The sequence below is a fragment of the Vibrio sp. Isolate23 genome, assembly GCF_022398095.1.
GTDB classification, from domain to species: domain Bacteria; phylum Pseudomonadota; class Gammaproteobacteria; order Enterobacterales; family Vibrionaceae; genus Vibrio; species Vibrio coralliilyticus_A.
Genome location: NZ_JAKEUV010000005.1, coordinates 115,343 through 173,013, shown reverse-complemented (window position 1 = coordinate 173,013; position 57,671 = coordinate 115,343). Strand labels below are relative to the sequence as shown.

Annotated in this window: 43 protein-coding genes and 2 tRNA genes (2 of these 45 running past the window's edge); 24 read left to right on the top strand and 21 right to left on the bottom strand. The window is 45.7% G+C overall.

The genetic code is table 11. The annotated features are described in order from the left end of the window. The 8 genes from L1D31_RS14375 to hemL form a co-directional block, all read right to left on the bottom strand. Positions 1–498, bottom strand: the 5' portion of a protein-coding gene (locus L1D31_RS14375) for an ABC transporter ATP-binding protein (RefSeq protein WP_239837782.1). 486 nt of this gene lie to the left of the window's left edge; only the first 498 of its 984 coding nucleotides appear in the window; its start codon is at positions 496–498; its stop codon lies off the left edge, out of view. Positions 499–500: 2 nt separating this feature from the next. Continuing rightward, positions 501–1,526 (bottom strand): ABC transporter permease, encoded by a 1,026-nt coding sequence (locus L1D31_RS14370; protein WP_239837781.1) that lies wholly within the window; start codon positions 1,524–1,526, stop codon positions 501–503. 2 nt (positions 1,527–1,528) lie between these two features. Further along, positions 1,529–2,515, bottom strand: a complete 987-nt coding sequence (locus L1D31_RS14365) for an ABC transporter permease (RefSeq protein ID WP_239837780.1) — start codon at positions 2,513–2,515, stop codon at positions 1,529–1,531. A 170-nt stretch (positions 2,516–2,685) separates the two neighbouring features. Next, the gene (locus L1D31_RS14360; protein WP_239837779.1) at positions 2,686–4,368 is read right to left on the bottom strand and encodes an ABC transporter substrate-binding protein; all 1,683 of its coding nucleotides are present in this window, start codon (positions 4,366–4,368) and stop codon (positions 2,686–2,688) included. Between the two features lie 685 nt (positions 4,369–5,053). Next, a complete protein-coding gene (locus tag L1D31_RS14355) occupies positions 5,054–8,440 on the bottom strand; it encodes a response regulator (protein ID WP_239837778.1) in 3,387 nt (1,128 codons plus the stop codon). 192 nt (positions 8,441–8,632) lie between these two features. Continuing rightward, positions 8,633–9,655: a 16S rRNA (guanine(1207)-N(2))-methyltransferase RsmC gene (gene rsmC, locus L1D31_RS14350; RefSeq protein ID WP_239837777.1), complete on the bottom strand. Its 1,023-nt coding sequence runs from the start codon at positions 9,653–9,655 to the stop codon at positions 8,633–8,635. A gap of 77 nt (positions 9,656–9,732) precedes the next feature. Next, positions 9,733–10,818, bottom strand: a complete 1,086-nt coding sequence (locus L1D31_RS14345; RefSeq protein WP_239837776.1) for an AI-2E family transporter — start codon at positions 10,816–10,818, stop codon at positions 9,733–9,735. Positions 10,819–11,079: 261 nt separating this feature from the next. After that, on the bottom strand, positions 11,080–12,372 hold the full coding sequence (hemL, locus tag L1D31_RS14340) for a glutamate-1-semialdehyde 2,1-aminomutase (protein ID WP_239837775.1): 1,293 nt from the start codon (positions 12,370–12,372) through the stop codon (positions 11,080–11,082). 255 nt (positions 12,373–12,627) lie between these two features. On the opposite strand from hemL, the gene erpA reads away from it, so the two are divergent. The 3 genes from erpA to L1D31_RS14325 all read left to right on the top strand — a co-directional run bounded on the left by erpA (position 12,628) and on the right by L1D31_RS14325 (position 17,357). Next, complete coding sequence (gene erpA / locus L1D31_RS14335; protein WP_239837774.1) at positions 12,628–12,969, top strand: iron-sulfur cluster insertion protein ErpA; 342 nt, start codon at positions 12,628–12,630, stop codon at positions 12,967–12,969. A gap of 182 nt (positions 12,970–13,151) precedes the next feature. After that, entirely contained in the window at positions 13,152–14,231 is a 1,080-nt protein-coding gene (locus L1D31_RS14330; protein WP_239837773.1) for an efflux RND transporter periplasmic adaptor subunit, read from the top strand. 12 nt (positions 14,232–14,243) lie between these two features. Beyond that, positions 14,244–17,357 (top strand): efflux RND transporter permease subunit, encoded by a 3,114-nt coding sequence (locus L1D31_RS14325; RefSeq protein ID WP_239837772.1) that lies wholly within the window; start codon positions 14,244–14,246, stop codon positions 17,355–17,357. A gap of 90 nt (positions 17,358–17,447) precedes the next feature. Here L1D31_RS14325 and L1D31_RS14320 read toward each other — a convergent pair whose 3' ends face one another. Then, positions 17,448–18,470, bottom strand: coding sequence for a porin (locus L1D31_RS14320; RefSeq protein WP_239837771.1), 1,023 nt, complete (start codon positions 18,468–18,470; stop codon positions 17,448–17,450). A 530-nt stretch (positions 18,471–19,000) separates the two neighbouring features. On the opposite strand from L1D31_RS14320, the gene greA reads away from it, so the two are divergent. After that, a complete protein-coding gene (greA, locus tag L1D31_RS14315) occupies positions 19,001–19,474 on the top strand; it encodes a transcription elongation factor GreA (protein WP_239837770.1) in 474 nt (157 codons plus the stop codon). A gap of 72 nt (positions 19,475–19,546) precedes the next feature. Here the strand turns inward: greA and yhbY are convergent, their stop codons facing one another. Beyond that, complete coding sequence (yhbY, locus tag L1D31_RS14310; RefSeq protein WP_239837769.1) at positions 19,547–19,843, bottom strand: ribosome assembly RNA-binding protein YhbY; 297 nt, start codon at positions 19,841–19,843, stop codon at positions 19,547–19,549. A 113-nt stretch (positions 19,844–19,956) separates the two neighbouring features. On the opposite strand from yhbY, the gene rlmE reads away from it, so the two are divergent. The 6 genes from rlmE (at position 19,957) to rimI (ending at position 25,829) form a co-directional block, all read left to right on the top strand. Beyond that, the gene (rlmE, locus tag L1D31_RS14305; protein WP_239837768.1) at positions 19,957–20,586 is read left to right on the top strand and encodes a 23S rRNA (uridine(2552)-2'-O)-methyltransferase RlmE; all 630 of its coding nucleotides are present in this window, start codon (positions 19,957–19,959) and stop codon (positions 20,584–20,586) included. A 107-nt stretch (positions 20,587–20,693) separates the two neighbouring features. Then, positions 20,694–22,658 carry an ATP-dependent zinc metalloprotease FtsH gene (ftsH, locus tag L1D31_RS14300; RefSeq protein ID WP_239837767.1) on the top strand — a complete coding sequence of 655 codons (1,965 nt, stop codon included), beginning with the start codon at positions 20,694–20,696 and terminating at the stop codon, positions 22,656–22,658. 48 nt (positions 22,659–22,706) lie between these two features. Next, the gene (gene folP, locus L1D31_RS14295; protein ID WP_239837766.1) at positions 22,707–23,537 is read left to right on the top strand and encodes a dihydropteroate synthase; all 831 of its coding nucleotides are present in this window, start codon (positions 22,707–22,709) and stop codon (positions 23,535–23,537) included. Between the two features lie 26 nt (positions 23,538–23,563). Further along, a complete protein-coding gene (gene glmM / locus L1D31_RS14290) occupies positions 23,564–24,904 on the top strand; it encodes a phosphoglucosamine mutase (RefSeq protein ID WP_239837765.1) in 1,341 nt (446 codons plus the stop codon). A gap of 84 nt (positions 24,905–24,988) precedes the next feature. Further along, positions 24,989–25,387, top strand: a complete 399-nt coding sequence (locus tag L1D31_RS14285) for a DNA polymerase III subunit psi (protein WP_239837764.1) — start codon at positions 24,989–24,991, stop codon at positions 25,385–25,387. Between the two features lies 1 nt (position 25,388). Further along, a complete protein-coding gene (rimI, locus tag L1D31_RS14280; RefSeq protein WP_239837763.1) occupies positions 25,389–25,829 on the top strand; it encodes a ribosomal protein S18-alanine N-acetyltransferase in 441 nt (146 codons plus the stop codon). A gap of 1 nt (position 25,830) precedes the next feature. Here the strand turns inward: rimI and L1D31_RS14275 are convergent, their stop codons facing one another. Continuing rightward, on the bottom strand, positions 25,831–27,882 hold the full coding sequence (locus L1D31_RS14275) for an EAL domain-containing protein (protein ID WP_239837762.1): 2,052 nt from the start codon (positions 27,880–27,882) through the stop codon (positions 25,831–25,833). A gap of 220 nt (positions 27,883–28,102) precedes the next feature. Between L1D31_RS14275 and prfC the strand changes: the two genes are divergently transcribed. Beyond that, positions 28,103–29,692, top strand: coding sequence for a peptide chain release factor 3 (gene prfC, locus L1D31_RS14270; protein WP_239837761.1), 1,590 nt, complete (start codon positions 28,103–28,105; stop codon positions 29,690–29,692). A gap of 206 nt (positions 29,693–29,898) precedes the next feature. Here prfC and srmB read toward each other — a convergent pair whose 3' ends face one another. Continuing rightward, on the bottom strand, positions 29,899–31,131 hold the full coding sequence (gene srmB / locus L1D31_RS14265) for an ATP-dependent RNA helicase SrmB (protein ID WP_239837760.1): 1,233 nt from the start codon (positions 31,129–31,131) through the stop codon (positions 29,899–29,901). A gap of 90 nt (positions 31,132–31,221) precedes the next feature. Beyond that, complete coding sequence (locus L1D31_RS14260) at positions 31,222–31,941, bottom strand: methyltransferase (RefSeq protein WP_239837759.1); 720 nt, start codon at positions 31,939–31,941, stop codon at positions 31,222–31,224. 304 nt (positions 31,942–32,245) lie between these two features. On the opposite strand from L1D31_RS14260, the gene brnQ reads away from it, so the two are divergent. The 3 genes from brnQ to lysS all read left to right on the top strand — a co-directional run bounded on the left by brnQ (position 32,246) and on the right by lysS (position 36,387). Continuing rightward, positions 32,246–33,559: a branched-chain amino acid transport system II carrier protein gene (gene brnQ, locus L1D31_RS14255; protein ID WP_239837758.1), complete on the top strand. Its 1,314-nt coding sequence runs from the start codon at positions 32,246–32,248 to the stop codon at positions 33,557–33,559. Between the two features lie 161 nt (positions 33,560–33,720). Then, positions 33,721–34,819, top strand: a protein-coding gene (gene prfB / locus L1D31_RS14250) for a peptide chain release factor 2 (protein ID WP_126575070.1) whose coding sequence is annotated in 2 segments (ribosomal slippage) — positions 33,721–33,795 and positions 33,797–34,819 — 1,098 coding nt in all. Because the reading frame shifts where the segments join, the coding sequence is not laid out codon by codon here. Between the two features lie 50 nt (positions 34,820–34,869). Beyond that, the gene (gene lysS / locus L1D31_RS14245) at positions 34,870–36,387 is read left to right on the top strand and encodes a lysine--tRNA ligase (protein ID WP_239837757.1); all 1,518 of its coding nucleotides are present in this window, start codon (positions 34,870–34,872) and stop codon (positions 36,385–36,387) included. A 70-nt stretch (positions 36,388–36,457) separates the two neighbouring features. On the opposite strand, the gene L1D31_RS14240 is transcribed toward lysS, so the two are convergent. The 3 genes from L1D31_RS14240 to L1D31_RS14230 all read right to left on the bottom strand — a co-directional run bounded on the left by L1D31_RS14240 (position 36,458) and on the right by L1D31_RS14230 (position 40,535). Beyond that, on the bottom strand, positions 36,458–37,336 hold the full coding sequence (locus L1D31_RS14240; RefSeq protein WP_239837756.1) for a U32 family peptidase: 879 nt from the start codon (positions 37,334–37,336) through the stop codon (positions 36,458–36,460). Positions 37,337–37,346: 10 nt separating this feature from the next. Next, positions 37,347–38,360: a peptidase U32 family protein gene (locus L1D31_RS14235; protein WP_239837755.1), complete on the bottom strand. Its 1,014-nt coding sequence runs from the start codon at positions 38,358–38,360 to the stop codon at positions 37,347–37,349. A gap of 135 nt (positions 38,361–38,495) precedes the next feature. Further along, positions 38,496–40,535: a bifunctional diguanylate cyclase/phosphodiesterase gene (locus L1D31_RS14230; RefSeq protein WP_239837754.1), complete on the bottom strand. Its 2,040-nt coding sequence runs from the start codon at positions 40,533–40,535 to the stop codon at positions 38,496–38,498. Positions 40,536–40,732: 197 nt separating this feature from the next. Here L1D31_RS14230 and L1D31_RS14225 point away from each other — a divergent pair, with 197 nt between their 5' ends. From L1D31_RS14225 to truB, 10 genes are all read left to right on the top strand, one after another. Continuing rightward, complete coding sequence (locus tag L1D31_RS14225) at positions 40,733–41,263, top strand: SCP2 domain-containing protein (protein WP_239837753.1); 531 nt, start codon at positions 40,733–40,735, stop codon at positions 41,261–41,263. Further along, positions 41,247–41,750 (top strand): N-acetyltransferase, encoded by a 504-nt coding sequence (locus L1D31_RS14220; RefSeq protein ID WP_239837752.1) that lies wholly within the window; start codon positions 41,247–41,249, stop codon positions 41,748–41,750. Before L1D31_RS14225 ends, L1D31_RS14220 begins: the two co-directional genes overlap by 17 nt. Positions 41,751–41,970: 220 nt before the next feature. Beyond that, the gene (gene secG, locus L1D31_RS14215) at positions 41,971–42,306 is read left to right on the top strand and encodes a preprotein translocase subunit SecG (protein WP_006958051.1); all 336 of its coding nucleotides are present in this window, start codon (positions 41,971–41,973) and stop codon (positions 42,304–42,306) included. A 15-nt stretch (positions 42,307–42,321) separates the two neighbouring features. Continuing rightward, positions 42,322–42,405: transfer RNA gene (locus L1D31_RS14210), tRNA-Leu, on the top strand. A 55-nt stretch (positions 42,406–42,460) separates the two neighbouring features. Next, positions 42,461–42,537: transfer RNA gene (locus L1D31_RS14205), tRNA-Met, on the top strand. Between the two features lie 212 nt (positions 42,538–42,749). Then, complete coding sequence (gene rimP, locus L1D31_RS14200; RefSeq protein ID WP_239837751.1) at positions 42,750–43,205, top strand: ribosome maturation factor RimP; 456 nt, start codon at positions 42,750–42,752, stop codon at positions 43,203–43,205. Positions 43,206–43,229: 24 nt separating this feature from the next. Further along, positions 43,230–44,717, top strand: a complete 1,488-nt coding sequence (gene nusA, locus L1D31_RS14195; protein WP_239837750.1) for a transcription termination factor NusA — start codon at positions 43,230–43,232, stop codon at positions 44,715–44,717. 22 nt (positions 44,718–44,739) lie between these two features. Next, a complete protein-coding gene (infB, locus tag L1D31_RS14190; RefSeq protein WP_239837749.1) occupies positions 44,740–47,430 on the top strand; it encodes a translation initiation factor IF-2 in 2,691 nt (896 codons plus the stop codon). 114 nt (positions 47,431–47,544) lie between these two features. Continuing rightward, complete coding sequence (gene rbfA, locus L1D31_RS14185) at positions 47,545–47,958, top strand: 30S ribosome-binding factor RbfA (protein WP_239837748.1); 414 nt, start codon at positions 47,545–47,547, stop codon at positions 47,956–47,958. After that, entirely contained in the window at positions 47,958–48,905 is a 948-nt protein-coding gene (gene truB, locus L1D31_RS14180; RefSeq protein ID WP_239837747.1) for a tRNA pseudouridine(55) synthase TruB, read from the top strand. Before rbfA ends, truB begins: the two co-directional genes overlap by 1 nt. Positions 48,906–48,970: 65 nt before the next feature. On the opposite strand, the gene L1D31_RS14175 is transcribed toward truB, so the two are convergent. The 5 genes from L1D31_RS14175 to gltB (L1D31_RS14155) all read right to left on the bottom strand — a co-directional run. Then, on the bottom strand, positions 48,971–49,399 hold the full coding sequence (locus L1D31_RS14175) for a DUF1499 domain-containing protein (protein ID WP_239837746.1): 429 nt from the start codon (positions 49,397–49,399) through the stop codon (positions 48,971–48,973). A gap of 90 nt (positions 49,400–49,489) precedes the next feature. Next, positions 49,490–50,902, bottom strand: a complete 1,413-nt coding sequence (locus L1D31_RS14170) for an FAD-dependent oxidoreductase (RefSeq protein ID WP_239837745.1) — start codon at positions 50,900–50,902, stop codon at positions 49,490–49,492. 20 nt (positions 50,903–50,922) lie between these two features. Then, the gene (gene gltB / locus L1D31_RS14165) at positions 50,923–55,386 is read right to left on the bottom strand and encodes a glutamate synthase large subunit (RefSeq protein ID WP_239837744.1); all 4,464 of its coding nucleotides are present in this window, start codon (positions 55,384–55,386) and stop codon (positions 50,923–50,925) included. Between the two features lie 431 nt (positions 55,387–55,817). Then, a complete protein-coding gene (locus L1D31_RS14160) occupies positions 55,818–57,287 on the bottom strand; it encodes a glutamate synthase subunit beta (RefSeq protein ID WP_239837743.1) in 1,470 nt (489 codons plus the stop codon). Next, positions 57,287–57,671 carry the 3' end of a glutamate synthase large subunit gene (gene gltB / locus L1D31_RS14155; protein WP_239837742.1) on the bottom strand. 4,166 nt of this gene lie beyond the right edge of the window, so only the last 385 of its 4,551 coding nucleotides appear in the window; its start codon lies beyond the right edge, outside the window; the stop codon is at positions 57,287–57,289. Before gltB (L1D31_RS14155) ends, L1D31_RS14160 begins: the two co-directional genes overlap by 1 nt.

Genomic DNA, 57,671 nt, shown 5'->3' with positions numbered 1-57,671 from the left:
AATTGCAATAACTAAACGCTGGCGCATACCACCGGAGAACTGATGTGGATAATCTGTCAGTCGACTTGGATGAATATCGACGATTTCCAACAAGCCTTCAGCACGATTACGAGCTTGTTCTCGTGTCATATTGGTGTGGCGCATGATCACATCGCAAAACTGCTCTTCCATCGGAAGAACGGGGTTTAATGCGTTCATGGCGCTTTGGAAAACCATTGACATTTCACTCCAGCGAAAGGCCTGCATACGCTCATCGCTGTAGTTGAGAATGTTCTCACCATTGAAGATAACTTCACCGCCAGTGATAAATGCGGGTGGCTTATGTAGGCGCATCAGTGAGAAGGCCACAGTGGATTTTCCGCAACCTGATTCTCCGGCCAAACCGAAGACTTCACCAGGCGCGATATCAAAGCTGACATTGTTGCAAGCACGGACGTCGCCAGCTGCCGTAATATAGTCAACACATAGGTTACGGATAGAAATGAGTGGTGCTGTCATGATTATTTATCTCCGCTCCAAAGTGCACTTTGTGGGGCCAATTCTGGCTCACGTTCTTTTTTGTCTTGCTGAGCAAGTTTTTTCCAGCGCTTCATCCCTTTGTGAGAGCGCAGCTGTGGATTGGCGATTTCATCGACCGCGAAGTTGAGTAAGGCCAAGCCAGTAACGAGTAGGACTAGAGCAGCACAAGGGGCAAACAGTTCCCACCAAGCGCCAATCAACATTGAAGATGAGGTCTGAACGTTGTAGAGCATGATGCCCCAACTCACCGTATTCGGGTCGCCTAATCCAAGAAATGAGATTGTTGCTTCCATCATGATGGCGTACATAACCGAACCGATAAAACTTGCACCGACAATCGGGATAAGGTTAGGTAGGATCTCTACAAAGATGATTCGCCAAGATGATTCACCAAGTACCTCTGCCGCTTTAACAAACTCTTTTTCTCGTAAAGCTAAGGTTTGCGAGCGAACGACTCGCGCTCCCCAAGCCCAAGCAGTGAGGCCAATGATCATCGCAATGGTTAATGGACCCGCTTCGCCAATAAAGGCCGCGAGAACGAACAATAGTGGGTATTGTGGAATGACCAGCATGATGTTCATCGCTGCGGTTAGGATGTCATCGATACGTCCCCCGAAGTAGCCTGCAGAGATACCAATCACTGTGGCGAGAAAACACACGGTGATACCGGCACCAAAACCTACGGCGAGAGATACTCGCGCACCATGGATAAATTGAGACCAGACATCACGTCCCATGCGTGTTGTACCGAGAGTGTGATCCGCTTTTTTTGACATCAGCAGGGTTCGGCGGTCTGTGGCAAGGTTTTCTGCTACCCAGCCATCTGGGTTGGCTTGAGCAGCCTTAACAACAAAAGCAGGATATTCATGTGGGTTACCTGTACGTTTATCAGGTGCATGTTTGCTAAGTAGCGGCGCAGCAAGAGCGATGAACAAAAAAACACTGATGATGAAGCTACCAACCAGAGCGATTGGGTTACCTATGATGAGTTTGATGAATCCCTTCATGATTATTTACCTCCCTTACGTAGGCGAGGGTCGAGTACAACGTAAAGCATGTCAGCCAGTAGGTTAAAGAACAGCATAAACAGCGTCATGATCAGTAATTGACCTTGAAGCACCTGATAATCACGGGCTTTGATCGCATTGAACAGTACCGAGCCTAGGCCTGGGTAGTTGAAGATGATTTCGATGATGAGCTGGCCACCAATAGCCATACCTAATGCCATTGATAAAGCGGTGACACTCGGTAATAAGGCATTACGAGCGGCATAGTTGAACACGACGCGGTTCTCGCTCAATCCTTTGCCTTTAGCCATGGTGATGTAATCTTCTGCAAGAAGGTTAATCATGTTGTTTCGCATATTAACGAGGAAGCCACCTATTTGGACAACAGCTGCGCAGAATAGGGGCAAGACTGCGTGATAAGCCACGTCTTTGATGAACGCCCAGCTTGTCCAGTCAGGTAAAGTACCAGCGGTGTACGCATACCCTGTAGGGAACCATTTCAAACCAATAGCAAAGATGAACATGGCGAGCATGGCAATCACCACTTGTGGTACAGCTTGGATGATCAGCATTCCAGGAGTAATGAAGGCATCGTACTTACTGCCTCGTTTCCAAGCGGCATAAATACCGAGAATGGAGCCTAATGAAAAAGATAAAACAACGGCGGTACCCGCAAGAAAGAGTGACCAGCCAAAAGCACTTCCTAGCAACTCATTCACAGATAAAGGGTAAAACTGAATCGATGTTCCCAGCTCCCAGCTGAGAATGTTCTTCATATACGCGATGTATTGAACAAATAGTCCACCATCAACAAAACCGAGCAGTTCTTTCATCGCGGCAATGCGCTCTGGGGTCACTTGCACTGATGCATTTGCGAACATCATGGTGACCGGATCGCCCGGCATCGCGCGGGGAATAATAAAATTAAGTGTTGCTGCAACTAATAGTGCGACAAAATAAAATGACAAACGTCTTAAAAAATAGCCCATAACTTACACCTTACTGACCCAGATATTTCCTGTTTCTGGTTTCAGGTCGCTCCTAGCGAAAAGCCAAAATCGAGAGCGAACAATCCCCTGACGACTGGCGCCATACTTTAAATAGTCAAAAGTTAGGGGATAAAGCGGTGCACGGGATGTGCACCGCAAAGATTGAACGTTTACTTAACTGGTTTTAGGTCCAGTACGTGAAGTAGACGCTCAGGGATACCAGCCCAAATGTTTGGACGGCCCTTCGGATTGTCTTTATTCCACCAACCTGTGAAGCGTGTTGTGTTGTACTGATACATGTAGGCACCAGACATAACAGGCACGGTCACTTGGTCTGCGGCGATGATTTTCTGGATACCATGAGCAATTTCTAGCTGCTCACCCTTGTCAGCGGTTTTGTAGAAGCTGTTAAGAAGTCCATCAAGTTTATTGTTTTTGTAGAAGTGCATAGCAAAGCGAGGCATGCCGTCACCAGATTGCAATGATGAGTTGTATGCACTGTTCCAGTAAGTATATGGATCTGCACCGTGGAAGTAGTTGGTGTACGATACGTCGTATGTTCCTTCCAACATAGCTTGGTTGTAGACAGAGAAATCAGGTGTACGTGCTTTCGCTTTAATACCCACTTCGGCCAGCTGTTCAACTGCCAGTTGAACTGTGTTGTTGAAGTCTGTCCAACCATTTGGTGACTGAATTAGCAGCTCAAATGATTTGCCAGATGGGGTATCGACGAAACCATCATTGTTGACATCTTTAAAGCCAGCTTTGTTTAGAAGATCTTTAGCGCCCTTGACGTTGTATGTGTTGTATGTTTTGTACTTGTCGTGAACTTTTTCATCTGACCAAGCTTCAAAGGCATAGCCGAGGCCAGAGGCAAAGTCATTCACTGTGCCACCACCGTAGAAGGCAATATCGATGATAGTCTGACGGTCTAGAGCCATTGAGAATGCACGGCGAAAATCGACATTAGTTAATGCTTCGTTTTTCGCTGCGTCTGGGTTCTTGAAGTTAATCACGAATGCTTGAGTACCTGCTGGTGGATACCAGTACTGGTGATTTGGACTAGAGGCTGCGTAGGTGCGGTCGATGTCTGGAATGAAGGATGAAGTCCAGTCCATTTCTCCGTTTACGACCTTGCCTAGGAACTGATCGTTGTTTGCAATTTGAGGCACGCGAAGACAATCGACTTCTAGGTTGTCGGCATCCCAGTAGTTTGGATTGCGACACTGGATGTACAGTTGCGCAGTGAAGGTATCGATCTCAGTGAAAGGGCCTGAACCAACAGGATTTTCATTGGTAAAAGTGGCTGGATCTTTTACGTCTTTCCAAACGTGTTCAGGAACAACAGGTACCTTGGCAATTTCGTAAGGAACGTTTGAGTTCGCTTCAGTTAGGCGGAACTTGACTTGGTAGTCATTCAGCTTTTCAACGCTAGCTACCCATGAGTTGATACCACTTTGGTCAAGCTCTGGCTTTTCTTTAACTAAATTAAAAGAGTAAACCACGTCGTTCGCATCAAATGCCTTACCATCTGACCACTTTACCCCTTTGCGAATGTCAAACGTTACGCTCATAAGATCGTCAGACATTTTGAAGTTTTCTGCCAAACGGAATACTGGTGTGTTGCCGTGCATTTCATTAAATACAACAAGGGGTTCGTATAGAAAGTCCGTTGTTGTGTGTAGGTTAGTGGCACCTAGGAATGGGTTAAAGTTGCGGACAAAAGTGGTGAACTCTTTAGGGTGTACTGTTAATTCACTGCGCTCAGTAGCCGTTGCGACAGAAGTAAACCCAGTTGTCGCGGTTGCAATAATTGCTGTAGCTAGTGCAGTTTTTTTTATGTTGGCAAGCATAGCTGTTCCTTACTATTTGCTTTCATTTCACTGTATGGAAGTTGATGGTTCTTAATAAATAGACATTTCCTAAACACCTACCTCAATCTTCATTCCCTCATACCGAAGGAGTCGAGGGTATTGAGTGGCCTGTAGGCCTTAGGCAAGTTAAGAAAACACCTTTACGTTAAATTTGGCAATTAGCTTTCTCGTTAAAAACGTTAAAAAGTACCCAAACGACGTTAATAACGTTGATTCGTCCTTTTTTTAGTCTGTTGTTGACGTATTGTTAAATTTGAGTTCACTCGCACGATTCACTGATCTTAAAATTATATGTGAGTGCTCACTATCTTATTGTGGTTTTAATTTTAAGGCCTTTCTTTGATTTTGTTTGTATGTGAGATCATTGTCACTAGTGTTGGGGAGGGTTAATTTATAGTGAAAAATTAATTCTGCCGTCTTGTTGTGATTATGTTCGCAAACTGAATTCTTTTCTTTAAATACTGGTGAGGTAACGGCCCTTTTCTCTATTAAGTTGATTTGAATTGTCGGTCTTTGCTAGGGGAATATGAGTTGTTTCATGTTGTGTAAAAACTCTTTAACTCCCTTTTGGGCTCAGTGGCCGACGTGCGTAAGGTGTATGCCGATAGCTTTGTTTAGGCAATAAAAAAGCCCGTTTCCGGGCTTAATCAATAGACTGGGTTGTTTAGCTGGTGAGAAGGTGTTGAAGCTTGTCACGAAGGTTTTCAATATGGGTGCGCTCAGGGCTCATCTCTTTACAGTGTTCCAAAATGTACTCTAATGAGCTCAACACGGTTCGCCAGCGAGGTGTTTTAGGCAACGTCTCGACTCGTAGATACTTATCTAGAGTTCGAGTTTGTAATGTACTGCGGTCAAGGTACACTCGCCACAAACCACTTTGCTCTGCAAATGCAAACTTACTTTGGCCCGTGACACTTTCCCAGTAATTCAGGGCACTTGTCATGGAATCGACCAATACTTCACGCATAATTTCCTGTTTGGACTTATTATCCGTTGTGACGCGGTCGGCCAAGCGTGTGAACTCACCTCCGAGTTCTTTTAATTCCTGAAGTTTGGCTTTGTCGCCTTCGAAGGCATAGCTGGAAAGCGCTTCAATGGCTGTTTCAAGATTGGTAATGCGTGCTGCATTCACACCACCACCGACATCGAAAATATACATGGATTTCAGCCCAGATCCCTCGGGAAGCTTTAGAATATCCGCAGATAAATGCTGACGAACATCTTCCACGTATATATCAATGACTCCACAATAATGCGGCTGTTCTACATTAAGGTATTTGGGTGCGATAAGTTCATCGGCGCTGGAGCGTCTAAGCTGCTCGGTTGTGCGTTTAAATAGTCTTGAGGCCGCGTCATTGGTGAAACGGACTTTATTATCATCACGCACACAAATAATGGCTTCTGGGGCAGACTCTAACTGTTCTAGTAATCGTCCTTGGGTTTCCAGCAGGCTAGCTTCAACCATGGCGCGCTGTTTAAGCTCATTTTGTAATTGTTGATTTTCAATTCTGCGCTGCTCCGCCTTACTGGCGGTTAAGTGTGCGGTTATTCGAGCGGCGAGTTCCTGTTTATTGAATGGCTTTGATAAGTAATCGTTCGCTCCGGCTTCAAAACCACGTACACGATCGTCAGGCTGATTTAATGCGGTCAGCATAATGACAGGTAATTGAGCGTGGTCGTAATCTTGTCGAAGCGTTTCGCACACTTGATAGCCGCTCATACCCGGCATCATGATATCGAGCAATAAAAGTTCGGGCTTCTCTTCTTGAACTGAGCCAATCGCTTCTTCCCCATTGTTAGCTGTACGCACTCGGTAACCTTCTAAACGGAGGAAGCTGTCTAACACACGTAGGTTGACCGGTTCGTCATCCACAATCAATAACAATGGCCCTTCGGGGTTTTCAGGCAAATTTGAACTCTCTATGAGTTCAAGATTATTGCTCTCCGGTGCGACGAAGTGAGCGTTCTCAATATCGTTGATTTGAGCGATCTGCTCTACTGATGCAATTGGTAGAGTGAAGCTGAAAGTGGTGCCGACCATTGGCTGGCTGCTCACATAGAGCGTACCTTGCATCAAATCAATTAACTGTCGGCTAATGGATAGGCCTAACCCTGCCCCTTGTCGATAGCGGCTGCTGTCGCTACCCGCTTGAATGAGCGGCTCAAAGATATGTTCAAGTTGATCGGCTGGTATACCTTGGCCAGTATCGACAACTTGTACGCGGATATTATCATCAACCTGAGTGGCAGATATGACTATTTTTCCTTCACTGGTGTACTTAATGGCATTGCCAACCAAGTTATACAGTACCTGCTCAAGACGTTGTGGATCCGCACTGACCCAAAGAGGCTCGGTAGGAACTTGGTTGATAATGCGAATTGGCTTGTTACCGACAAGGTGAGAAGACAGCTCCAAAACCAATCGTGTTGCGCCAGAAATGTCCACTGCGCGGGTTTCGATATCCAGATTACCATAACGCATTTTGTGATAATCAAGTAAATCATCGACTAAGGTTGCCAGCCTTTGACCACTACTGATGATGATGTCAAGTTGATATTTGTGGCTGGCGGTGATGGGGCCATTCGCACCTGAAATCAGTGCTTCGGCAATCCCAACCATGCCATGCAAAGGTGTGCGTAATTCATGGGAAGTTGTGGCAAGAAACTCGTCTTTAAGTTTGTTGGCTAGCTGTAATTCATCATTTTGCTTCTGAATCAGTTTTAGATTGCTTTCCAGTTCTTCATTTTGCTGTTTGATGAGCTGCATTTTGTCACGGATGGAACGTTGCATACGTTCAAAGCTCACCGCGAGACGACCAATTTCATCTTTACGCTCAGTATTGATGATATCGGTGTCAAGGTCGCCAGCAGAGACTTTCTCTGCAGCCCAAGTCAACTTAAGAAGCGGTGCGGTAATAAAGTTGGATAAGTAATGCGATGCCGCGACTACCAGTACAATTGCACATAACATGGCGAAGATGAAGAGGGTTTCGAGCTGATTCACTCGAGCAAAGGCCTCTTTTTCTGGAACTTCAACCACAATTGCCCATTCTACACCTTTGAAAGATATCGGGCTGTAAGCGGCAATAGTCGCTTCTCCAACTGTATTGATGTAAGTACCTACTTCCGTTCTTCCTAATAACGCTAAGTCTACGACTTCGCGACTTTTGTCGATGTCTTCTTGTTCATAAGCCATGGTGCGTGAACGATGGTCGGCACCTACCAACAAGGTTTTCATAGCTGAAGCATTGTTGGTATCAGCGATCAGCTTAGTGATGCCATTATTCGGTAAGCGGAACATGGCATAGCTATGGAGGTAACCTTGCTGAATTATGGGCGCACCTAGCCAAGCAACGGGTTTCCCTTTATCCATTTCAAAATCAGAAATGATAACAGGGGTATAATCTTCATTGGTCTTACGCTTTTCGGTGACTTGAGTTTTGAGCTTATGGAAAGTTTTGCCTAGGTTGCTATCGCGGAAACGACCAGTGAGGAGGTTAGTACCGTAGTTATCGTGTTTGTAGATCGAATAGGTGACATTACCTTCTAAATCAACTAGGAGGACGTCGTCAAAGTCAGAGCGTTTGAGAAGCTCTAGGTAAGCACGATGGTAGCGTTTATGCAGTAGGCGGTAGCGTTCAGTACCACTATAAACCTTAGACTGAGGAAGAATGGATGTTTTTATTTGATCGCCTGAACCTTGAATATAACGTCGTTGGGCGTAGTCACGTGCTTGTTCAATATCTAATCCTAAGCTACGAAAAGCATTGACCAATCCATAAAAGCGTCCACCGCTCGCATAAGCCAATTCTGAACGAACGAACCCCATGACTTCAGATTCTTTTGCATACATATAATCGACGACTTGTTGCTGTTTGCTGTCGCGTACTGAGAGCAAGTGCGAAGTGCTTTGTTCTTGCAGATCTTTGGTGTGAGATTGTAAAAAGAAGATAGCGATAATGGTGAGAGGGGTAATGCTGAGCACCAAAAACGCTAGCATCAAAGTATGTTGCAGGCGCTTGAATCTTTGTTTTCGATACAACTTAAACATGAGCTAACGAGACTTTCCGTAATCAAGATAGGCATACAATGCCCAAGTAAAATGTCACTTTCCTAGAATGACAAAATTAACGAGTTTTTTTACTTTGACAAGTAAGTCTGATTTAAAGCGTGGAGGGATGCGCAAATTTAGCGTAGCGGGGTGAGATAAGCCCGATATACAGGTTTGAATCGGGCTAGCTAGTTATTTCTTCGCGCAATAAATCGCGAATTTATTGGTCTTATTTAGCGTCTCGCAATTACCAAACGCTTGCTGAATAATGGGTGGGTATTTGAGGAAGCTATTCGCCACAATCAGTAACTGCCCCTGTGTATTCAGGTACTTTGGTGCATCAGCTAACAAGGTTTCTGTCGCACTGTAACTGGTATCTAGACCTGCATGGAAAGGAGGGTTGCTGATAATGAAGTGGTAATCATTGCTAGTGTCAGAGTAAATATCAGAGGCAAATACGCAACCTTTCAATCCGTTGGCTTCTAAAGTAGCTTTGCTTGACTCGACCGCTAGTGCGCTGATGTCACACATTTCCAGTTCGATGTCTGAATTGATGGTGGCCATGACTGAGCCAATCACACCGGCTCCACAGCCAAAGTCGAGTACTTTCCCGGTCAAGGATGGCAGTGTATCAAGGAGCAGTTTACTGCCCACATCAAACTGACCGTGGCTGAATACCCCAGGTAGGCTTTTTATTGTCAAGTCGTGGCCTTGGTAGCTGACTTGATACTGCTTAAACCAGTCTTTGAGGTTAAACTGGGCGGGCTGTTCAAGGCATTGTCCCCAGTAAAAAGAGCATCGCCTTGCTGAATCAAACTTATTAATTGGGCCATAAGCTTTAAACATCTTTTCAATGCTTTTTACCCCTGAACGGTTTTCGCCGACGACCACAATTTCCGTGCCTGGACCTAGCTTGGCGAATAGCATTGCCAGCAAAAACTCCGCTTCTGCTTTCGCTTTTGGCCAGTAAAGTAAGATCAAATCTGCTTGAGTTGACTGATCAAATTCAGCACCAAATACAGTCGTGAGCTGAGTGTGGGATTCTAGCCGACGGTAATAGCCATAGTGAGTTGTGAATACAGTAACGGATTCACAATGTTTGGCCAGTTCAACCGGAAATAGATCTTCTGATTCTCCGGCGACGAGAACATGCTTGCCTGCAAAGTAGGCGAGCTGTCGTTGTGCGATTTGGCTTGGGGCAATGTAAGCAGACATAGTGAACTCTGACAGAAAAAGACGGGGGATTTTCGCATAATCCCCCACATTCTTGAAGTTTTCCTGTTTCCTAGATCTTAGTTCTGATCTTGTTCATCAAGGAAATCTTTAAACTCTTCCTCATAAATATTAAATAGCACCATAGTAATGGCGAAGATCAGTGGGCCATAGATAAGGCCAATTAAACCGAATAAATGAAGACCACCTAACAAAGAAAAGAAGATCATTAAGGTGTTCATTCCTGCACTGCCTTGCATGAGCAATGGTCTTAGCAGATTATCGATTGAACCAACAACCGCCACACTCCAAATAGTGAGGAATATTGCCCAGGTGGTGTCTCCGGTCAGAAAGAGGTAAGCCGCGGCCGGAATCCAAATTAGGGCTGTCCCTACAACCGGTATAAAAGAAGCAAAACCCATCATCGTGCCCCAGAATAAACCGGGAAAGCCTGCGAGCCACATACCGATACCCCCAGCGACCCCCTGTGCAATCGCTGTGAGAAAAGATCCCATCACCGCGGATTTTGAAACTTGTTCAACTTCATCAAGCAGCTTGTCTTCTTGGCTGCGCGAGAGTGGCAAAATATGGCGAATCGCCGCGATGATTTTGTCGTGATCGCGAAGTAAGAAGAATAAAACAAATAACATCAGGAAAAAGTTGAGTAGGAAGTTAGTCGCATCTCCCAGTATTTTTGCACTGATACCGACAAGGTTAGAGCCAAATGATGTTGCAAATTGGGCTACTTTCTGGCCGATTTCTTGAGGTTGAACTTCATCAAAAGGTAAGTAAGTGTTGATGAGTGACAAACCTTTAATGACCCAAGGATGTTCAAATAACGCTTGGATACCACCGTGAGTGACCCATTGATAGACATTTTGCGAAAAGGAGGAGCCTTGTTGAACGATCGCGGCAAAAACAAACAGTAAAGGCAGTACTATGATGACAGTGAGCAAGGTACAGGATAGTAGTGAAGCGAGATTTCTGTAATTTGGCATCCTGTTCTCAATCCATTCATGAATTGGAAACATGAGCAGTGAGATGATAAATGCCATCACAATTGAGTTGATGTAAGGTTCAACTAATAAGAAACAGGCAAGGCCAGCAGCAAGCAGGGCAATAATCAACACCCTATGACTGGAAGTTATTTTGAGTTTTTCTGACACGTTAGTTGTCCAATGATTCGTCGCGATAGAAGTATAATGGCCGCAAAACACTGCGTCTTCAATGTAAAATCAAAATGTTATCAGCGGAGGGTAAAAATTATGGGCTGTTGTAACGATAAAAAAGCTTGTGGCGGGAGTACAAAGCAGAAGCGGAAGATACCATGGTTTTCTGTGATTATGATTTCTCTCTTAGTGTTAGTGATCGTGAACTGGCAATAAAAAGGCTGCAATTGCAGCCTTTTTGTTAGTTAAAAGAGGTTATCACGCCTTTTTAGCCAGAATGGCAAGACAGCGATCGGCCGCTTCTAAAGTTGCGTCAATCTCTTTGCTGCCGTGTGCTAATGAAGTAAAACTCGCTTCAAATGCAGACGGTGCTAAATAAACCCCGTGTTCTAGCATTAGGTGGAAGAAGCGTTTAAAGCGTTCGATATCACACTTAGTCACGTCTTCGTAGCAAGTTATTTCTTGTTGGTCAGTAAAGAAGAAACCAAACATACCGCCAACTTGGTTAACCACCATTGGAATCCCGTGTTGTTCCGCTAGAGCTTTAAAACCTTCAGCCAGTTGTTTGGTTTTTGAAGCAAGGCGTTTTTCGTTGCCTTCCTCTTTCAGTAAGCTCAGACAAGCGTAACCCGCAGCCATCGCTACTGGGTTGCCAGATAAGGTACCTGCCTGATAAACCGGGCCTGTTGGCGCAATGTATTGCATCACGTCTTTACGGCCACCAAAGGCACCCACAGGCATACCGCCACCGATAACTTTACCAAGCGTGGTGATATCTGGCTTAATGTTGTAATGACCCTGAGCTCCGCCTAAAGCGACACGGAAACCTGTCATAACTTCATCAAAGATCAGCAGTGCGCCTTCTTCATCACAGATTTGACGTAGTCCTTCGTGGAAACCTGCGACTGGTGGGATACAGTTCATATTGCCCGCTACGGGTTCAACGATGATACAAGCGATTTCGCCTTTATTGGCAGCAAAATGCTCGCGAACAGAATCCAAGTCATTAAACGTGGCTGTGAGCGTGTGCTTTGCAAAATCCGCAGGAACACCTGGCGAGCTTGGTTGACCAAGTGTTAATGCGCCAGAACCTGCTTTAACTAACAAGCTGTCGGCATGGCCATGGTAGCAGCCTTCGAATTTGATGATTTTATCGCGACTGGTGAAGCCGCGTGCAAGGCGGATGGCACTCATTGTAGCTTCTGTACCTGAACTCACCATGCGGACTTGTTCCATGGATGGTACCAGCTCAGAAACCAGCTCTGCCATTTGGATTTCCATTTCAGTTGGCGCACCAAAGCTTAGGCCACGCTGCGCGGCTTCAATCACGGCTTCGCGAATGACTGCATGGTTGTGGCCAAGGATCATCGGGCCCCAAGAACCAACATAATCAATGTAAGCTTTACCATCAGCATCGAAAATTAACGGGCCATCTGCACGTTCTACAAAGATAGGTGCACCGCCAACGCCGTTGAAAGCACGTACTGGAGAGTTAACGCCACCAGGAATGGTTTGTTGTGCTTTTTCGTAAAGCTCTGCTGATTTGGTCATGGATATATCCTCTTCTGATTGCTCGGACCAATTTGGCTGGCATTGTACCTGCCGATTCCGGTTCAAGAAAACGCTTTGCGCCACATTATGGGCAGTTTTCCATCAGGAAGGCGGTGTTTTTGTGAAAAAAAGCCGTCAGAGGTGGCGAATACTTGAACGGATAACTCAGGTATTAGATAATGACACGATTATACAAAGATGATTTATCCAATCCTGCTGAGAGCGATTGGATTTACACGAGTGAGAGAGGTCATCGTGAGCGAATTAAATATCCCACTAACATTTTCAGATGCAGCGGCACAACGTGTTGGTGCGCTCATTGCTGAAGAAGAAAACCCGAACCTAAAGCTACGTGTTTATATCACGGGTGGCGGTTGTAGTGGTTTCCAGTACGGTTTCACCTTTGATGAAAACGTTAATGATGGCGATACAACCATTGTTAATAGCGGTGTGACACTCGTCGTTGACCCGATGAGTTTACAGTACCTAGTCGGTGGTCAGGTTGATTATACCGAGGGTTTGGAAGGTTCTCGTTTCTTCGTCAATAACCCCAATGCCACGACAACGTGCGGATGTGGCGCTTCATTTAGCGTCTAAAGTAAAAGTCTAATTTGAAGAGCCGCGCTAAGTCGCGGCTTTTTAGTTTCTGCATATTCTATGCAACTAGGTAAGAACTGAGACCTCGGCTAGATTACTGCCCAACTGTATTTTATTTTTTATTGGTTAATTAATATCCTGAGCTTATCAAAGTTGGTGCTTTTACTCAGCAAAGGATTGTTATGGGCAGATTCTCACTTCTCCGCTTTCTCGCGGTCAGACCTTATATAGTGTCACTACTTATCATTCTACTTCTGTCTATTTGGCTCGGGCTAGGAACACTCAAAGCCGATGATGGTCAAGCAAATCACCAGGAAGAGGGAGTACCGCTTGCCAAAGTCGCTTTCCAAAACTTTACAGCACAAAATACCCACAAATCGATTGATTTATATGGTCGAACAGCACCAGATAAGCAAGCCCAACTGGGTGCTGAAATTGCAGGGAAAATTATTGAAATCAAAGTGCGCAAAGGCTCCAGTGTTAAACAAGGCCAAGTGATTGCTTTAATTGATAAAGGTGATCTCGAGATTCAACTTGAGCGAGCAAAAGCCATGCTTAAAGTGCGTGAGAAAGAGTACAAAGCGGCTAAATCATTGAAAAATAAAGGTTTGCAAGGTGAAGTCGCGTTTAGTAATGCCGAGGCTGCCTTGGTTGAAGCTCGAGCCATGGTGAGTAATGCGAACATCGCATTGAGAAATACAGCGGTGACAGCTCCGTTTAGTGGCATTGTCGATAGTTTATCGATTGAATTAGGTGACTTTGTTGGAGTTGGCGACCCAGTGGCGACATTGATCGACCTTAGCCAAATTGTTATTGAAGCGGATGTCAGTGAGCGCCACATTCAAGATTTGACCCTTAACCAATCGGCATCAGTTAGTTTTATTGGTGATGAAACGCTGGAGGGAAAAGTACGTTACATTTCACGGGTATCTTCTCCTTCTACTAATACTTTCCCGATTGAAATCGTGTTACCCAACCCACAGCAGCAGATTCCCGCAGGGATTAGTGCCGAAGTTGAGCTGAGTCTGAAACAGCAACTGGCGGTGAAAGTGACCCCTGCTATGTTGGCACTGGATGATTCGGGCAACCTAGGAGTCAAAACATTAGTGGATAAACGCGTTCATTTTGTTCCGATTCAGCTAGTCAAGGCCGAGCAGGATGGTGTGTGGCTGACAGGCTTGGGTGAGCAGGTCAGTATTATCACCACAGGGCAAGGCTTTGTGCGAGATGGCGATCCAGTGATCGCTGTCGAACAGCAATAATAAGGAGTCATTATGTACGCCTTAATTGATGCGGCTTTATCCCGTACTCGAACCATGCTAGTGCTGCTCGTTTTCGTCCTGATCGCTGGCGTTATGACTTACCTGACGGTACCGAAAGAGTCCAGCCCGGATATTACCATTCCAATAATCTATGTCTCCGTGGGGCATCAGGGAATTTCGCCGACCGATGCCGAGCGTCTCTTGGTTCGTCCGATTGAGCAGGAGTTACGTTCAATTGAAGGGGTTAAGGAAATGACCTCAACCGCTTCAGAAGGGCATGCTTCCGTGCAGTTAGAGTTCAGCGTCGGTGTGGATCTGAATAAAGCCATGGCGGATGTACGAGAAGCGGTTGATTTAGCAAAACCAAAACTACCGGAAGACAGTGATGAACCGACGGTCAATGAGGTGACGTTTGCTTCAGAAGAGCCAGCGCTGACGGTGGTTTTGTACGGCACCGTACCTGAGCGCACCATAGTGCAAATTGCCCGTCAACTCAGAGATAAGCTGGAGAGTTTTCGTCAGATCTTAGAAGTCGATATCGCTGGTGACAGGGAAGACATAGTCGAGATCGTTGTTGATCCTTTATTGATGGAAAGCTACGGATTAGACCAAGCGGATATCTATAACTTGATTGCTCTTAACAACCGAGTTGTGGCGGCAGGATTTGTTGATACCGGTTATGGCCGCTTCTCGGTGAAAGTCCCCTCCGTATTCGACTCGTTAAAAGATGTTCTTGAGTTGCCAGTTAAGGTTGATGGGAAACAAGTGATCACTTTCGGTGATGTCGCAACGGTGCGCAGAGCGTTTCGCGATCCTGAAAGCTACGCGCGTCTTGACGGTAAATCGGCGATTGTTTTGGATGTGAAAAAGCGCGCCGGTGAAAATATCATTGAGACTGTCGCTTTGATCAAGAAGGTGATGGAGGAAGGACAAAAACGCGCCGACTGGCCGAATAATTTGCAGGTCAAATACACTTGGGATCAGTCTAAAGACGTCAAAATGATGCTCAATGATCTGCAAAACAATATTTTGTCAGCGATCATTCTAGTTGTTGTGGTGATCATCGCAATCTTAGGTGTCCGAACGGCCTTATTGGTGGGCGTCTCCATTCCTGGTTCTTTTCTCACGGGGCTATTGGTGCTTTCTGTGTTTGGCCTGACGGTTAATATCGTAGTGCTGTTCTCTCTGATAATGGCGGTCGGTATGCTGGTGGACGGGGCAATTGTGGTGACAGAGTTTGCGGATCGGCGCATGCAAGAAGGCACGCCGCGTCGAGATGCATATCGGGATGCTGCTAAACGCATGGCATGGCCTATTACCGCGTCTACAGCGACAACTTTAGCGGCATTTGCGCCGCTATTGTTCTGGCCAGATATTACTGGCGAGTTTATGAAATACCTGCCTTTGACACTGATTGCGACATTGGCTGCGTCATTGGCGATGGCATTGTTGTTTGTTCCTGTACTAGGCGGTTTGATTGGTAAGCCACAACATGTGACTAAACAGCAACGTGAAAAAATGGTCGCTCTGCACGACGGCGACTTTTCCAATGCCACCGGGCTCACCAAGCTGTATTATGAAACGCTTAAATTGGCTTTACGCCACCCGCTCAAAATTCTATTAAGTGCGATTTTACTTGCTGTGGGAGTTGGTTTCACCTACGCCAAAGCGGGTTTAGGCGCGGAGTTCTTCCCTGAAGTGGACCCACCATTTTTTACTGTAAAAGTGCGTTCTTATGGCGATCTGTCGATAAACGAGAAAGACGTCATCATGCGTGATATCGAGGCAGTAATGCTTGGTCATGACGAATTTGAAAGCGTTTATACCAAAACGGGTGGGGATGATGAAATCGGGCAGATTCAGATCACGCCAGTGGATTGGCAATATCGCCGTAAAGTGAAAACCATTATTGATGAACTAAAGCAAACAACCGACCAATATGCTGGGGTAGAAATCGAGTACAAGTTCCCAGATGCCGGGCCGCCTGTGGAGCATGATCTGGTTATTGAAATGTCGACACGTATTCCGGGAGAACTAGATCGCGCGGCTAAAATGGTTCGTCATTGGGCAGATGCGTACCCTGCTTTCACCAATATTAGTGATACATCGAGTAAAGAGGGGATTGACTGGCAGATAGATATTCGCCGAGATGACGCGTCCCGATTCCTAGCTGATGCCACCTTAGTTGGTAACACGGTTCAGTTTGTCACCAATGGACTTAAGCTGGGGGATTACTTGCCAGATGATGCCACTGAAGAGGTCGATATTCTGGTGCGTTACCCAGAAGATAAGCGTGATATTGGCCGTTTCGATCAGCTTAAAGTCAAAACAGCAGCGGGTATGGTCCCTATCACCAACTTTGCCAGCATCATTCCCGATCATAAGCAGGACACTATTCGTCGTATAGACGGGCATAGAGTGATCAATATTTTTGCCGACATGAAAGAAAGTTACAATTTAGCGTTGGAACTACCGAAAATCGAAAAGGCCTTGGCTGAAATGGATTTACCTGAGGGGGTAGAGTTTAAGATACGTGGTCAGAATGAAGAGCAAGAGAACTCTTCAGCTTTCTTACAAAAAGCATTTTTGGTTGCACTCGTAGTGATGGCACTGATATTGATCACTCAATTTAATAGTTTTTATCAGGCATTTTTGATCCTTAGTGCAGTGCTATTCTCTACTGTTGGTGTGTTTGTCGGCCTACTTATTTTTCAAAAGCCGTTTGGTGTCATTATGTCGGGGATAGGTGTGATTGCCCTGGCGGGTATCGTCGTGAATAACAACATTGTTTTGATTGATACCTACAATCAGCTTCTTAAGCGAGGTTTGGATAAACGAGATGCAATTTTAAGGACTGGAGTACAGCGTTTGCGTCCTGTTCTGTTAACGACAGTGACGACCATTCTTGGTCTTTTGCCAATGGTGCTAGAAATGAACATCGACCTGATTAATCAGAAAATCGAATTTGGTGCTCCGAGTACCCAGTGGTGGTCGCAATTGGCGACTGCCGTTGCAGGAGGACTAGCGTTTGCAACGGTACTAACGCTGGTATTGACGCCCTGCTTACTCATGCTTGGTCGACAGCACAAGGTCGAGGAAAGTGCAAATATTGTCCTAGAAGAGTAGCTCTGCTTCGTAAGGCTAAATGGAAAATGTCCCTTGAACACCAACTCGGGGTTCAAGGGACAGACTATTAGCGCTTTAGTTAGTGACTAATTAGAAGTCGTAACGTAGACCTAGAGCAATTTCGTCTTCTGATTGGATCTTAGTTGCGTTACCAACTGTAGTGTCAACAGAGCCGATCTTGTCGCCTTCACTGATTAGGTTAAAGTTGTAAGAAACGTAACCACGGAAATTAGGCTTAAAGTAGTATGTTGCATCGATTGCTACATTGTCAGCAGAAGTCTCGTTGTTAGTTTCTGCGTTGTTGTAGGTAGTCGAGAATACAGTCTGACCCATAGTATAAGCCGCTGCAAGTTCGTAACCCGTGTAGTCAACAGTGCTCTTTGAGTTAGAAAGCTGCTTTTCACCGTCAGTGTAGATACCAGCAAAGTAAAGGTCATTGATTGAGTATGACGCAGTACCCATGTACTCGTTAGCTTCGTCTTGAGCTGCGTAACCTGCACCTAGCTTAACGCCAGTTTCACCGATTGCGTAGATTGCTGATAGAGAGTAGCCATCTGCATCGTTATCTGTGTATGAACCAGGGTTTGTTGTGTCTTCTGTGCGGTCAGCAAAACGGTAGCTTGCTTTTAGACCTAGGTCAGCAAATTGGCCTTTGTAAGAGATCATATTGTCTGAACGATCAGCTACAGCTAGTTTGTCTGCTGCAGAGTTACCGTGGTAAGCCATGATATCGGTAAAGTCTGTTAACACGCCTAGGGCACCTTCGTTTTTACCGTAAGTAACTTCACCGAACTTACCACCAAGACCACCATACAGGTAACGGTTTGTTAGAGTGTCTGTGCTGCTGTCTGTAGCGCCACCATTTTCGTTTGTAGTGAACTCACCTTCGTAGAAGCCGACACCGTATAGGCTGTCAGTAATCTGAGCTGTACCAAGGAAGTTTAGGCGTACGCGAGAGTTATCTTCAGCTTTGCCATCTTTTAGCGATAGGCGAGCTTCAGCACGACCACCCATTTCGATAGTGTTACCGTCTTGGTTGTAGATTTCCGCTGCGTTTGCGCCAGTTGCCACTGCTGCTGCAGAAACTGCTAGAGCGATCAGAGTTTTGTTCATCTTATAAGTCCTAATTTACTGTCCATAAATAGTTTGGAGAAAATGTTCAACGTTGTTGTTCGTTTCACTTTTCCTTTCTTCCGTTCTATAGCTCAAGTGCACAGTGGAATAAGAAACACAACACACATTGAGTGCCATAGAGCATTTGGTGTGCATTGTTGTACCGTCAAAGTTCCTTGATGAGTTAGTAAAATGATATAAATTGGGCTAGTGAACAGTGTTTTATTTAACGTAAAAAATTATCAAGTTATTGTATTTTAATTATTATTTTTGCTTTTTTATCGATTCTTTATACATTTGTTATTTAGATTTTTTTATTCAATAGTTGAACTATAAAAAGAATTTCGCAGAGCTATTTAGCTGATTGAATTATCATATTGAAGACGTAAAAGTTATGAGTATTGAATTCAGATGATTTAGTCGTTAACTTTGTTTACACTAAAGGAAATTGATTAGTTAACCCACTACCTAATCCACAGGATTAGGTAGTTTTGTTTTGTCCAAAGATAGCTTTGGCAATGAGGTAAACAATGGAAAAAGTCCCAATGACAGTGCGCGGTGAACAAAAGCTGCGCGAAGAATTAGACCGCCTACTAAAGCTTCGTCCACAGATTTCTGAAGCTATTGCAGAAGCGCGTGAACTCGGTGACCTGAAAGAAAATGCGGAGTACCATGCAGCCCGTGAAGAGCAGGGGATCTGCGAAGCACAAATCCGTGACATCGAATACAAGCTATCGGTAGCTCAGGTTATTGACGTCACTAAAATGGATAACTCAGGCAAGGTTATCTTTGGTTCGACAGTGACACTGATTGACTGTGACACTGAAGAAGAGAAAACATACCAGATTGTCGGTGACGACGAAGCAGATATTAAAGCAGGTCGTATTTCTGTGAGCTCGCCAATCGCCCGTGGTTTAATTGGCAAGATGGAAGGCGATGAAGTTGTGATTTCTACACCAGGTGGTGATCGTGATTTCGAAATCGACAGTGTTGAGTATGTGTAAAACTCTTTTCACCTGAAACTAAAAAGGTCGCTGAGTGCGACCTTTTTTATACCGTTAAAATCTCAATCCACTTTATTTACGTGGTAATTCGATTTTACGATCTTCAGTCTGACGATACAGAACCAGTGTCTTACCGATGACTTGTACTTTTTCTGCGCCAGTTTCGCGAACGATAGCTTCAATAATCAGGTTTTTCGTTTCGCGATCTTCAGAGGCTACTTTTACTTTAATCAGCTCATGGTGATTAAGAGCAATTTCGATTTCCGCTAGAACAGCCTCAGTGAGTCCATTTGCGCCCATAAGCACAACAGGTTTTAGACTGTGCGCTAGGCCTTTTAGATGCTGTTTTTGTTTGGTGCTTAGGTTCATTACGCGGCCAATTTTCTTTACTATAAGGGTTGAAAAATACCATTTTAACGCCATCTACCCTTGAAGACTATAATTTATTGGGTAAGTTGGTCCCTCTATTAGTTAGGAATCGAATGAGTAAACAGAAACATTCGGCAAGCTCTGGCCGTTGGTTGAAAGAACATTTTGATGATAAATTCGCGAATGAAGCGCGTAAAAAAGGCTACCGTTCACGAGCCTATTTCAAGATGGAAGAGATTCAAAACAAAGACAAAATACTCAAATCTGGGATGACTGTCGTCGATTTAGGTGCGGCTCCCGGTGGTTGGTCTCAATATGCTGCTAAGATAGTAGGTGATGAAGGTAAAATCATCGCGTGTGATTTGCTTCCAATGGATCCTATTGCTGGAGTGAGCTTTTTACAGGGAGACTTCCGTGAAGATGCTGTATTAGAAGCGTTACTGGATAGAATCCAACCTTCTATGGTCAATGTTGTGATGTCAGATATGGCGCCAAACATTGCTGGGAATAATTCGGTTGATCAGCCACGAGCTATGTATTTGGTCGAATTAGCTTTAGATATGTGTCGACAAGTTCTTGCGCCCAATGGTAGTTTTGTTGTGAAAGTATTTCAGGGCGAAGGCTTCGATCAATACGTTAAAGACGTTCGTGAAATGTTCAAAGTCGTGAAAATCCGTAAACCTGATTCTTCAAGGGCTCGCTCCCGAGAAGTATTTATTGTAGCCACTGGTTACAAAGGTTAACTATTTGCTCTACAGAGCAGCAGTTAACACTGTAGCTACAGTCAACAAACTGTAGTACCCTACCTTTAATTACAATTAGTTATCGCGAGGCTGACACCTTGAGTGACATGGCAAAAAATTTAATTCTGTGGCTTGTGATCGCCGTAGTCTTGATGTCGGTTTTCCAGAGCTTTGGCCCTGGGGAAAGTAACGGCAGAGCGGTTGATTACACCACGTTTGTACAGGAAGTTGGCCAAGGCCAGATTCAGGAAGCAACATTTAAAGGCGAGGAAATCACTTTCACTCGCCGTGGCGGTGGCTCGCGTTATGTTACTTACATGCCGGTCTATGACCAGAAATTGCTGGATGACCTGATTAACCAGAATGTGAAAGTGCAAGGTACTCCTCCAGAAGAGCAGAGCTTGCTTGGCACGATCTTTATTTCTTGGTTCCCAATGATTTTACTGATTGGTGTATGGATTTTCTTCATGCGTCAAATGCAAGGCGGTGGTGGTAAAGGTGCCATGTCTTTCGGTAAGAGCAAAGCTCGTATGATGAGCGAAGAGCAAATCAAAACCACATTCGGCGATGTTGCTGGTTGTGATGAAGCAAAAGAAGACGTTAAAGAGCTGGTAGATTACCTGCGTGATCCAAGCCGCTTCCAGAAGTTGGGCGGTAAGATCCCAACTGGTGTTTTGATGGTTGGTCCTCCTGGTACAGGTAAGACGCTTTTGGCTAAAGCGATTGCCGGTGAAGCGAAAGTACCATTCTTTACCATTTCTGGTTCTGACTTTGTGGAAATGTTTGTTGGTGTTGGTGCATCTCGTGTACGCGACATGTTCGAACAAGCGAAAAAAGCAGCACCTTGTATCATCTTTATTGACGAGATTGATGCAGTCGGTCGTCAGCGTGGCGCCGGCGTGGGTGGCGGTCACGATGAACGTGAGCAAACACTAAACCAAATGTTGGTTGAAATGGATGGTTTTGAAGGTAACGAAGGTATTATTGTTATCGCTGCAACCAACCGCCCAGACGTTCTTGACCCTGCTCTACTTCGTCCTGGTCGTTTTGACCGCCAAGTGGTTGTAGGTCTACCAGACGTTCGTGGTCGTGAACAGATTCTTAAAGTTCACATGCGTAAAGTACCACTAGCTGGTGATGTAGAGCCATCTCTTATCGCTCGTGGTACACCAGGCTTCTCGGGTGCTGATCTGGCTAACCTAGTTAACGAAGCTGCCTTGTTTGCAGCGCGTGGTAACAAGCGCAACGTTTCTATGGTTGAGTTTGAATTGGCCAAAGACAAGATCATGATGGGTGCTGAGCGCCGTTCTATGGTGATGTCGGAAGAGACGAAAGAGTCAACGGCTTACCATGAAGCGGGTCACGCGATTGTTGGTCGTCTGGTTCCTGAACATGATCCAGTTTATAAGGTGTCTATCATTCCACGTGGTCGTGCGCTAGGTGTGACGATGTACTTGCCTGAGCAAGACCGAGTGAGCATGTCTCGCCAGCACTTAGAGTCAATGGTTTCCAGCCTATACGGCGGCCGTCTTGCTGAAGAACTTATCTACGGCGCGGACAAAGTATCGACTGGTGCTTCTAACGATATCGAACGTGCAACCGATATTGCGCGTAAGATGGTGACTCAATGGGGCTTCTCCGAAAAGTTAGGTCCGCTACTTTACGCAGAAGATGAAGGCGAAGTTTTTCTTGGTCGTAGCGTAACGCAAACGAAGCACATGTCAGATGATACAGCTAAGCTTATTGATGACGAAGTGCGTAGTATCATTGATCGCAACTACGAACGTGCTAAGAAAATTCTTGAAGAAAACATGGACATTATGCATGCAATGAAGGATGCATTAATGAAATACGAAACCATCGATGCAGGTCAAATTGATGATCTGATGGAGCGTAAAGCCGAAATTCGTGAGCCTGCAGGTTGGAGTGATAATAGTGGCAATAAGCCAGAATCCAAGCCTGAGAATAAGGTAGAAGAGAAAGAGTCACCAAGTGAAGCAAAAGACGAAGAGCCAACTGCTTCACAAGAGAACACTTCAGCAGAAGCGACTGAGAAGAAAGACTCAGAATAGTGTATTTGATTAAGAGAAACCCCGAGGAAACTCGGGGTTTTTGTATTTATGATATTAAAAGCAAACAATAAAACTCTCGATTTATCTGGCCCCCAAGTGATGGGGATATTAAATGTAACGCCGGATTCTTTTTCTGATGGTGGTCAGTTTCAAGCATTAGACGATGCACTTAATCAAGCTCAACGTATGATTGATGCCGGCATCACCATTATTGATATCGGTGGCGAGTCGACTCGTCCAGGAGCTCCTGATGTTGATTTAGAAGAAGAATTACAGCGAACTATTCCTGTGATTAAAGCGATTCGTACATTCTCTGATGTGTGGATCTCAATTGATACCAGCAAAGCTGAAGTGATGAGGCAAGCGGCTGAAGCCGGAGCTGACATCATTAATGATGTGCGAGCACTTCAAGAACCTAATGCGCTTGAAGTCGCAGCCGCGACTGGATTACCGGTTTGCCTCATGCATATGCAAGGCCAACCTCGCACTATGCAAGCCAATCCACATTATGATGATCTGCTCAAAGAAGTGGAAAAGTTTCTTCACGAGCGTATTAAGGCGTGTGAAGAGGTAGGTATCGCACGAGAACAGCTCATACTCGATCCCGGGTTTGGTTTTGGAAAAACACTAGATCACAACTATCAGATGCTGTCTCATCTAGAAGAACTTCATCAATTTGGCTTGCCAATACTAGCGGGAATGTCGAGAAAATCTATGATCTTCAAGCTGCTCGACAAAGCACCAACGGAGTGCGTGTCAGCTAGCGTAGCATGCGCTACAATCGCGGCGATGAAAGGGGCTCAAATCATCCGAGTTCACGATTTTGAACAAACGCTTGATGCGATGAAAATAGTCTCAATGGTACGAAAAAACCACTGAGAAAAAGATGATAAAAAGGAATAAATATGTCTGATAAAAGACGATATTTTGGGACTGATGGTGTACGTGGAAAAGTGGGTCAGTATCCCATTACCCCTGATTTTGTCCTTAAACTTGGTTGGGCTGCGGGGCGTGTTCTAGCAAAGCAGGGCACAAAGAAAGTTATTATTGGTAAAGATACGCGTATTTCAGGTTATATGCTGGAATCAGCACTTGAAGCAGGACTCGCGGCTGCAGGCCTAAAGGCCACATTTACAGGGCCAATGCCAACCCCAGCAGTTGCTTACCTAACTCAAACATTTCGTGCTGAAGCGGGTATTGTGATTTCGGCTTCTCATAACCCTTATTATGATAATGGTATTAAATTCTTCTCTTCGGAAGGGACTAAGCTACCTGATGATATTGAGTTAGCAATTGAAGCTGAGTTGGACAAAGATATTGAATGTGTTGAGTCATCTTTGCTGGGCAAAGCAAGCCGTTTGAATGACGCGGCCGGGCGTTATATCGAATTCTGTAAAAGCACTTATCCTTCTGAGTTGAGCCTTGCTGGGTTAAAAATTGTAGTGGATTGTGCGCATGGCGCAACTTACCATATTGCACCAGCCGTCTTTAGTGAGTTAGGCGCCGATGTTATTGCTATGGGCATTGAGCCTGATGGTACGAATATTAACCACGAAGTCGGTGCAACGGACGTTAAAGCTTTACAGAAAAGAGTTGTGGAAGAACAGGCTCACCTAGGCTTAGCATTCGATGGCGATGGTGATCGCATCATTATGGTTGATCATCTAGGTAATAAGGTAGATGGTGACCAGATTGCCTATATTATCGCTCGTGACGCGCTGCGCCGTGGAGAATTAAAAGGCGGGGTTGTCGGGACTCTGATGACAAACCTAGGCATGGAAAATGGCCTCAAACAACTGGGTATTCCCTTTGTTCGTGCTGCAGTCGGTGACCGCTATGTTATGGAGCAGTTGCTTGAGAAAGGCTGGAAGATCGGGGCGGAAAATTCAGGCCACGTGATTTTACTTGATAAGGTGACAACGGGAGATGCTATTGTTGCTGCGTTGCAAGTACTTGCTTCAGTTGTTGGTAGTGGCATGTCCCTGCATGAACTTTCTCAAGGTATGACCTTATACCCTCAAGTACTGGAAAATGTCCGTTTTTCTGGTGATTCTAATCCTCTCGAAGCGGAAGCGGTGCAAGCGTCTGTTGTTGAAGTTGAAACAGAGCTTGGTGATAAAGGTCGAGTGCTGTTACGTAAATCAGGTACTGAGCCGCTTATCCGAGTCATGGTGGAAGGTGAAGACGCTGAATTAGTGAAATCATCAGCACTAAAAATTGCAGATGCGGTGAAAGCTAGCTTCTAAGGCTTTTCATTTCGTTTAGTCGTATAATAGCGGTGCCTGCTTGTGATAGCATGGCACCGTTTTTTATTCTAGCGATTTGCCATTATGACGACTCGAGAGCTTACATACTTACACGAAATGGGGATTCAAGCCTATCAACTGGCTCACCCGGAAAGGTTGCAAGGCTACAGTGTTGAAGGTATTGCTTTACCTGATGATTGCAAAATGCTCTTAGTATCACCTCAACAGCCGTTAGGCTCTACCGTAACCTTGTTTGAGAATATTTTAAAAACCATCAATTTGACGTTAGAGCAATCTCTCTATTTAGCCCCAGAGCATCAGGCTCTACTGGAGAATTCTCAGGTTGATTGGATCTGGTTTGCTGGCTGTGAAGCTCAGTTGGAGTTGGGGCAGAGGACGCTACGATCTCCATGCCTAAATGAAATTGATGGCAATCAGCAACATAAGCGCGTGCTCTGGCAACAAATTCAAGCTTTAAAATAATATGACCCTACTTCCTTTAGCTGAGGCTCACCTCGATTCGGTGTACTCAATAGAAACCCAAGCACATAGTCACCCTTGGTCAGAAGCGATGATTCGCGATGTGACAAGCAGAGGGGCGTGTCATCACGTGTTGATGGATGACGATAAGGTGGTTGGTTACTTTTATGCTCAGAATATAGTGGGTGAGGTGACTCTTCTGAACATCGCCGTTGATCCTGCTCAGCAAGGTAGAGGGTACGGCAAACAACTGATTGAGTCGTTTTTAACCATGTGTGAGCAAGTAAAAGCGGAAAGCGCGTGGTTAGAGGTGAGGGAAAGCAATACTCGCGCGGCTAACTTGTATGAGTCGGTAGGCTTTAATGAAGTTGATCGCCGTGTTAACTACTACCCAACGGCGACCGGAAAAGAAGATGCCATTATCATGAGCTACATCTTCTTCTAGATTATTTCTGTACCGCTTTGATGGTAGGAGACCCTTCTACCGGATAGAAATTTGCTTCAAAACGTGAAATCAATTCGGAAGCAGGCAGAGGTTTGTCGAATAGATAGCCTTGGAACTGATCACAACCGAGTTGTTTGAGTGTATTCAATTCGTTAGCATCTTCCACACCCTCCGCGATGACTTCCAGATTGAGCCGTTGTGCGGTCATGATAATGGTATCGACAATAGCTTGATCACTTTCATCCATGTGCAACTGAGTGACAAATGAGCGATCTATTTTTAGTACATCAACTGCAAGATGCTTTAGGTATCTCAATGAAGAGTAGCCCGTACCGAAGTCGTCGATGGAAATTTTGAGATTGTGTTGCTTAAGCTTACTCATCTTCTGAATCGCACTTTCGACGTTTTCAAGCAAAAGGTTCTCGGTAATTTCCAGTTCTATATGTTCTCCATCAATATCGGCTTGGGCAAGCACATCATGTATGTGTTCGACAAAACTGTTCTGCGAGAATTGTAGTGGGCTGATATTGATAGCAAGACGACGGAAAGTCTCTGGCAGGACTCCTTGTTTACGCCAGCGTGAGTATTGATAACACGCTTGTTCAATAATCCAGTTACCGATTTGTAAGATCTGTCCGGTTTCTTCAGCGATTGGCATAAATACCCCAGGAGGCAATACGCCTTTCTCTGGGTGGTTCCAACGGATCAACGCTTCGACCCCAACGATTTGTTGTTCGCCATTCACCTGAGGCTGGTAGTAAAGCTCTAACTGACCTTTGTTAAGCGCTTCATGGAGACCTTTTTCTATTTCTAAGAAAGATTCCACCTGAGCCTGCATCTCTGGCTCATAAAACATGTACTTGTTTCTTCCGGCAACTTTGGCTCGGTATAACGCGGTATCAGCCTGACGTAGCACATCAATGTTGGTGGTGCTGACAGAAGGAAATACAGAAATACCGACACTGGTTGTGCAATAGAGCAGGTGATCGTCAATGGAATAGGGATTAGAAATCAATGCCAGCAGCTGTTGAGCTGTTTCATGCGCTTTATCTGGGTGAATTGAGGGCATGAGAATAGCAAACTCATCGCCTCCGATACGAGCTGCGGTATAGTCATCAATTAGCCAAGCTTCGATACGTTTTGAGATCGCTTTTATAAGGTGGTCACCGATAGTGTGGCCTAACGAATCATTAATTGTTTTAAAGCGGTCTAAATCAAGATAAAACAAGACACCGGAAGTATTTGTTTGCTTGGCATGTTCGATCGCCTCTTCCAGCATTTGTAGCAATAAACTCCGGTTGGCCAACCCAGTTAACGAATCATAATAAGCCAATTGGTTCAGCTTAGCTTCTGCCGCTTCTCTGTCTTTCCACAGATTGTGGAACGTTTTCGCCAAGTGTCCGAGTTCATCATCACGATACAAATTCGGCATGGGAACTTCTGCATTTTTGTCTTGAAGTGAGCGTACCCAATCGATCAAGGTGACCAGAGGTTTGGAAAGCTTCTGGTAGAAGAACAGCAGCAAAATGGTTGTTAGCAGAATGTTCCTGAATAAGTCAAAGAAAAGAATTTGGCTGGTTTTGGCAATAAAGTCTTTGGCAATATTGGCGCCATTCACAGAGAAACTTAATGTGCCAACCACCACGTGGGAATTCGGCTGGTGTAGCTCAGTTTTGTAAACGGGGGTTGTTGGTGTCAAATAATGAGAGAGTGCTTCGGTAAATGAGTTTTCAAGCGATACTCCCCTTTCCCGTTCGGTCAAAGTATCGCCAAAGTCATCAACAATGGAGACTTTATAGATAGCACTGTCCATCATCAAGCTCGATGCTACTTGTTCGGCTAAAAGCTGATTTAAGTGATATGCAGCCTGGCTGGCATTGGAATAATTCTGTAATAGCTTAAATTGGTAGTGTGCTTCAATCCGCTTTTGTTCCTGATGAAGGTCCACCAAAATTTGATATAAGCTGAAAATGATCCCTAATATCACGGATACTAAAAAAACCGTTTTCGCTTGCCGGAATGCTAATGAGTTTATTTTCTTGCTCGTAGGCATAATTTTATATAGTTCCCTCTACTCCTTTAGTTATAGCCTAAATTTATTGATATTTTAATTTGTATCTTACTTAGATGTGAATTGTTAGGCTTTTATTCGCCTTTGTTGCTCCTAAAGGCAATATAAGCGAGAATACCGCGCAAAACCGAATCAATCTGCCAGCTTATCAGTCATGGTTATCTTGACGATACACTGGCGTTCAGATGAAGAAGATCTTTTGATGTCAAATACAGCATTTACCGGCGAAGTTTCCAAGCGCAGAACGTTCGCTATCATCTCGCACCCGGATGCGGGTAAGACCACCATTACTGAAAAAGTATTACTTTTCGGACGCGCAATTCAAACGGCAGGTACAGTAAAAGGCCGTGGCTCTGCTCAGCACGCGAAATCTGATTGGATGGAAATGGAAAAAGAGCGTGGTATCTCGGTCACCACCTCAGTGATGCAGTTCCCATACAACGAATGCCTAGTCAATCTATTGGATACACCGGGACACGAGGATTTCTCAGAAGATACTTACCGTACTTTAACGGCGGTTGACTCCTGCTTGATGGTGATCGACGCAGCGAAAGGTGTTGAGGATCGTACTCGCAAGTTAATGGAAGTGACCCGTCTTCGTGACACACCGATTGTAACGTTCATGAACAAACTTGACCGTGATATCCGTGATCCCATGGAGCTACTGGACGAAGTCGAAAGTGAGTTAAATATTTCCTGTGCACCGATTACTTGGCCTATTGGTTGTGGTAAAGAGTTTAAAGGTGTGTACCACATTCATCGTGATGAAACGATTCTCTACTCGACAGGCCAAGGCCACACCATTCAGGAGAAACTGGTTGTAAAAGGCTTAGATAACCCTGAACTTGATGAGGCGGTCGGTGCTGAATTAGCGGATCAGCTGCGTGAAGAGCTTGAGCTTGTGATTGGTGCATGCCCTGAGTTTGATCAGGAGTTGTTCCTTGCGGGTGAGCTTACGCCGGTATACTTTGGTACGGCACTGGGTAACTTTGGGGTTGACCATATGCTGGATGGCTTGACGGAGTGGGCGCCAGCGCCGATGCCTCGCCAGGCGAATGAGCGTCAAGTCGAAGCGAATGAAGAAAAATTCTCTGGCTTTGTATTTAAGATTCAGGCCAACATGGATCCAAAACACCGTGACCGTATTGCTTTCATGCGTATTGTTTCTGGTACCTATACACAGGGTATGAAGATGAATCATGTGCGTCTTGGTAAGCAAATCAATATTTCTGATGCGGTTACCTTTATGGCCGGTGATCGTTCACGTGCTGAAAATGCTTATGCGGGTGATATTATTGGTCTGCATAACCACGGCACCATCCAGATTGGTGATACTTTCACTCAAGGTGAAGCGCTCAAATTCTCCGGCATTCCTAACTTTGCTCCCGAGCTATTCCGTCGTATTCGTCTAAGAGATCCATTGAAGCAGAAGCAGCTGCTAAAAGGTTTGGTACAGTTATCTGAAGAGGGGGCGGTGCAAGTGTTCCGTCCGCTACAAAATAATGATCTTATCGTAGGTGCGGTCGGTGTGCTTCAGTTTGACGTCGTTGTTGCGCGTTTAAAAGCGGAGTATAACGTTGAAGCAATTTATGAGAGCGTTAACGTTGCAACTGCGCGTTGGGTCGAGTGTGAAGATGGCAAGAAGTTAGATGAGTTCCAGCGTAAGAACCAAGCCAATCTAGCACTGGATGGGGGCGATAACCTGACGTACATCGCGCCAACAATGGTCAACTTAAATTTGGCGAAAGAGCGTTTCCCAGATGTTGAGTTCCGAGCGACTCGCGAACACTGATCTTCGTCACCTTTGACGCGATAGCGGTGTTGACTGCGTAACCTCATCTTAGCTAGCGCCAAAGGACTTGGCAGATCTGATAACTCAATACCGCCTCTGTATAAAGGCGGTATTTTTGTTTTTAGCAATGAGGATGCGCTTTTAGCCGATCGAAAATAAAAGGGCTGATGCTCTCACATCAACCCTTTAGTGTTGTTAGCTTGTCGCTACTTTTTCTTCTTTGCGACTTTCTTTTTGCCTTTCGCGGTGGACGCTTTCTTGTCGTCTTTTTTCTTTTTCTTGAATGTAGGTTTCTTGTGCTTAGGGCGAAGCTCTTTAATGAAGCGCTCTTTGATCTCTTCTTTTACGTAGCGAGCCACGCGATCCATCATGGGTTGATCGTGGGCCTCGACGAGTGAGATCGCATTACCTTTCTTACCAGCACGAGCGGTTCGGCCGATGCGGTGAAGATAAACATCTGCGCTTCGTGGCATGTCGTAGTTGATAACATGGCTGACATCTGGCAGATCAATGCCTCGCGCCGCAACATCAGTGGCAAGAAGCACATTGACTGAGCCATCGCGGAATCGTGCAATGGCGTTGTTACGACGATCCTGTGGCATTTCACCTTGAATCCAGGCACATGGAATTTGGGCTTTTTCCAATTCTACGCGTAGCTCGGCTAATCGTTCCCGAGTTTTAAGGAAGACAATAGAACGCTCTGCTTGGTCATTGATGATTTTTTTCAGTAGTTCCAGCTTATGTGACATATCATCGGCACGGTGATACCACTGAGCAATCTTTTTACGCTCGCGACGAGAAGGTTCGGCATCTATCTCTGCTGGCTCTTTGAGTAGATCAGCGGTAAAACCTTCTACGCCTTTCCCTTCAAGTGTCGCAGAGAAAAGTAAGGTTTGTTTTCGCCAGCGACATTCAGAAGAAAGACGATCAACGGTCGGGCCAAAGCCCATGTCGAGCATGCGATCCGCTTCATCGAGGATCAACCATTCGATTGCTCGGCAGTCGAAACGTTCTGCTTCGATGTATTCCATCAAGCGTCCTGGGGTCGCAACCACGATATCTTGGGTTTTGGAGAGAATATCAGCGTGTTCTTGATACTGTACTCCACCTGTGATGGTGAAAATGTTTAGGCTGGTATGTTTTGCGAGCTCACGAGCTTGGTCAGCGACTTGCATAGCCAATTCGCGAGTCGGAGTCAGGATTAGCACACGAGCAGGCCCCGGCTTACGACGAGGGAAGTCTTGCAAATATTGCAAAGCGGGCAAGACAAAAGCGGCCGTTTTACCTGTGCCAGTCGGCGCCGAAGCGAGAATGTCTCTGCCGTCCAAAGCTTGTGGAATGGCTTCAGCCTGGATCTGGGTTGGGCGGGTATAACCCATTTCTTCGATTGCAACGAGCAGGTTGTTATCTAGCTCTAGTTCAGCAAAATTTCTGATCACTCTGGTGTCTCCACAAGCTGGTAAGTGAGAACGATAAATTTAAGGGAACGTATTATAGAGGGTTCGGTGATAAGGATCACACCTTAATTTCTACATCTTCAAATAAAACGCTTTCGTCAATGCGATAAACTCGTCGCTGTAGCCATTATCATCTTGAATTATCAGCGTTTCTACCTTCGTATTTGATGGGGGTTGGCTAAGCTCAATCAGCAACCGGCTCACAGGCTTCTTCTCTGTGGTGTGTACCTCACATAAACTAGCCAGGTGCCAACCAAGTGTTTCCGCTAAGGAGATAAAAAGCCTCCCTTCCGTTTCAGAAAGGACAAACCAAGCTCGGCCGTCAGCGTTCAGTAACTTTTGGCATTGCTGAAGTAAAGCTTCGTGGCTCAAGGTTAAGGTGTGCCTTGCCGTGGCGCGTTGTTGGGTTTGGGCGTGCTCTCCGGAGTTAAAATAGGGTGGGTTACAGACAATAGCGTCATAGCTTGTTCCGAATGGAAAGTTGAGTACGTCGCCTTCCAGTAATGTTAGTCGGGAAGACCAAGGAGAAGAGGTGAAGTTCTCTTTTGCAGCCTGTAAAGCGTGCTGATCAATGTCGATTGCGTCAATGACACAGTCAGGGCTGCGCTGTGCGCACATTAAAGCCAATAAACCTGTGCCTGTTCCAATATCTAAAATGGTATTCGCCTGTTTAATATCGCACCAAGCTCCGAGTAACACGCCATCAGTGCTGACTGGCATGCCTGAGTAACCACCAGAAATTTTAAACTGCTTGAATGAAAAGTCTTTCGTCTTGGTTTTTGTGTTTTTCATTTTATTCTGTGCGTGGTGAACAATTGAGTGATTCAGTCTCTTGTTGGATCTTTGTATGGTCTTTTGTTCTATCAATGTTGCATTTGTTTTATTTATTGATCCATATATTAAACTAATATTTTCTATTTTAATGGTCGATATAACTGGTTGTGAGTTTAAAGTATAAATTTATATGGTGTTTTTGGCCCTAGGGTTGCGGATGAGTGTGTGTTTCGTCATTATTCGCCTCCAAATTTATAGATTGGGTAGCCATCACGGACTACTCAGCATGCACAACATCAATCAAAAAGTTAAAGGGTCTCTTGTGAATCAGACTTTAAAATTAACAGATATTATCGCGGTAGGCTTTATGCTTTTCGCCTTCTTCTTAGGTGCGGGTAACATTATCTTCCCGCCACTGGCAGGACAACTTGCAGGTGAAAACCTTGTTCCTGCGATGACTGGTTTTCTTCTCACTGCGGTAGGTCTTCCTCTTATTACGATCGTTGCTATCGCCGTTGCAGGGGGATCTTGGGATCACCTCACCAAAGATTTACCTAAGCGTGTAGCAATGACGATTGCGGTACTGATCTTTATCATTATTGGACCAGCTTTTGCGGCGCCACGTACCGGTTTGGTGGCTTATGAAATGGCGGTGAAGCCATTTTTTGCTGATGCCACACAACTTCATCTGACGGTTTTTTCCATCCTATTCTTTGTGGTTGCGATGTCTTTTGCTTGGTCTCAAGGCAAGCTGATTGATGTGATCGGAAAAATACTGACACCAGTACTTTTCCTAGGCCTAATTGTGCTTGCTGTCGCTGTGTTTATCGACCCTCAAGGAGAAATGATCGCAGCGCAAGGTGAATACCTTACGCACCCACTGCAAAAAGGTTTCCTTGAAGGTTACAACACCATGGATACCTTCGCCTCGCTGATGTTTGGCGGGCTTATCGTCGATGCACTTCGTCAAAAAGGTATTTCTGATCAAAAGGCAACTGCAAAATACCTGATCAGAGCCGCATGTGTTGCTGCTGCTGGTTTGGCTTTCGTTTACGTCTCTTTATTCTACCTAGGTGCAACCAGTGCGGCTGTGGCTGCTGGTGCAGACAATGGCGGTGTGATTCTTAGCGTGTACGTTCAATCTCTGTTCGGCCCGTATGGTCAAATTGTATTGTCAGTGATTGTGCTTCTTGCGTGTTTAACCACGGCTATCGGTATTATCTCAGCGTGTTCTGATTACTTTAGCTCGCTGACTCCAGTGTCTTACAAAACTTGGGTTGTGGTTAACGGTGTGGCGTGTGCAGTGGTCGCGAATGTTGGCCTTTCTCAACTGATTGCCTTGTCTGTTCCTGTGCTATTTGCACTATACCCAGTGGCTATCGCTTTGGTCGCACTGACATTTATTCGCAAGATGCTACTAAACCCACAAGTGGCTTACCGTGTCGTTATCCTTGTGTCACTGCTGTTTGCTCTGATTGATGCAGCAAAAGTCGCGGGTGTGGATGTGTCTGCGCTAAGTATGTTACCGCTGTTCGATATTGGCATGGGTTGGTTGCTGCCAACAATTGCTGCCATGATCTGCATGTTTTTCATTGGAAAATCAGCTCAATCAGAGCTATCAGAAGAAGCGGTTTAAGCCGAAACGCACAATAGATAAAAATCCCCTGTCATGCCTCGTGTGACAGGGGATTTTTCGTTGAATCGTCGGTAGGTTGTAGTGCAAAAAATTCCTGTATCTTCATCACACTTTTCAGTACAATTCTCCGGTTAAATTCTACTCATAAATGTTGAGCAAACATGTTTGAAATCAATCCTATTAAAAACCGCCTTAAGGACGTGTCTGAGCGCACTAATGTCCTGAGGGGGTACCTTTGACTATGACGCCAAACAAGAGCGTCTAGAAGAAGTCAACGCAGAACTAGAACAACCGGATGTGTGGAACGAGCCTGAGCGTGCGCAAGCGCTAGGCAAAGAGCGTTCTGCTCTAGAAGCGGTTGTGGAAACGATTGACCAACTTGAGCAAGGTGTGGAGGACGTTGATGGCCTTCTAGAGCTTGCGGTTGAAGAAGAAGATCAAGAAACCTTCGATGAAATTGAGCCCGAGCTTGCTGAGCTTGAAGCTAAACTAGAAAAGCTCGAGTTCCGTCGTATGTTCTCTGGCGACCATGATGCATCTGACTGCTACATTGATTTGCAGTCAGGCTCTGGTGGTACAGAAGCACAAGACTGGACATCTATGATGCTACGCATGTACTTACGTTGGGCTGAAGCAAAAGGCTTTAAGACGGAAGTGATCGAGGTCTCTGAAGGTGAAGTTGCGGGCCTTAAAGGTGCAACGGTTAAGATCTCCGGTGAGTACGCTTACGGTTGGCTACGTACGGAAACAGGTGTTCACCGCTTGGTTCGTAAATCGCCATTCGATTCAAGTGGCCGTCGCCATACATCGTTTGCTTCTGCGTTTATCTACCCAGAGATTGATGACAACATCGACATCGACATTAACCCTTCTGATCTACGTATTGACGTATACCGTGCATCCGGTGCGGGTGGTCAGCACGTTAACACCACGGAATCCGCGGTACGTATTACTCACGTTCCAACCAATACTGTGGTTCAGTGCCAGAATGACCGTTCTCAACACAAGAACAAAGATCAGGCAATGAAACAGCTTCGTGCGAAGCTATTTGAATTAGAGATTCAAAAGCAAAATGCAGAGAAGCAAGCCAATGAAGACGCTAAGTCGGACATTGGTTGGGGTAGCCAGATACGTTCATACGTACTGGATGACTCGCGCATCAAAGATCTGCGTACTGGTGTTGAAAACCGCAACACTCAAGCGGTTCTTGACGGCGATCTAGACAAATTTATCGAAGCTAGCCTGAAATCAGGCCTGTAAGCTTTTCACCGAAAAACTATTTTCATAAAGAAAGACAGGATACATCAAAAATGACTGATGCTGTTCAAAACGACAATGTACAAGAAGAGAATAAGCTGATTGCTGAGCGCCGCGCTAAACTGGATCATATCCGTCAGAGCTGCAAAGCAAACGGCCACCCAAATGACTTCCGTCGTGAGCACCTAGCTGGCGATCTTCAAGCGGAATTCGGTGAAAAGACGAAAGAAGAGCTAGAAGAGCTAAACCATGTTGTGGCTATCGCGGGCCGTGTTATGGCTAAGCGTGGTCCTTTCCTAGCGATTCAAGAAACCTCTGGTCGTATTCAAGCTTACGCTGCAAAAGAGGTTCAAAAAGAGCTGAAAGAGAAATACCAAGGCCTAGATATCGGTGACATCATCGGTGTGAAAGGTGCTCTTCACAAGTCAGGTAAAGGCGATCTTTATGTGAACATGGAGTCGTACGAGTTGCTAACGAAAGCACTTCGTCCACTTCCAGAGAAATTCCACGGTCTGACTGACCAAGAGATGCGTTACCGTCAGCGTTACGTTGACCTGATCGTCAACCAAGATTCACGTGAAGCGTTCATCATCCGTTCTAAGCTTGTATCGGCAATCCGTAACTTCATGAGCTCAAAAGGCTACCTTGAAGTGGAAACGCCAATGATGCACGTTATCCCAGGTGGTGCAACGGCTCGCCCATTCATCACTCACCACAACGCACTGGACATCGATATGTACCTGCGTGTTGCTCCAGAGCTTTACCTGAAGCGTTTAGTGGTTGGTGGTTTTGACCGCGTATTTGAGATCAACCGTAACTTCCGTAACGAAGGTCTATCGCCACGTCACAACCCAGAATTCACTATGATGGAATTCTACCAAGCGTACTCTGACTACAAAGACCTAATGGATCTGACTGAAGAGATGCTAAGCACAGTTGCGATGGACGTTCTGGGTTCAACGTCTATGCCTTACGGTGACGAAACAGTTGAGTTTGGTGGCAAGTACGCTCGCATGAGCATGTTTGAAGCAATCAAACACTACAACCCAGAGCACGCTGAGATCCAAGCGCTAACAGAACAAGACCTGACTAATCGTGACAAGATGGTTGCTATCGCAAAATCGGTACACGTGGAAGTTGAAACTTTCTGGACATGTGGTCAGCTTCTAGAAGAGATCTTTGGTGAGACTGCTGAGCCTCAGCTAATTCAACCAACCTTCATCACTGGCTACCCAGCGGATATTTCCCCTCTTGCTCGTCGCAGCGATGATAACCCGTTCTTCACAGACCGTTTCGAGTTCTTCATCGGTGGCCGTGAAGTGGCGAATGGCTTCTCAGAGCTTAACGATGCTGAAGACCAAGATGCGCGCTTTAAAGCACAGGTTGATGCGAAAGACGCTGGTGATGACGAAGCTATGTACTACGACGCTGACTACATCACAGCTCTTGAGCACGGTTTACCGCCAACGGCAGGTCAAGGTATCGGTATCGATCGTCTAGCGATGCTGTTTACTAACACGCACACCATCCGTGACGTAATTCTGTTCCCGGCGATGCGTCCACAAGCTTAATTGCTAGTGTAAAAACAGCGAAAAGGCTGATATCACAGAGGTGATATCGGCCTTTTTTATGACGTAAAGATCAGAGGTTTTTCACTTCCAGCCCAGCTAGCTGATGCCAGTAACCATTACATTGGTGGTTATCAATTTTCATCGGGCTTTTCCCAGATTCGTTAGCCCGAAAATGGTTTAATTCTGAAAGGGTTTCGATTCCGAGTGGACTAAGGCGAACGACATCGACTAGCCCGTGCATATTTGGCAAATCATTGATCAGGTTGTAGCAATATCCGGATTGAGTCTGAATGCCGTTGAGGTTAAACACTTGCTGTCCTTCCTGACTGCTCACCTTTATGCCTGTGGGGTATTTAATACAGCAGGTTTCGCAATCGTCTTTAGCTCGATTTTCAGCACGAGCGGTGAAGCAGCGTGCAGAGTAGGCCAGTGGCAAATAGCCGTGACTGAATACCTCGACTTCAAATTTACCTTTAATACCAATTTCATCACATTGGTTAAGTACATTACCTAACCATTCTCTAGATAGCTCGACTGGCATGCACCAGCGAGTCATACCCTGCTTAAGAAATAGCTTAAGTGTATGCGCGTTATAGGTATTCACGGCGGGTCCGACGACAAACGGCACTTTGTGCTCTGCGGCCAGCTGGATGGCAGAGACATCGTTGGCTTCGATCGCAAATTCACCGTTATTAATGTACTTCTTCATGATGTTGACTTCACTGGGTGCTTCAAGCAACGCCATGGTGGAGAGCACCACTTGTTTACCGGATTGACTGAGCGATCTTGCAATATCCATCCAATGTGCATGTTTCATTTCTCGGCGTTTGGAACAAACGCTCTCGCCAAGGTAAATAATGTCGGCGGAGCTGGATGCGGCCTGCAGATAAAAGGCTTCAACATCTTGCTTAGGCCAGAAATAAAGCAAAGGGCCAAGGGCGTATTTCATCGTGTTTTCCTTACTGCCATTTACGGTGGTATGCACCGAGAGTCGTTTGAGTACCTTCTGAAACGTTAGCCAGTGCAGCATCCCAGGCTGCTTCAACTTGATAAGCTTCTGGATTGGCTAAGTAGCGGTCGATAGCTGCACGCCAAGTACGAGTCACTTGCTCGACATAGGCGGGGCTTCGTTGACGCCCTTCGATTTTTACAGAAGCCACATTTGCGGCAAACAAGTCTGGCAGCATGGAGAGTGTGTTCAAACTGGTTGGCTCTTCCAGTGCATGATAAGCCTGGGTGTGCTTGTCTAGCTCGGCGGTGAAGCGCCCCTTACAAAGAGTAGGGTAGCCAGCATTTTCACCATCACTGTAGCGGTCGATAAGAATATCATTGAGCCGAGATTCCAGCCCTTGTTCAGTCTCCTGCCAACGAACAAATCTCGCAGGCGAGCAGGCGCCGACAGTATTGGGAGATTCGCCTGTCATATACGAAGAAAGGTAGCAGCGTCCTTCAGACATAATGCACAAGCTACCGAAGGCAAACACTTCCAGTTCGACATCTTGTGGAATAGTACGTGACAGCTGTTTGACTTGATGGATGGATAGTACGCGTGGCAGAACCACTCGCTTTACATTGAAATTACGCTTGTAGAAATCGATGGCCGCGACATTGGTTGCAGAAGCTTGTACTGACAAATGCAGTTCGAGATCCGGATATTTATTGGCGGCATAATCCAAAACGGCAATGTCAGCAATAATTAACGCATCAATACCACTTTGGGCAGCGCGATCTACAGCGTCGGTCCAGCGTTCAAATCCATCGGGATGAGCAAAAGTATTCAATGCGATGTGGATCTTTTTGTTATGGTCATGAACATACTGAACCGCTTTGTCCAGTTTTTTACCTGTGAAGTTGAGCCCAGCGAAATGGCGCGCATTGGTATCGTCTTTGAAGCCGATATACACAGCGTCAGCACCACAATCGATGGCTGTTTTGAGAGCCGGTAAATTACCCGCAGGACAGAGGAGTTCCATTGTGCCTTCCTATCCGTTTATAACTGCTTTACGAAAATTGCTCCGCATTTTATGAAGGAACACGAGTGTCGAGTTTGATGTAAGGCAGGTTTAGGTAAGTTTCTGAGTCAAATACTCATTTAGAGTGAGTGACAATCAGTTTTTATGGCGACGATGTTGGGCAAACAGCTCTTCGACCTCTTGCTTAGGTTGAGGGCGATAAAAGTGGAAACCTTGGATTGAGTTACAATTGAGATTGGAAAGTAGAGTAGCTTGCTGCTGGGTTTCAACCCCTTCGGCCACTACGGTGAGATTAAGGGATTTGCCTAGGTTAATGATGTTCTCGATAACCGTGACTTGTTTAGGTAATGTATCGATGTCATTAATGAAGGCGCGGTCAATCTTAAGCTCATCTAACGGGAATCGAGCCAGATAAGACAGTGATGAGTAACCAGTACCAAAGTCATCGATAGATAAGGCAAAACCAAGTTTTTTGATTGCGTTAAGCATTTGCAATGTGTGTTCACTGTCGCTCATTACCGCACTTTCGGTGAGCTCAAACGTGATGCAGCTAGGGTCAAGCTCTGTGGTACGCAGTAGCTTCTCCATATAATCGATCAATTTCGGATTACCAAACTGCTCAGGTGATAAGTTAATCGCCACACGCCCCGGCAGAATACCTTGGAGTTTCCAGCGTTTTACAGTGTTGAAAACTTCTCGCATGACAACCCGGCCTAAGTGTTCAATAAGGCCGGCTCGCTCTGCGACAGGAATGAAAGCTCCAGGGCTGATATAGCCTTCGACGGGGTGTTTCCAACGGATAAGAGCTTCAGCACCGTTAATACTGAAGTCACGAGCGTTAACTTTAGGCTGATACCATACTTCTAAGCCATTTTGCTGTAAGGCTTTTTGCAGCTCAATTTCCAGCCATAAACGCATACGCGCTTCTTTGTTCATCTGATCATTAAATTTAATCAGGCGGTTACGGCCTCTGTCTTTGGCTTCGTACATCGCGGTATCGGCATTCTGCAGTAGAATACGAGCGTCATTACCATCTCCAGGATAAGCGACGCTACCGATGGAACAGGCTAGACGCTTACTGAAATGGTGTAAATCAAATGGCTGGTTAATGAGAGAAATGATTCGTTCCGCAAGAATTTCCGCCATTCGATTATTTTCTGGCTCCGGCAGGATTAAGCCAAATTCATCACCGCCTAAATGCCCAATGACGGCGTGTTGCGGTAAAAGGCGCTTAAGACGTGATGACACTTCTTTGATCACTTTATCACCGATGTGATGACCTAAAGAATCATTAATGTTCTTGAAGTTATCAATATCCAAATAAAGCAGTAACAGTGGTGTTTCATTGTGAATAAACTGCTCTAAGCGTTTGGTAAAGCCAAAGCGATTGTATAGACCTGTGAGGGAGTCTATGTGAGCATCTTCAAGCGGCTTGTTGCTGAGCTGTTTAGGTGTTTCATTCGCATCTTGGATAAGGACTAGCTGTGAATTACTACCTAGAACCATTGCATTGTCAGCGTGCAAATGCACTCGGCGCTCGAAACCACACCTTGGCCCAGTCAGGCAAGTCAGAGGGTTTTTGGCAAGTGAATGGCTTAGTGATTGATTGAAGACAGTTTTGGTTTTTTCATCAACAAACAGGCGTGAAAGCTCTTCGCCTAGCAAATCCCGGCTGCTTTCGAAGCCCAACAACCGCACTGCTGCCGGGTTGGAGAAAATAATACAGTCTTCCTCAACGATCAAAAGGCCATCAGGCAGCAAAGTCGTCAGAGTAGAAAATTTACCTTCGGATTCTTCTAACGAACGAACAAGAATGTGTTTCTCTGAAGTATCTACAGCGTGAAAAACCACGTGTTCAATGTTGTTGTCGATTTCTACAGGGGTGAGGCTGAAATGTAGGCTGGTCTCGAGATCGATTTCATTGAGCGTAATTTCTGCTTCGAGAGATTCTCCTTTGAACGCTCGTTCATAATAAGGCTTGAGTTGATTATAAAAATGCTTACCCAGAGTTTGAGTATCGTTCATACCAACTAGCTCTTGATTGGATAGGCCCGCGATATCGCAATAGCGGCCATTAACCATGGCATAGTTATGTTGGTTATCTAAGATAGCAAAAAAAAACGGACTATTCGCCGTCATCTTCATGAACCAATGCTGTAGTTGTTGCGAAAGCATCAAAGGTATTACCGACTCTCCCAAGAGCAATACGAGTCACAGAGCTGTGAACTGAAGCGATATCAATAACTATAACTGTGATTGCCGCTAGATTAAAGGTTTAGGGGCATTAGACGAAATTTTGATACACAACAGGAATCGCTCCATCATCATCCATTATGATGAATTCCTTATTTACAAAGTAACGGATAACGCGCGTGATTAACAAGATTCGTACCCAACTAGTTCAAAATGCTGCATCAATTTTGCGATCTCCAGTCCACTTATTACCTCAAATTGTACAAAAAAAAGTCTTATTAGATGGGCTAAAGAGTGTGTTTAAAGAGGCCTTAGAGGATGGTGACTTTGAGTTCCTCCAAGATAAGTGGTTGAAAGTTGAAGTAAAAGATATGAATCTGAGTTGGTATATTAGCTATCAAAAGGACAAGTTGATTGTTGCGGATTCGCCGGTTCAGGAAGAAGATGTGGCTTTTGGAGGAAATCTAAATGATCTGGTGTTAATCGCAGGAAGAAAGGAAGATCCGGATACATTATTTTTTCAGCGTCGGCTGTCTATAGAAGGTGATACTGAGCTGGGGTTAGAAGTAAAAAACCTGATGGACAGTGTCGATCTTGAACAACTGCCTAAAGCGATGCAAACGCTATTAAATCAGCTAGCAGACTTTGTGCAGAAAGGGTTACAATCGCCTATTGCACAAAGTGAGGTTATCAATGCTTATTCGAACTGAAGCCCCAGCGGACATTCTCGCCGTTGATAGACTGCTAAAATCTGCCTTTGAGACAGAAGCAGAAGCTGATTTAGTGATGCGATTAAGAGAAAACGGTCGAAGAACGTTGTCGCTGGTGGCCTGTAATGATGAAGGGGAAGTCGTTGGGCATGTTATGTTTAGTCCAGTGACTCTAAATCACGAAGAGTTGAGTTGGCAAGGGTTAGCACCGCTGGCGATCAAAGAGGGCTACCGACGCCAAGGTTTAGCGGCTGAGCTGGTAAAAGAAGGATTTGAGTCTCTGAGAGAGTTCGGCTATCCAGCTTGTGTGGTACTCGGTGAACCAGATTATTACTCGCGATTTGGTTTTGAAGCGAGTGAAAATTATGGCTTTCATTGCCAATGGGAAGTGCCTAAAGGTGCGTTTCAGGTGATAGAGTTATCGCAGGGTGAGTTTTTGGGCCGTAGTGGCTTGATTGAATACAGCCCAGAATTTTCAGCATTTTAGGCATAAAACCTAGGCGAATAACGAGAAAAGTATGACTTTTGTCCTTTTTTTGACCGCTTAGGCATCAAGTCGTCTTTTTTTGAAAAATTCTACTTGTCAGCGTAATAACGTTTCGCTAGTATTGCTCGGCCTTCGATAAGGAGGTCGCTAGCCTTGTTCAAAAACATCAAAAAGTTTTCGAGCGGCGCTGGCTCAACAATTTGGAACATAGGTGGAAATCATGTTTACAGTTCTACTTGTGATTTACCTGTTGGCAGCGGTTGGTGTAATCGGCCTAGTGCTGATTCAACAAGGTAAAGGCGCAGATATGGGAGCCTCATTCGGTGCAGGCGCATCAAACACAGTGTTTGGCGCAAGCGGCTCAGGTAATTTCCTAACCCGAATGACTGCAATTTTTGCAACAGTATTTTTCATCCTTAGCTTAGTTCTAGGTAACATGTCGACTCATAAAACTGAATCTCAGTGGGTTGACCCGACTCAAGGTCAAGTTATCCAACAAGCTGATGATGCTGCGAGTGAAGTTCCAGCCCCTACAGGCGACGAAATTCCTCAATAAGCTAAAGATTTAGCTGCCGAGATGGTGAAATTGGTAGACACGCTAGCATGAGGTGCTAGTGCCTTAGGTGTGAGGGTTCGAGTCCCTCTCTCGGCACCATTGTTTACAAACTTGTAAAACACCTTGGAGAGCGTATAATGCTCGACAAGTCGGACGCGGGGTGGAGCAGCTTGGTAGCTCGTCGGGCTCATAACCCGAAGGTCGTCGGTTCAAATCCGGCCCCCGCAACCAATCCTTTACTGGATGTGGACAAGTTTGCACAGTCGCTAATAGCAACTGTGAGTTAAGCAAACTTTAATTGCTTAACACATCAGGGTCCAGCATCAAAAAACCCCGACTTTCGGGGTTTTTTGTTATCTAAATTTCTGTATTGCAGAAATTTAGACATTGCTTGGAATTTAAATTGGGCTCTGAGCCCTTTTTTTGTTTCTGGAGTGGTTTAAATGACTGGTTTAGAAAGACAACTTACTGAAATGCTTGAAGCTCCAGTAGCAGCATCAGGTTATGAGTTAGTTGGATTAGAATTTATTCGCGCAGGCGAACATTCAACGCTACGTATCTTTATTGACCATGAAAATGGCATCACTGTGGATGACTGTGCAGAAGTTAGCCGTCAGGTTAGCGCAGTAATGGACGTTGAAGATCCAATCACCGTGGCTTACAACCTAGAAGTGTCTTCTCCAGGTTTAGAAAGACCACTTTTCAAAGCAGCACACTATGAACAATTTATTGGTCACGAGGTAAGCATCGTTTTGAAAATGGCTGTTGGCAACCGTCGTAAGTGGAAAGGTGTTATCCACGCTATAGAAGGTGAAACAGTAACAGTTACTGTGGACGGCAACGCTGAAGAGTTTGCTTTGAGCAACATTTCAAAAGCTAACCTGATCCCTAAATTTTAATTAAGGTCTTAGAGGCTATTTAAAATGAGTAAAGAAATTTTAGCGGTAGCAGAAGCGGTATCGAACGAAAAAGGGGTACCTCGTGAGCGCATCTTTGAAGCCCTAGAGATTGCTCTAGCTACATCTACAAAGAAAAAGCACGAAATCGAAATCGATGTTCGTGTTGAAATTGACCGTAAGACCGGAGAGTTTGATACTTTCCGTCGTTGGTTGGTTGTTGAAGACGTTGAAAACCCAACAAAAGAAATTTCACTTGAAGCTGCACAGTTTGAAGATGAAACTATTGAGCTGGGTGCTTATGTTGAAGACGAGATCGAATCCGTCACGTTTGACCGTATTACGACGCAAACTGCAAAGCAAGTAATTGTACAAAAAGTACGTGAAGCTGAGCGCGCACAGATCGTAGAGCAGTTCATCGACAATGAAGGTGAATTGGTTACTGGTGTAGTGAAAAAGGTTAATCGCGATACCATCGTTCTTGATCTAGGTAATAATGCTGAAGCGGTAATCTTACGTGATGACCAGCTTCCTCGTGAAAACCATCGTCCAGGTGACCGTGTTCGTGGTCTTCTTTATCGAGTAGCGCCAGAAGCGCGTGGTTTCCAACTGTTCATCACGCGTTCTAAACCAGAGATGCTGGCAGAACTATTCCGTGTTGAAGTACCGGAAATTGCAGAAGAGATCATTGAACTGAAAGCTGCAGCTCGTGATCCAGGTTCTCGTGCGAAGATCGCTGTGAAAACAAATGACAAACGTATTGACCCTGTTGGTGCGTGTGTAGGTATGCGTGGTGCACGTGTACAAGCGGTTTCTGGCGAGCTAGGTGGTGAGCGTATTGATATCGTGCTTTGGGATGATAACCCAGCTCAGTTCGTTATCAATGCAATGGCTCCGGCTGATGTGGCTTCTATCATTGTTGATGAAGATGCACACGCAATGGACATCGCGGTTGAAGCGGATAACCTAGCACAAGCAATCGGCCGTAATGGTCAAAACGTCCGTTTGGCTTCTCAACTTACGGGTTGGGAACTGAACGTGATGACAGTTGAAGACCTACAGAAAAAACATGCTGAAGAGTCTCAAGCGTCGATCGAAAACTTCATGAAGTATCTAGATATCGAAGAAGATTTCGCTCAATTATTGGTTGAAGAAGGCTTTTCTACTCTGGAAGAAGTCGCTTACGTACCTGTAAACGAACTTCTTGAAGTGGATGGTCTAGACGAAGACTTAGTTGAAGAACTACGTAGTCGTGCTAAAGATGCCCTTACTACCCTAGCACTAGCTCAAGAAGAGTCTTTTGAAGGCTTAGAGCCTGCAGAAGATTTGCTTGGCCTTGAGGGGCTAGAGCGTGAGATGGCATTTAAACTAGCGGCTAAAGGTGTAGCAACACTGGAAGACCTAGCAGACCAAGGTATTGATGACCTAGAAGGTATCGATGGCCTAACTGAAGAACGTGCGGGTGAGCTTATTATGGCAGCTCGTAACATCTGTTGGTTCGGCGAAGACGCATAATATTCAGCAAGGAGGAAGCGGCATGACACAAATTACTGTTAAAGCACTGAGTGAAGAAATTGGTACACCAGTTGACCGCTTATTAGAGCAACTTGCTGATGCTGGTATGACAAAAGCGAGTGCAGATCAGGTGACTGAAGAAGAGAAGCAAAAGCTTCTTACTCACCTGAAAAAAGAGCACGGTGATACTTCTGGTGAAGCTGAGCCAACTCGTTTAACTCTACAGCGTAAAACTCGCAGCACACTCAGCGTTAATGCTGGTGGCGGCAAGAGTAAGGATGTTCAAGTAGAAGTGCGCAAAAAGCGCACTTATGTGAAGCGCAGCACTATCGAAGACGACGCAAACCGCGAGGCTGAGGAAGCAGCAAAGCGTGAAGCTGAAGAGCTTGCGAAGCGTGAGGCTGAAGAGCTAGCAAAACGTGAAGCTGCAGAGAAAGCACAACGCGAGGCCGAAGAAAAAGCGAAGCGAGAAGCGGATGCAAAACGTGAAGCTGAAGAAAAAGCCAAACGCGTACAAGCTGATAAGGCTAAGAAAGACATGAATGCAACAAAAAGTGCAGAAGTGAACGCGCAAGCGAAACAAGAAGCTGACGAACTGAAACGTCGTCAGGAAGAAGAAGCACAGCGTAAAGCGGAACAAGAAGCAGCTAAGCTTGTTGAAGAAGCTCGTAAGCTGGCTGAAGAAAATGAAGCTCGCTGGAGTGAAGCGGAACAGAAGAAGAAAGAGCTAGAAAACTCTGACTACCATGTCACGACTTCATCTTATGCACGTGAAGCAGAAGATGCCGCTGACCGTCGTGAAGAAGGTGGCCGTCGTAAGAAGAAGAAAGCTTCTGGCAACGATGAGCAAAACAAACGTGGTGGTCGTAACCAGCGTGGCGGTAAGGGCCGTAACAAAGGTAAACTGGCGAAACCTGCTTCAATGCAACAAGGCTTCGATAAGACAGCAACGGTTGCTAAATCGGACGTTGTTATTGGTGAAACTATCGTGGTTTCTGAGCTGGCAAGCAAAATGTCAGTAAAAGGCACGGAAGTCATCAAAGTTATGATGAAGATGGGCGCTATGGCGACTATCAACCAGGTTATTGACCAAGAAACAGCGGCACTTGTTGCTGAAGAAATGGGCCATAAAGTTATCCTGCGTAAAGAGAATGAGCTTGAAGAAGCGGTATTGTCTGATCGTGATAGCAACGCAGAAGCGGTTCCACGTGCACCAGTTGTGACTATCATGGGCCACGTTGACCATGGTAAGACATCGACACTAGACTACATCCGTAAAGCACATGTTGCTTCAGGTGAAGCGGGCGGTATTACACAGCACATCGGTGCATACCACGTTGAAACTGAAAACGGTATGATCACTTTCCTTGATACTCCTGGACACGCGGCGTTTACCGCAATGCGTGCTCGTGGTGCTCAAGCGACAGATATCGTTGTTCTAGTAGTTGCAGCAGACGATGGCGTAATGCCACAAACCATCGAAGCAATCCAGCACGCGAAAGCGGCAGGTGTGCCTCTGATTGTTGCTGTGAACAAGATCGATAAAGAAGATGCGAACCCAGATAACGTGAAGAATGAGCTAGCTCAGTATGACGTTATTCCTGAAGAGTGGGGCGGTGAGAACATGTTTGTTCACATCTCTGCCAAGCAGGGTACCAACATTGATGGTCTACTAGAAACTATCCTTCTACAATCTGAAGTTCTTGAGCTTACAGCGGTAGAAGAAGGTATGGCATCTGGTGTGGTTGTTGAATCTCGCTTAGATAAAGGTCGTGGTCCTGTTGCTACTGTACTGGTTCAGTCTGGTACGTTGAACAAAGGCGATATTATTCTTTGTGGTCAAGAATATGGCCGTGTTCGTGCAATGCGTGACGAGAATGGTCAAGAGATCTTTACTGCGGGTCCATCTATCCCTGTAGAAATCATCGGTCTGTCAGGTGTTCCAGCATCTGGTGACGAAGCAACCGTTGTACGTGACGAGCGTAAAGCGCGTGAAGTTGCTAACTACCGTCAAGGTAAGTTCCGCGATGTGAAACTAGCACGTCAACAGAAAGCCAAACTTGAGAACATGTTCTCTAACATGGCTGCTGGTGAAGTTGCTGAGCTTAACGTGGTACTTAAAGCTGACGTTCAGGGTTCGGTTGAAGCAATCGCAGATTCTCTAGTGAAACTTTCTACTGACGAAGTGAAAGTGAACATTGTGGGCTCTGGTGTAGGCGGTATCACGGAAACGGATGCCGTTCTAGCAGCCGCGTCGAATGCTATTATCCTAGGCTTTAACGTTCGTGCTGATGCGACAGCTCGTCGTGCTGTAGAGAACGAAAACCTTGATCTACGTTACTACTCAATCATTTACCAATTGATTGATGAAGTGAAACAAGCCATGGGTGGTATGCTTGCTCCAGAATTTAAGCAAGAGATCATTGGTCTTGCTGAAGTACGTGACGTGTTTAAGTCACCGAAACTGGGTGCTATCGCAGGTTGTATGGTTACGGAAGGCCTTATCAAACGTAACAACCCTATCCGCGTACTACGTGATAACGTTGTTATCTACGAAGGTGAGCTAGAGTCACTGCGTCGCTTTAAAGATGACGTTCAAGAAGTTAAGAACGGCTACGAATGTGGTATCGGCGTTAAGAACTACAATGATGTTCGCGTTGGTGACCAAATCGAAGTATTTGAAGTCGTTGAAGTGAAACGTACTCTAGACTAATTGACTATAATTACAGGCTTACTTATTGATAGTTAAGCCGTAATTGGTTGTTGAATACGCCATGGGGGGGTGGAATTTATCCATCCCCCCATTCTTTCTAATAAGAGAAAAGATATGTCAAAAGAATTTAGCCGAACGCAGCGCGTTGCACAGCAGCTGCAAAAAGAACTTGCGATGATCCTTCAGCGTGAAGTTCGTGATTCTCGCTTAGGTATGGTGACCATTTCCGATGTAGAAGTGTCGCGTGACCTAGCTTATGCCAAAGTGTTTGTCACTTTCCTTTGTGTGGGCGAGCAAACACCAGAATCTTGCCTAGAAGCACTACGTGAGCATGAAGTGCACATCCGTATGATGCTAGGTAAGCGTATCCGTTTACGCTTGACTCCTGAAATTCGCTTCCATTATGACAATACACTTGTCGAAGGTATGCGTATGTCTAATCTGGTCAGTGAAGTGATCAGCGAAGACAAACGAAAACAGCAAGATGCTGGTCGTGAAGATGAGAATTCGGAAGAAGGTAACGCGTAATGGCTCGTCGTCGTAAAGGTCGTCCAATTAATGGTGTTGTCCTTTTAGACAAGCCAACAGGTATTTCATCGAATGATGCTCTGCAGAAAGTAAAGCGCATCTATTTTGCTGAAAAAGCCGGACATACCGGCGCTCTGGATCCTCTCGCGACAGGCATGTTACCCATCTGCCTTGGTGAGGCAACCAAGTTCTCTCAATTTCTATTGGATTCAGATAAGCGTTATCGAGTGATCGCTAAACTGGGTGAGCGAACTGACACCTCTGATTCCGATGGAGAAGTTGTTGAAACTCGTCCAGTTAATGTTTCATTAGAGCAACTTGAAAAGTGTATTGATAAGTTCCGAGGTGAATCTGATCAAGTCCCATCGATGTTTTCAGCATTGAAATGCCAAGGGAAGCCACTTTACGAATATGCTCGTCAAGGTATTGAAGTACCTCGTGAATCGCGAAAAATCACTGTATACGAAATTATTCTACATCGTTTTGAGGGTGATGAAGTTGAAATGGAGGTCCATTGCTCAAAAGGGACTTACATTCGTACTATCGTTGATGACCTCGGTGAAATGCTGGGATGTGGTGCCCACGTTACTATGCTACGTCGTACTGGGGTTGCGAAATATCCATATGAGAAGATGGTCACTTTAGAGCAGCTTAATGAACTTTTAGAGCAAGCGCATCGTGATGAAGTCGCGCCTAAAGAGTTGCTTGATCCTCTACTACTGCCAATGGACACTGCCGTTGAAGATTTACCTGAGGTGAACCTAAACGCTGAGCTAACAGATTTAGTGCAGCATGGTATGCCAGTACAAGTACTCGGTGCTCCAGAAGGGACTGCGCTGCGTATGACGTCTGGTGACGAGAAGCTTTTTATTGGTGTTGCTGAGGTTAATGATGATGGTAAAGTCGCGCCAAAGCGTTTAGTTGTCTTTCGTGGTGACGCTGAGTAATCACTAATTACGAGTACAAAAACCGAAGCTTAGTGCTTCGGTTTTTTATTATGCAAAGAAACGCTTTACTCTATAAGATTGTTGGCTTGAAGAGCTTCTCTCAGTTGTTCAGCACGTTTACGGTTCACGCCAAAGTCTGAATAGCCAACGCGAGACTCGGAACGAACAATCAACTGATTAGCCTCTATTTTTAGCTCTAAATCGTCCACAAAGCGCATGATTTTAGATGTGCACTCGATTCGCAGATAATTTCCTTCTTTCACCGCTGTCTTCGCGCCTGGCAGTTCAAGTGCAACTTGCTCAATGGCATCGATGTTTGCGGATTCGGTTAAGGTGAATGGTGCTAGGTTGTATTCTTCACGTGTGTCTTGGGTAGAAACGCAGTTTGGTTTGTCACCACAAGGTAATTGAGAACGATCCGTCATGGTTGTGACTCCTTGGCTACAAGCAGTTAAGCCGAGCAAAGTGATAGAAAGGAGAGCGGCTTTTTTCATTGTTTTATTCCTTATATTACGAACTTAATTATATGTAATAAAAGAAAAAAGGATCCAATTGTAGGATCCTTTTTGAGACGTTAGCTGGGATTAAACTTCAAGGTAATCGAGAATGCCTTCCGCCGCTTTTCGACCTTCATCAATCGCAGTGACGACCAAATCTGAGCCTCGTACCGCATCGCCACCCGCAAAGATCTTTTCGTTGCTGGTCTGGAATTGGAGCTCTTGTTTCGCAGGAGCTTTGATACGCCCCCATTGATCCAACTCGACATCAAATGGTGCTAGCCAATCCATTTTGTGCGGCTGGAAACCAAACGCCATGATCACGACGTCTGCTGGTAGAACGTGCTCACTGCCTTCGACGGGCTCTGGACGTCGGCGACCTGCGTCATCAGGTTCACCAAGGGCAGTTTTCACCACTTTGACCCCTGAGACTTTGCCTGACGCATCCACTTCAATTCCCAAAGGCTGAAGGTTGAACATGAACTTCACGCCTTCTTCCTTGGCGTTTTTCACCTCGCGGCGAGAGCCTGGCATATTGGCTTCATCACGACGGTAAGCACATACAACGCTTGATGCGCCTTGGCGGATAGAGGTACGAACACAGTCCATCGCGGTATCACCACCACCGAGTACCACTACGCGTTGCTTTGCCATGTCGATAAAAGGTTTGTCGTGCTCCAAGCCCATGACCTTGTACGTATTTGAAATCAGGAATGGCAGAGCATCGTAAACGCCCGGCGCACCTTCATTTTCTAGTCCCGCACGCATGTACTTGTAAGTACCAACACCCAAAAAGACGGCATCGTACTCATCAAGTAGCTCTTGCATTTGCACATCTTTACCTACTTCGACATTCATCTTGAACTCAACGCCCATCTCGGTGAAGACGCGACGACGATTTTCCATCACGCCTTTTTCAAGCTTGAATGAAGGGATACCGAAGGTCAGTAGTCCACCAATTTCAGGGTAGCGATCAAATACGACAGGTTTGACGCCATTGCGCACTAGGATATCAGCAGCGGCCAAGCCGGCTGGGCCTGCGCCAATGATGGCGACCTTTTTATCGGTCCATTCCACCTTCGACATATCTGGCTTCCAACCCATTTCGAACGCTTTGTCGGTAATGTATTTTTCAATGTTACCTATGGTGACAGCGCCAAAGTCATCATTGAGAGTACAAGAGCCCTCACACAGGCGATCTTGTGGACAAACTCGACCACAAACTTCAGGCAAGCTGTTGGTTTGGTGGGACAGCTCAACAGCTTCAAGAATACGGCCTTCATTGGCAAGCTTTAGCCATTGTGGAATGTAGTTGTGGACAGGGCACTTCCATTCACAGTAGGGGTTACCACAATCTAAGCAGCGATCCGCTTGTGCAGTCGCTTGTTGCTTGGTAAATGGCTCATAGATTTCAACGAACTCGATCTTCCGAACTTTGACAGGCTTCTTCGCAGGATCTACGCGTTGAACATCGATAAATTGATAAACGTTCTGACTCATGATTCAAACATCCTCCATGATTACTGGGCTTGAACGCGCAGTTCTGCGGCACTGCGACTCTGGTGACCAAGTAGCGTACGCAAATCCGCCGCTTGAGGCTTCACCAAGTAGAACTTTGGAATCCATTCATCAAAGTTCGCTAAGATATTTTCTGCGTGGCTAGAGCCAGTTTCTTCAAGATGCTCGGCAATTAGACCACGTAAGTGCTCTTGATGTATGTAGAGATCCGACAAAGAAATCGCTTCAACGGATTCATTGTTCACGCGACCTTGGAAGTCTTGGTTTTCATCCAAGACATAAGCAAAACCGCCCGTCATACCTGCGCCAAAGTTCACACCGGTCGCGCCAAGAATGGCAACAATACCTCCGGTCATGTACTCACAAGCGTTATCGCCAGCGCCTTCAATGACGGCAATCGTACCTGAGTTACGTACGCCGAAACGCTCACCGGCTTTACCTGCGGCAAACAACTTACCGCCAGTTGCCCCGTACAGACAGGTGTTACCAATGATGGTCGCCTCATTACACTTAAATGCGGTGCCAAGGTGAGGTTTGATAACCAGCTTACCTCCAGCCATGCCTTTACCTACGTAGTCGTTTGCATCACCAGTGAGGTAAAGCTCTACGCCACCCGCGTTCCAAACGCCAAATGACTGACCTGCAGTACCATCTAAGTGCAGTTTGATTGGCGTTGCCGCCATGCCTTGGTTGCCGTAGCGCTGAGCGATTTCACCTGATAGGCGAGCACCCACAGAACGGTCGGTGTTGATCATGTTGTAGAAGAAGCTAGCAGATTGACGTTTCTCAACCGCTTGCAGCGCGTCTTCAATGATCTTGTTGTTTAGCTCTGCTTTATCAAATGGTGTATTTGGTTGCGTCCAATAAAGAGGGTGTCCTTCTGGAGAGACTGGTGCCTCGAGGATATTCGACAAATCCAGCTTGGTTTGTTTTGCTGTCAGACCTTCAACGGTTTCCAACAAATCGGTACGACCAATCAAGTCAGTCAGTTTTTCAACACCAAGTTCAGCAAGTAATCCGCGCACTTCGTCCGCCAGACCGATGAAGTAGTTCATCACCATTTCCGGCAGGCCTTTGAAGTACTCTTTACGCAATGTCTCGTCTTGAGTTGCAACTCCTGTGGCACAGTTGTTGAGGTGACAAATACGTAGGAACTTACAACCCATTGCCACCATTGGCGCAGTACCAAAACCGAAGCTTTCCGCACCGAGAATCGCCGCTTTCACCACGTCTAGACCAGTTTTTAGACCGCCATCTACTTGTAGACGGATCTTATGGCGTAGACCATTGGCAACCAGTGCTTGTTGTGTCTCTGCCAGTCCCAATTCCCAAGGGCTACCTGCGTATTTCACTGAAGTTAATGGGCTTGCTGCGGTACCGCCGTCGTAACCTGAGATGGTAATAAGATCTGCGTAAGCTTTCGCGACACCTGTTGCGATGGTACCGACACCTGGTTCAGAAACTAACTTCACCGAAACCAGCGCATTTGGATTGACCTGTTTTAGGTCGAAGATCAGTTGGGCTAAATCTTCAATCGAATAAATATCATGGTGCGGGGGAGGGGAGATCAGAGTTACTCCCTGTACCGAATAACGCAGTTTCGCGATTTCTGCGGTGACTTTGTGTCCCGGTAACTGGCCACCTTCACCCGGCTTCGCACCCTGTGCCACCTTGATTTGCAGTACATCTGCATTGGTAAGGTAGTGAGGCGTTACACCAAATCGCCCAGAAGCAATCTGCTTGATACGTGAGTTACGCTCTGTACCGAAGCGACGTGGATCTTCACCACCTTCACCTGAGTTAGAGTAGCCACCGAGACGGTTCATCGCTGTTGCAAGTGCTTCGTGCGCTTCTGGGCTAAGTGCGCCAATGGACATCGCCGCAGAATCAAAGCGTTTGAAGAGCTCAGTGCTAGGCTCGATTTGCTCAAGTGGTAGCGGTGAGTCTGATTTTTTCAGCGCCATTAAGTCACGCAGCATGGCAACAGGACGTTGGTTTACCTGCTTAGCAAAGCTCTGATAATCGTTGCTTTCGCCTGATTTTACCGCAGTTTGCAGTGTGCCAACCACGTCTGGGTTGTAGGCGTGATATTCACCACCGTGGACGTATTTCAATAAGCCGCCATGCTCGATAGTTTTACGTTTCGCCCAAGCTTTACGAGAAAGGTTGTACAAATCTTGTTGGAAGTCGTCGAAGTTCGCGCCTTCAATACGAGTCGTCACGCCTTTAAAGCATAAGTCGACGACTTCTTGGCTTAAGCCAACCGCTTCAAATAGTTGCGAGCAGCGGTAAGAGGCGATGGTAGAAATCCCCATTTTTGACATGATCTTGTACAGACCTTTGTTGATGCCGTATTGGTAGTTTTGCATCACATCGCGATAGTCTTTTTCTAGCGCTTTATCATCAATCAGCTTACCTAGCGCTTCATAAGCAAGGTATGGGTAAACAGCAGTGGCACCAAAGCCAAGCAAGACGGCAAATTGGTGTGGGTCACGTGCTGTGGCTGTCTCAACAACAATGTTGGCATCACAACGTAAGTTGGCATCAATCAAGCGAGTTTGAACCGCACCGACTGCCATTGCTGCAGGAATTGGTAGCTTGCCTTTGACTAAAGCGCGATCCGAAAGCACCACTAGCACAGTGCCTTCACGTACGACCTGTTCGGCTTGCTCACACAGATCATCAATGGCTTGTTTAAGATCTTTCTGTTGTGGATCGTAGTTGATATCGAGAATGGTATTACGGTAGTGATCATCACCAAGCTCGAGTAACTGCTGCATGTCTGAGTAAAGTAATACTGGCGAATCGAAGGTCACTCGGTAGGCGTGGCCATCGGTTTCACAGAAGACGTTCATCTCCTGACCAATACTGGTCGCCAGTGACATAACGTGTTTTTCACGCAATGGATCGATTGGCGGGTTGGTTACCTGCGCGAACTTCTGACGGAAATAGTCAGTCACCAAGCGCTCTTTAGAGGATAAGACGGCCATCGGGGTGTCATCACCCATTGAACCGACCGCTTCTTGTCCCATATCACCAAGGACACGTAGTACTTGATCGACCTCTTCATTGCTCATGGCAAATTGCTTTTGATAAGTCTTGAGTAAGTCTTCATCAAAGCTGCGCTCACCCACTTGATCTTCAGGTAGCTGAGCAAAAGGTGTGAGTTTGCGAACGTTGTTTTTCATCCATTCGCGATAAGGGTGACGAGATTTCAGGTCGTTATCAATCTCGCTCGATTGCCAAAGCTTACCTTTTCTAGTGTCGATAACCAGTAGTTCACCAGGACCAACACGGCCTTTCTCGGCAACTTCATCTGGAGCGTAATCCCAAATCCCCACCTCAGAAGCCAGAGTGATCAACTTGTCTTTGGTAATCACATAGCGTGCAGGACGCAGACCATTTCGATCTAGGTTACAGGCAGCGTAACGGCCATCGGACAGTACGATACCTGCCGGGCCATCCCATGGTTCCATATGTTTGGAGTTGAAGTCGTAAAACGCTCGTAGCTCCGGATCCATATCTGGGTGGTTTTGCCATGCTGGTGGCACAAGCATGCGCATCGCACGGAAAATATCCATACCACCAGCTAAAAAGAGATCCAGCATATTATCTAGGCTGGAAGAATCTGAACCTGTCTCGTTCACAAATGGCGCCGCAGTTTGTAAGTCAGGTAGCAGTGGTGATGAGAACTTGTAAGCCCGAGCACGAGCCCATTGGCGGTTACCTTCGATAGTGTTGATCTCACCATTGTGAGCAAGGTAGCGGAATGGTTGAGCCAGCGGCCAACGAGGTTGAGTATTAGTTGAAAAACGTTGGTGGAACAGGCAGATAGCGGATTCCATGCGTAGATCAGCAAGATCAAGATAGAAGCGCGGTAAGTCCGCCGGCATGCACAAGCCTTTGTAGACCAGAACTTGTGTCGACAAGCTACAGATGTAGAAATCAGGATCTTCGGTGATTTGTTTCTCGATGCGACGACGTGCGATGTAGAGGCGACGTTCAATGTCACGCTCGCGCCAACCTGCCGGAGCAGAGATAAAGACTTGCTGAATGTTTGGAAGTGAATCGGCGGCGATTGGGCCGAGTACTTCTGAATTGGTTGGTACTTCACGCCAACCCGCAACAGTTAACGTCTCTTGTGCGAGTTCTTTGTTGACGATGTCCTTGGCAAGTTGGGCTTTGACCGGGTCTTGATTGAAAAAAAACATCCCTACGGCATATTGCTTGCCAAGGTTAAAGCCATTTTCTTCAGCGATAAGGCGTAAATAGGAATCGGGCTTTTGTAATAGAAGGCCACAACCATCACCGGTTTTACCATCAGCGGCGATACCACCACGATGAGTCATGCGATCTAATGCCGAAATTGCCGTACGAACCAGTTTGTGACTTGGTTGCCCATCCATGTGCGCAATCAGACCAAATCCACAGTTGTCTTTCTCAAGACTAGGATCATATAAAGCCATTGCAATTCTCCCTTTGCTTCTCTGTCTTCTAGACAGAACTACCAACATGATAAGGGTTGGTATATATGACTAACTATGCTTTTAATTTGTTAAATTTTGCATAAATAAACACAAAATCTTCTTTATTATTTTACAAAATAAGATGAATTCATTTTCATCGACTTCACAACGTATAGCTTATGATAGAAAAGGTCAAGTTTTTGGTTATTTATCACGCCAATGTTCTATTTACCACTTAATAATCTGAAAACTTCTTTCTTATCATATAGATATATTTTTCATTGTTACACTATTTTAACAATTGAATCTGGCTTAAATAAAAAAGACCAGCACATTGTGCTGGCCAGAATGGAAAGTTTGGAAGGATTGATTAGCTATTTATTTAATACCCAGAATCATTCATTATTGGTTAGTTCTGGGGATTATTTGGTTTACGCAGACAGCATCAGTGAATCCGCTTTTGCTTCTAGGTTTGTGCCACCCATTAGGTAATCATCGATAGCACGGGCACATTCGCGACCTTCGTTGATACAACGAACCACCAAAGATTGGCCTGTTCGCATATCTCCAGCAGCAAATACACCTTCTTGGTTGGTAGCAAAATCTTGAGTTGCTACGTTACCACGATCATCTAGCGCGATATCCAGTTGAGCAAGTACGCCTGTTGGTTCTGGGTGTAGGAAGCCCATCGCTAGAAATGCCATATCACACGGGATAACACGCTCGCTGCCTTCTACTTCTTTAAAGCTTGGACGCTCGCCAGGCTTCGCATCTTGCCAAACGATATCAGCTAGACGAAGGCCAGTGACTTCACCTTTGTCATTGCCAATGAACTCTTTGGTTAGGATGTTCCAGTGACGATCAACGCCTTCTTCATGAGACGTCGAAGTACGCAAGATCATTGGGTACTGTGGCCATGGCATATTAGCAGGGCGTTTCTCAGGTGGAATCGGCATGATTTCAACCTGAGTGATGCTTGCTGCGCCGTGACGGTTTGATGTACCCACACAGTCTGAACCAGTATCACCACCACCGATAACCACAACATGTTTACCCGCAACGTGAATTTCTTCCGTTTTCAGGTCCATATTATTGGCGCGACGGTTGTTTTGACCTAGGAATTCCATCGCGAAGTGAACGCCTTTTAGTTCACGACCCGGAACGGGCAAATCACGTGGAACGGTTGAGCCACCAGTTAGCAGAACCACATCGAACTCTTGACGCAGTTGCTGAGCATTCACATCAACACCCACGTGTTGGTTTACTTTAAACTCAACGCCAGCTTCTGCCATCAGATTGATCTTACGATCAATCACGTCCATACCCAGTTTGAAATCTGGAATACCAAAACGTAGCAGACCGCCTACTTTCTCGTCTCGCTCGAAGACTGTCACAGTATGACCTGCGCTGTTTAGCTGCTCAGCCGCCGCAAGGCCAGCAGGACCCGAACCGATGATCGCAACGGTTTTACCTGTGCGAGAACGTGGTGTTTTTGGTTTGGCGTACCCTTCACGATACGCCGTTTCTACGATGGTTTTCTCGATATTACAGATGGTGATTGGATCTTGGTTGATACCAAGTACACAAGCACTTTCACACGGAGCAGGGCAAACACGACCAGTAAACTCTGGGAAGTTATTGGTTGAGCTCAGAATGTTCCATGCTTCTTCCCAGCTATCACGATAAACCGCGTCGTTAAACTCTGGGATGATGTTACCGATAGGGCAGCCGTTATGACAAAACGGCACACCACAATCCATACAGCGAGAAGCCTGAGTATTGATCTTGTCACCAAACTCCTCGTTCAGAACGAACTCTTTGTTGTTCTTGATGCGTTCAGCTGGGTCGATCTTCTGTGGTAGTTCACGACCATGCTCTAAAAATCCAGTAGGCTTACCCATTATACGGCCTCCACTTGAGTTTCGTTTCCTTGAGACTGTGCTTCAGCTTTGCGTTTTTGAAGAACCGCTTTGTAGTCACGCGGCATTACCTTAACCATAGAGGCTAGGCTAGCTTCAAAATTGTCTAGGAAAGACTGAGCGACTTCACTTCCAGTGAAATGAACATGCTTAGTTAGCATGTCGAGTAATAGATCTCTGTCTTCTTGCTCGATTGGATCTAGGTCAACTAGCTCTGGGTTCAGTTTTGACTCAAAGTCGCCTGATTTATCCCATACGTATGCCACGCCGCCACTCATACCAGCAGCAAAGTTACGACCTGTTGAACCAAGGATGATGGCTGCACCGCCTGTCATGTATTCACAACCGTGGTCACCGACGCCTTCT

Excerpts from the sequence above, each read along its gene's own strand:
- prfC (WP_239837761.1), top strand. The coding sequence starts at position 28,103 with ATGTCAAATACAGCATTTACCGGCGAAGTTTCCAAGCGCAGAACGTTC.
- hemL (WP_239837775.1), bottom strand. The coding sequence starts at position 12,372 with ATGACCAAATCAGCAGAGCTTTACGAAAAAGCACAACAAACCATTCCT.
- L1D31_RS14235 (WP_239837755.1), bottom strand. The coding sequence starts at position 38,360 with ATGGAACTCCTCTGTCCTGCGGGTAATTTACCGGCTCTCAAAACAGCC.
- L1D31_RS14260 (WP_239837759.1), bottom strand. The coding sequence starts at position 31,941 with ATGAAAAACACAAAAACCAAGACGAAAGACTTTTCATTCAAGCAGTTT.
- gltB (WP_239837744.1), bottom strand. The coding sequence starts at position 55,386 with ATGGCTTTATATGATCCTAGTCTTGAGAAAGACAACTGTGGATTTGGT.
- L1D31_RS14365 (WP_239837780.1), bottom strand. The coding sequence starts at position 2,515 with ATGGGCTATTTTTTAAGACGTTTGTCATTTTATTTTGTCGCACTATTA.
- L1D31_RS14325 (WP_239837772.1), top strand. The coding sequence starts at position 14,244 with ATGTACGCCTTAATTGATGCGGCTTTATCCCGTACTCGAACCATGCTA.
- L1D31_RS14330 (WP_239837773.1), top strand. The coding sequence starts at position 13,152 with ATGGGCAGATTCTCACTTCTCCGCTTTCTCGCGGTCAGACCTTATATA.
- L1D31_RS14355 (WP_239837778.1), bottom strand. The coding sequence starts at position 8,440 with ATGTTTAAGTTGTATCGAAAACAAAGATTCAAGCGCCTGCAACATACT.
- rimI (WP_239837763.1), top strand. The coding sequence starts at position 25,389 with ATGACCCTACTTCCTTTAGCTGAGGCTCACCTCGATTCGGTGTACTCA.
- L1D31_RS14240 (WP_239837756.1), bottom strand. The coding sequence starts at position 37,336 with ATGAAATACGCCCTTGGCCCTTTGCTTTATTTCTGGCCTAAGCAAGAT.
- nusA (WP_239837750.1), top strand. The coding sequence starts at position 43,230 with ATGAGTAAAGAAATTTTAGCGGTAGCAGAAGCGGTATCGAACGAAAAA.
- L1D31_RS14230 (WP_239837754.1), bottom strand. The coding sequence starts at position 40,535 with ATGCTTTCGCAACAACTACAGCATTGGTTCATGAAGATGACGGCGAAT.
- rsmC (WP_239837777.1), bottom strand. The coding sequence starts at position 9,655 with ATGTCTGCTTACATTGCCCCAAGCCAAATCGCACAACGACAGCTCGCC.
- rbfA (WP_239837748.1), top strand. The coding sequence starts at position 47,545 with ATGTCAAAAGAATTTAGCCGAACGCAGCGCGTTGCACAGCAGCTGCAA.
- L1D31_RS14360 (WP_239837779.1), bottom strand. The coding sequence starts at position 4,368 with ATGCTTGCCAACATAAAAAAAACTGCACTAGCTACAGCAATTATTGCA.
- yhbY (WP_239837769.1), bottom strand. The coding sequence starts at position 19,843 with ATGAACCTAAGCACCAAACAAAAACAGCATCTAAAAGGCCTAGCGCAC.
- L1D31_RS14275 (WP_239837762.1), bottom strand. The coding sequence starts at position 27,882 with ATGCCTACGAGCAAGAAAATAAACTCATTAGCATTCCGGCAAGCGAAA.
- L1D31_RS14170 (WP_239837745.1), bottom strand. The coding sequence starts at position 50,902 with ATGAGTCAGAACGTTTATCAATTTATCGATGTTCAACGCGTAGATCCT.
- L1D31_RS14175 (WP_239837746.1), bottom strand. The coding sequence starts at position 49,399 with ATGAAAAAAGCCGCTCTCCTTTCTATCACTTTGCTCGGCTTAACTGCT.
- truB (WP_239837747.1), top strand. The coding sequence starts at position 47,958 with ATGGCTCGTCGTCGTAAAGGTCGTCCAATTAATGGTGTTGTCCTTTTA.
- folP (WP_239837766.1), top strand. The coding sequence starts at position 22,707 with ATGATATTAAAAGCAAACAATAAAACTCTCGATTTATCTGGCCCCCAA.
- ftsH (WP_239837767.1), top strand. The coding sequence starts at position 20,694 with ATGGCAAAAAATTTAATTCTGTGGCTTGTGATCGCCGTAGTCTTGATG.
- L1D31_RS14160 (WP_239837743.1), bottom strand. The coding sequence starts at position 57,287 with ATGGGTAAGCCTACTGGATTTTTAGAGCATGGTCGTGAACTACCACAG.
- infB (WP_239837749.1), top strand. The coding sequence starts at position 44,740 with ATGACACAAATTACTGTTAAAGCACTGAGTGAAGAAATTGGTACACCA.
- L1D31_RS14220 (WP_239837752.1), top strand. The coding sequence starts at position 41,247 with ATGCTTATTCGAACTGAAGCCCCAGCGGACATTCTCGCCGTTGATAGA.
- rimP (WP_239837751.1), top strand. The coding sequence starts at position 42,750 with ATGACTGGTTTAGAAAGACAACTTACTGAAATGCTTGAAGCTCCAGTA.
- glmM (WP_239837765.1), top strand. The coding sequence starts at position 23,564 with ATGTCTGATAAAAGACGATATTTTGGGACTGATGGTGTACGTGGAAAA.
- secG (WP_006958051.1), top strand. The coding sequence starts at position 41,971 with ATGTTTACAGTTCTACTTGTGATTTACCTGTTGGCAGCGGTTGGTGTA.
- lysS (WP_239837757.1), top strand. The coding sequence starts at position 34,870 with ATGACTGATGCTGTTCAAAACGACAATGTACAAGAAGAGAATAAGCTG.
- rlmE (WP_239837768.1), top strand. The coding sequence starts at position 19,957 with ATGAGTAAACAGAAACATTCGGCAAGCTCTGGCCGTTGGTTGAAAGAA.
- L1D31_RS14370 (WP_239837781.1), bottom strand. The coding sequence starts at position 1,526 with ATGAAGGGATTCATCAAACTCATCATAGGTAACCCAATCGCTCTGGTT.
- greA (WP_239837770.1), top strand. The coding sequence starts at position 19,001 with ATGGAAAAAGTCCCAATGACAGTGCGCGGTGAACAAAAGCTGCGCGAA.
- L1D31_RS14285 (WP_239837764.1), top strand. The coding sequence starts at position 24,989 with ATGACGACTCGAGAGCTTACATACTTACACGAAATGGGGATTCAAGCC.
- L1D31_RS14320 (WP_239837771.1), bottom strand. The coding sequence starts at position 18,470 with ATGAACAAAACTCTGATCGCTCTAGCAGTTTCTGCAGCAGCAGTGGCA.